The sequence below is a fragment of the Streptomyces sp. NPDC059455 genome (assembly GCF_042750115.1).
Lineage (GTDB): Bacteria > Actinomycetota > Actinomycetes > Streptomycetales > Streptomycetaceae > Streptomyces > Streptomyces endocoffeicus.
In genome coordinates, this window is record NZ_JBHYVB010000027.1 from 26,766 (window position 1) to 81,055 (window position 54,290).

14 protein-coding genes and 1 pseudogene are annotated in these 54,290 nt (G+C 71.1%); 11 read left to right on the top strand and 4 right to left on the bottom strand.

Annotated elements, in window-relative coordinates; all coding sequences use genetic code 11:
- Positions 1–317 (bottom strand): hypothetical protein (locus tag ACFXB5_RS12645; protein ID WP_385206110.1); only part of this gene is annotated, 317 nt, incomplete at its 3' end.
- Between the two features lie 17 nt (positions 318–334).
- Between ACFXB5_RS12645 and ACFXB5_RS12650 the strand changes: the two genes are divergently transcribed.
- The 6 genes and pseudogenes from ACFXB5_RS12650 (at position 335) to ACFXB5_RS12675 (ending at position 5,826) form a co-directional block, all read left to right on the top strand.
- The gene (locus ACFXB5_RS12650; protein WP_385206113.1) at positions 335–808 is read left to right on the top strand and encodes a nuclear transport factor 2 family protein; all 474 of its coding nucleotides are present in this window, start codon (positions 335–337) and stop codon (positions 806–808) included.
- On the top strand, positions 805–2,253 hold the full coding sequence (locus ACFXB5_RS12655) for a gamma-aminobutyraldehyde dehydrogenase (protein ID WP_385206116.1): 1,449 nt from the start codon (positions 805–807) through the stop codon (positions 2,251–2,253). Before ACFXB5_RS12650 ends, ACFXB5_RS12655 begins: the two co-directional genes overlap by 4 nt.
- Before the next feature lie 93 nt (positions 2,254–2,346).
- Entirely contained in the window at positions 2,347–2,859 is a 513-nt protein-coding gene (locus ACFXB5_RS12660) for a GNAT family N-acetyltransferase (RefSeq protein WP_385206118.1), read from the top strand.
- 156 nt (positions 2,860–3,015) lie between these two features.
- A complete protein-coding gene (locus tag ACFXB5_RS12665) occupies positions 3,016–3,780 on the top strand; it encodes an SGNH/GDSL hydrolase family protein (RefSeq protein ID WP_385206120.1) in 765 nt (254 codons plus the stop codon).
- A 108-nt stretch (positions 3,781–3,888) separates the two neighbouring features.
- Positions 3,889–4,800 (top strand): annotated as a pseudogene (locus tag ACFXB5_RS12670) (alpha/beta hydrolase family esterase); the annotation flags it as partial.
- Between the two features lie 273 nt (positions 4,801–5,073).
- Entirely contained in the window at positions 5,074–5,826 is a 753-nt protein-coding gene (locus ACFXB5_RS12675) for a class I SAM-dependent methyltransferase (protein WP_385206122.1), read from the top strand.
- 14 nt (positions 5,827–5,840) lie between these two features.
- Here ACFXB5_RS12675 and ACFXB5_RS12680 read toward each other — a convergent pair whose 3' ends face one another.
- The 3 genes from ACFXB5_RS12680 to ACFXB5_RS12690 all read right to left on the bottom strand — a co-directional run bounded on the left by ACFXB5_RS12680 (position 5,841) and on the right by ACFXB5_RS12690 (position 10,803).
- Positions 5,841–7,616 (bottom strand): ricin-type beta-trefoil lectin domain protein, encoded by a 1,776-nt coding sequence (locus ACFXB5_RS12680; RefSeq protein ID WP_385206125.1) that lies wholly within the window; start codon positions 7,614–7,616, stop codon positions 5,841–5,843.
- Between the two features lie 107 nt (positions 7,617–7,723).
- Positions 7,724–9,265 (bottom strand): long-chain fatty acid--CoA ligase, encoded by a 1,542-nt coding sequence (locus ACFXB5_RS12685; RefSeq protein ID WP_385206128.1) that lies wholly within the window; start codon positions 9,263–9,265, stop codon positions 7,724–7,726.
- Positions 9,262–10,803: a class I adenylate-forming enzyme family protein gene (locus tag ACFXB5_RS12690; protein WP_385206131.1), complete on the bottom strand. Its 1,542-nt coding sequence runs from the start codon at positions 10,801–10,803 to the stop codon at positions 9,262–9,264. The genes ACFXB5_RS12685 and ACFXB5_RS12690 overlap by 4 nt, the downstream gene beginning before the upstream one ends.
- Positions 10,804–11,063: 260 nt before the next feature.
- On the opposite strand from ACFXB5_RS12690, the gene hemA reads away from it, so the two are divergent.
- The 5 genes from hemA to ACFXB5_RS12715 all read left to right on the top strand — a co-directional run.
- Complete coding sequence (hemA, locus tag ACFXB5_RS12695; protein WP_385206134.1) at positions 11,064–12,311, top strand: 5-aminolevulinate synthase; 1,248 nt, start codon at positions 11,064–11,066, stop codon at positions 12,309–12,311.
- A 226-nt stretch (positions 12,312–12,537) separates the two neighbouring features.
- A complete protein-coding gene (locus ACFXB5_RS12700) occupies positions 12,538–13,479 on the top strand; it encodes an ACP S-malonyltransferase (protein WP_385206135.1) in 942 nt (313 codons plus the stop codon).
- Between the two features lie 5 nt (positions 13,480–13,484).
- Positions 13,485–14,543: an arylcarboxylate reductase gene (locus ACFXB5_RS12705; protein ID WP_385206138.1), complete on the top strand. Its 1,059-nt coding sequence runs from the start codon at positions 13,485–13,487 to the stop codon at positions 14,541–14,543.
- A gap of 267 nt (positions 14,544–14,810) precedes the next feature.
- Entirely contained in the window at positions 14,811–52,469 is a 37,659-nt protein-coding gene (locus tag ACFXB5_RS12710) for a type I polyketide synthase (protein ID WP_385206141.1), read from the top strand.
- 43 nt (positions 52,470–52,512) lie between these two features.
- Positions 52,513–54,290 (top strand): type I polyketide synthase (locus ACFXB5_RS12715; protein WP_385206144.1); only part of this gene is annotated, 1,778 nt, incomplete at its 3' end.

Genomic DNA, 54,290 nt, shown 5'->3' on the forward strand with positions numbered 1-54,290 from the left:
CGCACGGGCGCCAGCCTTTTTCCCTCCCCAAAGGTTAACTCCCCCCGGAGCCCCCCAAAACCGGGGGGGACGCGGTTTACGGCCCCGTCCGATTCGACGCGCTGAGCGTCGATGCCACCCCCGCCGACGACCTCCCCGCCCACCGGATCCTGTGCGGCGCCCACGCCGTCATCGCCGAGAACCTCACCGGTCTCGACCCCCTGCTCGACGCGCAGACGGCGGGAGAGCCCATCGAGGTCTCCCTGCTGCCGCTGCGGCTCCCCGCCGCCGACGGCGCCCCGGTACGGGCCGTGGCCCGCGTCGGCTGAACCACCCACGCAAGGAGCACAAACCCATGCACGACGAGGTTCTGCGGGCCGCCGACGCCCTGGTGGCGGCGTTCGGCGAAGGCCGCCTCGACGACTACTTCGCGGCGTTCGCGCCCGACGCCACATTCGTCTTCCACACCACCTCCGAACGCCTCACCTCCACCGCGGACTACCGGGCCCTGTGGGACCGCTGGGTCGCGGAGGACGACTTCCGCGTCGTCTCCTGCACCTCCACCGACCGGCTGGTCCAACTCCTCGGCGACACCGCGGTGTTCACCCACCTGGTGGAGACCATGGTGAGCACCACGGCCGGTGCGGAGACCACCCACGAGCGCGAGACCATCGTCTTCCGCCGTCAGACCCGCGGCCACTGGCTGGCCGTTCACGAACACCTCTCGGCAGCGCCCGGCACGACGGCGGCCATGGCCACGACGGCGGCCACGACGGCGGTCACAGCTACAACGGCGGCCACGGCCACGATCACGGAAACGGAACGATGAGCGAGCTTCTCGTACTGCGCAACCACATCGACGGCGAGTACACCGACGCGGCCGACGGGCGCCGTCTGGAGGTCACCGACCCCGTCACCGGTGAGGTGTACGCCACCTCGCCCCGGTCCGGCGCCGCCGACGTCGACGCCGCGATGGCCGCCGCCGCGGCGGCCTTCCCCACCTGGCGCGACGCCACCCCGTCCACCCGGCAGAAGCTGCTGCTGAAGATCGCGGACGCGGTCGAGGCACGGGCGGAGGAGATCGCGGACGCGGAGTGCCGCAACACCGGAAAGCCGCGTGCCCTCACCCTCACCGAGGAGATCGCCCCGATCGTCGACCAGATCCGGTTCTTCGCCGGAGCCGCGCGGCTGCTGGAGGGCCGGTCGGCGGGCGAGTACATGGAGGGCCTGACCTCGATCATCCGGCGTGAGCCGATTGGGGTGTGCGCCCAGGTCGCGCCGTGGAACTACCCGCTGATGATGGGCGTCTGGAAGTTCGCCCCGGCCCTCGCCGCGGGCAACACCGTCGTCCTCAAGCCCTCGGACACCACCCCCGCGTCCACCGTGCTGCTCGCGGGCATCATCGGCGACATCCTCGAGGAGACGGGCCTTCCGGCCGGCATCTTCAACGTGGTGTGCGGCGACCGCGAGACCGGCCGGCTGATGGTCGAGCACCCCACCCCGGCCATGGCGGCCATCACCGGATCGGTGCGTGCGGGCATGCAGGTCGCCGCGTCGGCGGCGAAGGACATCAAGCGGGTCCACCTCGAACTGGGCGGCAAGGCCCCGGCGGTGGTCTTCGAGGACGCCGATGTCGCGGCGGCCGTCGAGGGCATCTCCCTCGCCGGATTCTTCAACGCCGGACAGGACTGCACCGCGGCCACGCGCGTCCTTGTCCACGAGTCCGTCCACGACGCGTTCGTGAGCGCGCTCGCCAAGGCCGCCGCCGCGATCAGGACCGGCGGTGGCATCGACGACGAGGACGTGCTGTACGGGCCGTTGAACAACGCCGGCCAGCTGGCCCAGGTCACCGGCTTCATCGACCGGCTGCCCGCGCACGCCACCGTTGAGACGGGTGGCCACCGGGTCGGTGACAAGGGCTTCTTCTACGCGCCCACCGTGGTCTCCGGGCTCCAGCAGGACGACGAGATCATCCAGAACGAGGTCTTCGGCCCGGTCATCACCGTGCAGTCCTTCCGCGACGAGACCGAGGCCGTGGCGTACGCCAACGGCGTGGAGTACGCCCTCGCCTCGTCGGTGTGGACCAAGGACCACGCCCGCGCGATGCGGATGTCCAAGGCCCTGGACTTCGGCTGCGTCTGGATCAACACCCATATGATCCTCGCCGCCGAGATGCCGCACGGCGGCTACAAGAAGTCCGGCTACGGCAAGGACCTCTCCGCGTACGGCTTCGAGGACTACACCCGCGTCAAGCACGTCATGACGGCCCTCTGAACAACCGCCGCCACTCCGGTCTGTCATCATCGCGCCGCCGCCCCGGCGCGGTGATGACACACCCGGTGCCGTACGTGCGTAGCCTGATGCGACATGAGTGAGATGACACTGCGCCGGGCCCAAGTCTCCGACCACGGGACGATCGTCGAGTGTGTGCGGGAGTGGTGGGGCGACTCACGCAGCCCCGGCCAGGCGCGTGAGCTTTCCATGCTGCTGCCCAGGCTGTTTCTGCAGTTCTTCGCCGGCACCAGCCTGGTGCTGGAGGACGGCGACGGCATCAAGGCGTTCCTCGTGGGCTTCCACGCCGCCGACAACGACCACGAGGCGTACATCCACTTCGTCGGGGTGGCGCCCGAGCTGCGCGGGCAGGGCGTGGGCCGCAGGCTCTACACGGCGTTCTTCCAGCGTGCCGCCGAGGCGGGCCGCCGTGAGGTGCACGCCATCACCTCGCCCCTGAACACCGGGTCCGTGGCCTTCCACCGGGCCATGGGGTTCATGCTCGAGGAGGGCGACCGTCAGGTCAACGGCCTTCCCGTGCACGGCGATTACGACGGCCCCGGGCAGCACCGGGTGTGCTTCCGCCGGCAGATCTCCGTTCATCCCTGACTGGGGACGAGAGGGCTTGACGGTGGTGGTGCGCTGCTCTACACCGGTATGGGAGCGCTCCCATGGCTCCTGTGATGTGTTCCACGGCCAGGGCGTCCGTACCCGTTCCGCGGGCGCCCATGGAACGAACCTCATGGACTGCCGAAAGGAAAGCGCATGGCACGCACCAGACATCCGCTCGCCGTCCTGATCCCCTTACTCGCGTTCCTCGCCGTTCTCGTCCCGCTCGGCGCCGCCCCGGCCCACGCCGAGTCCAACGGCGGGGTGAAGGTCATGCCGCTGGGCGACTCGATCACCGACGGGTTCAACGTCCCGGGCGGTTACCGTGTCGGCCTGTGGCAGAAGCTCACGGCGGGCCGTTACAAAGTGGACTTCGTCGGCTCGCTCTTCAACGGCCCGTCCGGCCTCGGCGATCACGACCACGAGGGCCACTCCGGCTGGACGATCCAGCAGATCGACGACAACGTCGTGAGCTGGCTGCGCACCCAGAACCCGCACACGATCCTGCTGCACATCGGGACCAACGACATCTATGGCAGCAACCCCGCCGGGGCACCGGCCAGGCTCTCCACCCTGATCGACCACATCACCGCCCAGGCGCCGAACGCGGAGCTCTTCGTCGCCACCATCACCCCGCTGGGCTTCATGGACTCGACCGTGCGGGCGTACAACGCGGCGATCCCCGGCATCGTGCAGAGCAAGGTCAACGCGGGCAAGCGCGTCCATCTGGTTGACATGTACAGCGCATTGACGCCCGCGGACCTGGCCGACGGAGTGCACCCCAACGCCGGTGGCTACGACAAGATGGCCGACGTCTGGTGGCGGGCGCTGCGGGCGGTGCCGGGCAGCATCGGCAACCCCTCGTTCGCCACCACCGGGTCCGGGGCGCACGGTAACGGGTCGCCCGCACGGGCGGCATGAGCCGCCCCTTCACCGTCACAGCCCAGGAAGGACCGTCATATGAAGCACACCCCCGCCTCCGCGGAAACCGCGCGCAAGCCCAGGCGACGCCCAAGGACACCGAGGTCGATGGCCGCGGCGTTACTCGGCGGCGTACTGCCGCTGCTCGCCGCACTGTTCCTGCTGGCACCGTCACCCGCGGCGGCCGCCTCGCTCACCGAGGTCACGGGCTTCGGCAACAACCCGAGCAACCTCCGTATGTACGAGTACGTGCCGAACAACGTCACGGCACGGCCCGCCGTCCTCGTTGCGGTGCACTACTGCACGGGCTCGGGGCCCGCGTTCTACTCCGGTACCGAGTTCGCCTCGCTGGCCGACCGGTACGGCTTCATCGTCATCTACCCCTCCGCCACCAGAAGTGGCGCCTGCTTCGATGTCTCCTCTCCGCAGGCGCTGCGGCACGACGGGGGCAGCGACCCGGTCGGCATCGTCTCGATGGTCCGCTACGCCCAGCAGCGCCACAACGCCGACCCCAACCGGGTGTACGTCACGGGCGCCTCGTCGGGCGCCATGATGACCAACGTCCTGCTGGGCGACTACCCGGATGTGTTCAAGGCGGGCGCGGCCTTCGCGGGCGTGCCGTTCGGCTGTTTCGCCACCACCGACGGATCCGGCTGGAACACCGCCTGCGCGAACGGCACCATCACCAAGACACCGCAGGCGTGGGGCGATCTCGCACGCGGGGCCTACCCCGGCTACCAGGGCGCCCGGCCGAGGATGCAGCTGTGGCACGGCACAGCGGACGACACCCTGCGCTATCCGAACTTCGGCGAGGAGATCAAGCAGTGGACCAATGTGCTCGGGGTGAGCCAGACCCCCGTCTTCACGGACCATCCGCAGTCCTCCTGGACCCGCACCCGCTACGGCACCACGGGCAACCAGGCCCCCGTCGAGGCGATCAGCGTTCAGGGCACCGGACACTCCCTCCCGGCCGCCGGGATGGCCGCACGGGCCATCACCTTCTTCGGCCTGGACGCCGGATGACCCGCTGACGGGCCGAAAACACGAAGAACGAGCCGACACGGTGAACCGGCCGACACCATGCTGAGAAAGGCGCCTCGGGGCCGCCGAAACCGGCCCCGTGGCGGCCTTCCGCGGGTACGTGGGCGGCCGGAGCCCACGGCCGTGGACAACTCCTCCCCCACTTCGCCCCCGGCCCCGCCGACACCCGTCCGAGCCTGTGCCGCATACCCCTCTGAGCTGGTCTTTCTCCGGACCCGTGGCTATGTTTCACCCCTCGGGAAAGGGGAGCGCGTGGACCGGAACATACGCACGGTGGACGACGTCTTGAGGCTCCTGGACGGCCTCTTCGCACCCGAGGCCGACCGCTGGACGGCCGGCGGCGCCTCGTGGTGGGACGGTTTCTACGCGGACCGCTCCAAGGCCGTGCCGTTCTTCGTGGCGAAGCCCGATGAGCATCTGGTGTCGTATCTGGAGCGTGGGTTGATCGCCCCGGGCCGGGCCCTCGACCTGGGGTGCGGCCCCGGTCGTAACGCCCTCTGCCTCGCCTCCCAGGGCTTCACGGTGGACGCCGTCGACCTCTCGCCCACGGCCATCTCCTGGGCCGAGGAGCGCGCCCGTGAGGCCGGGGCCGAGATCCGGTTCCACCGCGGCGACGCCTTCGCCCTCACCGTCGGCGAGTTGGCCGGACCGTACGACCTGATCTGCGACTCCGGCTGCTTCCACCATCTGCCACCGCACCGCCGGATCAGCTACCTCGCCCTCCTCGAGCGCGCCCTGGCCCCCGGCGGACATCTCGCCCTCACCTGCTTCGCTGCGGGCGCGATGGGCTCCGAACTGCCCGACGCGGCCTTCTACTACCAGTCCGCGCTCCACGGTGGCCTCGCCTACACACCGGATTCCCTGCGCTGGATCTTCTCCGAGCTGACCGATATCGAGCTGCGCCGTATGCACGACGAGCCATCCGACTCCCCGCTCTTCGGGGAGCCGTTCCTCTGGACGGCCCTCTTCCGTCGCCCGATGGAGGAGGCGAGCACCGCGGCCTGAGGCGCCGCTGACGGTCAGCGTGCCGGAGCGGGGTCCGACACCGACACATCGGCCGAGGCGTCCCCGAGGCCGGCGTTCCACCGTTGGTCGTTCCGGTCCTCGGCCGAGCGCAGCTCGACCTCGCTGTCGGGGTCGTCGCCGTCCGGGGTGACCGCGAAGTCGGGTGCGATATGAGGGCGGATCACCCCGCCGCGGTCGACCGTGAACCGCAGGTTCTCGCCGTTGTCGCCGTCGGCGGACGAGCACGGCCAGATGCCGACACCCCGGTCGGTGTCCCCGCGCGAGTCCAGACAGAAGTCGGGGTCGGCCTCGGTGTGCAGCAGCCCCTCCGAGTCCAGCCGCCACCGCTGGGTGTCGCTCCCGCTGCACTGGGCCAGGACGGCGTCGGTGCGCTTCTCCAACTGCTGGTCGCGGATGTCCAGACAGAGCCCGGAGGCGGCGTTGATCACCGCCGTGAAGCTGTCGTCCGGAATCGGGTCGGCGGGTGCGGGGGCGGTGCTCGGGGGAGTGGTGGCGGGGGCGGTCGTGGGCGGTTGGGCCATGCCACCGGGGTTCGGCGGGCGCTGTGGCCCCTTCGTCGGAGGCGGTGAATCCGTCGTCGGGCCCGACGACGGAGCCGCCGGGGTGGCCGTGGGCGCAGGGGTGTTCGCGCGGCCGGCCGGGGCCATGTCGTCCCCGTCGGACACCAGGAGGGCGACGGCGAGGGCCACCGCCGCCACGGCCGCCACCGCGACCAGCGCGGCCGTCGTGTGCGGCCGGGAGCCCGTCCAGGCCCGCCGGCGCCATCGCCCCGCGGACCCACCGTCCATCGGCGCGTTCGCCGCGACTCCGGCGACACCGGTGGGCCCCACCGGCGGATACGGCGGCGGGGGAACGGGGGCCAAGGGAGGCTCCGGCCGCGGCGGCTCGACGGGAGACGGCGCCGCCGACCCCACCGAGGGCACACCGCCGACCGGTTCCGCCGTGACGTAGGACGTTCCGCCCCACCCCAGGAGCCCATCGGCGATCACGGGCCGGGGGTCCTGGTCCATGCGTATCAGGTCGCCGTACACCCCGGCACACGAAAGGCAACCGGACAGATGGCGGTCCAGGTCATCGCAGCGCCGGGGGTTCTCCGGCCGTACGGCCGCCTCGATGAGGCCCCGGAACCCCCGACACGTCTGCTCGCCGCCACGCTCCAGATGGGTCCGCAGCCAGGCCTCGCGCAGCGCGTCCTGAGCCGTCTCCCGGAGCGTGGGGATGGTGTGCGGCGCCACCCCCGCGAAGGTGGCCACCACTGTGTCGGGCTCCTCCTCCACCACGCTGTACCACAGGACATCACGGGTGCGCGCCGAGAGGGTGAGGAAGCCGCCGAGCATGGGCGAACGCTCCCGCGGCCTCGGGAGTCCGGCCTCACCGCCCGTGGCGGTACCGGAGTGGCCGAGCCACTCGGTGAACGCGGGATCCAGCCGTTCCTCCCGGCTGCCCTCCGCCCAGGTGGCGGCCACCCGTTGGACGAGCAGCAGCAGATGGTGGCGCCACGGTCCCCAGGGATCGATACCGCGACAGGTCTCCTGCGCGGCGAGGCCGAAGGACAGGTCGGCGAGTTGGTCGGCGTCGGCCCGGGTCCCGCCGCAGAGCCGGGCGTAGGTCAGCACCGCCGGAAGGTGGCGCTCCCTCAGTTCCTGGGTGGCGGGGAGGGCGGTGGGCGCCCCGGAGCGGATCCGTTCGGTGAGCTCCGTGTCGGACAGTTGGGTGTACGACCGCTGCCCGGTGGTGGCATCGGGTTCGGCTCCGTGCGGGTCGGTCACCCTCACCACTCCTCGCGTCACCGACAGTGAGACGAGTGCCCATAGTGGTGGAGGGCGCGGGCGCGGGTAAAGGTATCCGCCAGGAACTCCCCTTCGGCGACAATTCTTTACCGGTCGGTGGTGAAGCGGCTGACGAGTTCGCGTTTGAGCACCTTGCCGCTGGGGCCCAGGGGGAAGGTGTCGATGAACTCCACCCGGCGCGGGTACTTGTGCCCGGCGAGTCGCTCCCTGGCCCACGCCACGATCCCGGAGCCGAGTGCCGCGTCCGGAGCCGTCCCGGGGCGTGGCCGTACCACGGCGCACACCTCCTCGCCGTACACCTCGTCGGGCAGCCCGATGACGGCCACCTGGGCGATGGCCGGGTGGCGCGTCAGCACATCCTCCACCTCGCGCGGGTAGACGTTGTAGCCGCCGCGCACCACCAGGTCCTTCTTGCGGTCCACGAGGGTGAGATAGCCCTCAGCGTCCTTGGTGCCGAGGTCGCCCGAGCGGAACCACCCGTCGACCAGCACCTCGGCCGTGGCCTCCGGGCGGTTGAGGTAACCGGCCATCACATTGTGGCCACGGATGACGATCTCACCGATCGCGCCCGTCGGCAGCAGCTCGACCCGGTCCTCCACATCGGCCGCGGCGATCTCCGCCTCGACGCCCCAGATCGGTCGCCCCACCGTCCCCGGTCTGCACGGCCACGCCTTCTGGTTGTAGGCGACCACCGGTGATGCCTCGGTCAGCCCGTACCCCTCGTAGATCGGGCAGCCGAAGACCTCCTGGAAGTCCTCGAGCACCTTCACCGGAAGCGCCGAACCCCCCGAGAAGGCGCGGTCGAGGGCGGGGCGGCGGGGGTCCTCGGCGGCGGCGTCGAGCAGGGCCAGATACATGGTGGGCACGCCCATGAAGACGGTGCACCCCTCGGTGACCATCAGGTCCAGCGCCCGGGGGCCGTCGAACCGGCTCATCAGCACCATCGTGCCGCCCGCCAGGAAGGTGGTGCTCATCCCGCAGGTCTGCCCGAAGGTGTGGAACAGGGGCAGACAGCCGAGCAGCACATCGTCGGGGCCGAGGTCGAACGGCGAGCGCATCGTGGTGCTCACGTTCATCACCAGGTTGAAATGGGTGATCATCGCGCCTTTGGGATGGCCGGTGGTGCCCGAGGTGTACAGGACCACGGCGAGGTCGCCCGGCTCGCGCGGAACGCAGCGTTCGATGGGCTCGGCGTCTTCGGCGAGGGCGTCCAGCCGCGGACGGCCGCCGTCGTGCTCCTCCAGCACGGTGACCACCGGAACCCCGGCCACCTCCGCGCCCTTGGCGCCCTCGGTGAGCATCGGCGCCCCGCACACCAGCACCTTCGACTCCGAGTCGCGGAGCACATGGACGATCTCATCGGCGCGCAGCAGACCGTGCACCGGGACGGCCACGGCGCCGAGCGCCAGCACCCCGTAGTACACCATCGGGAAGTGCGGGGTGTTCGGCAGCAGCAGCGCCACCCGGTCGCCGGGGCCGATGCCCTGGTCGCGCAGTACGGCGGCGTACCGCCGAGTGGCGTCCCACAGCTCGCGGTACGTGATGCGCCGCGAGCCGAAGACGAGCGCGGGGTGGTCCGGGCGCCGCAGTGCGGACTCGGCGAGTACCGCCGCCGCGGTGAGCGTCATGCCCCGGCCCGCTGGGCGGCCAGCCGCTGCTTGTCCGGCTTGCCCGCACCGGTCAGCGGGAGGTCGTCGTGGAAGGTGATGGCGGCAGGTACATGCTTGGGCGAGAGCTCACCGGACACATGGTCGAGCAGCGAGGTGAAGTCGGCGGTGCCACCGGGCCGGAGCACCACGGCGGCGTGGATGTGCTCCACCCGGTCCCCGTCGGCCACTCCGTACACCGCGGCCTGGGCCACCTCGGGGTGGGTCAGCAGCGCGTTCTCGACGGCGGTGGGATGGACCTTGATCCCGTTGGTCTTCATCACCTCGCCCACCCGGCCGTGCAGCCGCACATAGCCGCGCTCGTCGAGGGAGCCGAGGTCGCCGGTGTACACCCAGCCGTCGCGTACGGTCTCCGCGGTCAGCTCCGGCTCGCGCCAGTAGCCGAGCATGTTGAACGGCGACCGTACGCGGATCTCGCCGATCTCGCCCACCGGCAGATCGCGCTGGTCCTCCAGGTCGCGGATGCGCACCTCGGCGGTCAGCCGGCCGGCGGTGCACCGCAGTTCGGGGTCGAAGTGGTCCGGCGGGGCGAGCACGCTGATCCCGCTGGTCTCGGTGGTGCCGTAGAACTGGAGCAGTACCGGGCCGAACACCTCGACCGCCTCGGCCAGCCGGGCCGGGGCGGCGGGGCAGCCGCCGTAGGAGATGATCTGGATGCTCGACAGATCGGTGTCCTTGATGGCCGGGTGGTCCACCAGCATGTACAGCTGCGGAGGGGTGACGGTGAGCGCGGACACCCGGTGGCGCTCCACCGCGTCGAGCACCGCGCCCGCGTCGAAGCCCTCGTGCAGCACCACCGTGCCACCGGAGGCGAGCGCGAGGTCGGCACCCGAGCCGTTGGAGTGGCTCACCGGCAGCGTGGACAGATAGGTGATCGGTCCGGGTGCCTCAAGTCCCGCCCGCAGATAGAGAGTTCGGACGCGGAAGGGGAGCGTCACCCCCTTCGGGGTGCCGCTGGTGCCGCTGGTGAACAGGACCACGGCCGGGCGCTCGGGGTCGGTCTCCACGACCGTCAGATCGAAGGCGTCCGCGTCGCCCGTGGTCAGGTCCAGCACATCGGGGCCGAGGGAGCCCAGCGCGGCGAGCCGGGGCGGCTCCGGCAGACGCTCGCACAGCTCCCGGGCCAGGCCCAGGTTCTCCTCGTCCACGGCGAGGAACGTGGCGCCCGTCTTCTTCAGGATCTCGTGCCGCTCGCGGGTGGCCAGCTGATCGGTGGGGTCCACCGCGTTGGTGGAGTGCAGATGGACCACCGTGGCACCGATGAGGTTCGCCGCATAGCGCAGAATGATGGTGGCGGGTGTGTTGGCGACCGTCAGCACGGCCACGACCGGAATTTCTTCCTCCGCTATCTGGCGGCGCAGCAATTCCGCCGCCGCGACCACGGCGCGGGTGAACTCACCGGCGGTGAACCGCTCATCGCCGCGGAGCAGGGCAACCCGCTCCGAATCGGCTGATAGAGCCTCGAGGACCCGTCGGACGTAATTGTCGGTCGGAGACATCGAAACTCCAGTTCGCCGTGTGCCGATGAGTTCAAGGTGCCGTTTCCCGCTGCAGGATGACACCCTGCTCCCGGCATGGCAACCTTCTTCCAACCACCCGTCAGTTTCCTGCCGTGAAACCGGGTCGGGTGTGTGGAGGTTGCCTTTCGGGATACCGATTGAAGGCCGACCGCATGTAGATTGGCGCCGACGGGGGGTCGTTACGGCTCATCCCGCTTTCTGCGCGATCCCCAAGTAGCCTAAAAGCGAAGTGAGTGGACGTGACGACCCAATATCTGGACCTGTTTTCGCGCCTCACCGAAGGTTCTGACGGTGGAAAGCGAGAGTTCCTCGAGATCGGACGGCTCGCTGGTCAGTTCCCCGCCGCCAGCGTCAGCGGCGTCGAGGACGCCTCCCGGATCAGCGTCTGGTGCAGCAACGACTACCTCGGCATGGGCCAGCACCCCGCCGTCCTGGAGGCCATGAAGGAAGCCGTCGACGAGTACGGGGCGGGCGCCGGCGGCTCGCGGAACATCGGCGGCACCAACCACTACCACGTACTGCTGGAGAAGGAGCTCAGCGCGCTCCACGGCAAGGACGACGCGCTGCTGTTCACCTCCGGCTACACCGCCAACGACGGCGCGCTGTCCGTCATCGCGGGCCGCATGGAGGGGTGCGTCGTCTTCTCCGACGCGCTCAACCACGCCTCCATCATCGACGGCCTGCGCCACAGCGGCGCCCAGAAGCGGATCTTCCGGCACAACGACACCGCGCACCTGGAGGAGCTGCTCGCGGCCGCCGACCCCGACGCGCCGAAGCTGATCGTCACCGAGTCGGTCTACTCGATGAACGGCGACATCGCGCCACTCGCGGAGATCGCCGACATCGCCAAGCGCCATGGTGCCATGACCTTCCTCGACGAGGTGCACGCGGTGGGCATGTACGGCCCGCAGGGCGCGGGCATCGCTGCGCGCGAGGGGCTGGCCGACCGGTTCACCGTCATCATGGGCACGCTGGCCAAGGGTTTTGGCACCAACGGCGGGTACATCGTGGGCCCGGCGGAGGTGATCGAGGCGGTCCGGATGTTCTCCCGCTCCTTCATCTTCACCACCGCGATGCCGCCCGCCGTGGCCGCCGCGGCCCTCGCCGCCGTCCGCCATCTGCGCTCCTCGGAGGCCGAAAGGGAACGCCTGTGGGCAAACGCACAGTTGATGCACCGGCTGCTGAAGGAGCGCCGGATCCCCTTCATCTCCGACCTCACCCACATCGTGTCCGTCCTGGTGCGGAACGAGGCCCTGTGCAAGCGCATGTCCACGGCCCTGCTGGAGCGGCACGGCAGCTATGTGCAGGCGATCAACGCGCCCAGCGTACGAGCCGGCGAGGAGATCCTGCGGGTGGCACCCGGAGCCGTGCATTCCACCTCCGCGGTGGAGATGTTCGTCAAGGCCCTTGACCAGGTCTGGGAGGAGTTCGGCGGCCCCCGCGAGGACGCCGAAATGCGGTTGTGCAATGAGGCCGACCGGGGTTAGGCAAAGGTGGCGCAAGGCATGTCGATCTTGCTTGACACGCCTTGGCGGCGAGAGGTTTGATGAGCGAACGCGAACAGCTGGGCGATTCCTGAGGCCCGCTAGCGGAACGGGGATCTCGGGGGAGCACTTCATGGGGTGCCGCGGCGATGCGGCACGCTTTGGCCCGGTGCGAACGGGCGGAAACGGGGGTTTCGGGGTGACGCTTGCGTATGTCCTCGACGGTGGTATGAACGATCAGCCGGGAGCCGGCGCAGAGCTGTATGAACTCTTTCCGAGTGTGCAGCGCACCTATCAACGGATCGCCGAGTGGACGGGTATCGACGTCCAGCGGATATTCGAAGAAGAACGGCAACCCGGACAGGAGCACCGACAAGGGATCGGTGCAATTCGTCAGGCCGCGGCCGTATTAGGAATTGCGGATGTTCTCGCCGAGGAATACGGCATAACACCGGCCGCCGTATGCGGACTGAGTTTCGGCGCACTGGTCGGCGCCACTCTCGCCGGAGCCGTCGGGCGCCAGGATCTCTTCACCCTTCTGATGCGATTGCGGGAGGTGCCCCCGCCGGCCGCGGACCACGGCCCGCAGGCCGTCGCCATGTTGCGGATCCCCTACGACACCGCCCCCGACGACCTGCTCGCCGACGTCCCCGATGTGTATCTCTCCGCCGACCTCGGGAAGGTCGGCACGGGCCAGGAGCGCATGGTGCTGCTGGGCGGCTACCGCTCCGCGCTCCAGGAGTTCGGCGCGGGGTTCCCGCCCGGCGCGCTGCATGTGTCCGACGACCACGGCGCGGCCTTCCACTCGCCGCTCCAGCGGCACATCAGCGACTTCCTCGAACCCACGCTGGAGGCCATAACCTTCCATGACCCACGGGTGCCCGTGCACTCGTGCATGGAGCGCAGGGCCCTCACCACCGCCGAGGAGATCCGCGATCTCTTCCGCCGCAACCCCACCGCTCCCGTGAGCGTCCCGCACATGATCGGCGGCTTGGAGGACGGCGGCACCGAACTGGGTCTGGTGCTCGGCCCCGCCGCGTTCGGCACCTTCCAGAACGCGGAGTTCCCCGTGGTCCACGTGGAATCCCCGGACCATGTCTTCGAGGCGATGACCGCGGTCTACGACTTCGGCATCGAACTCCCTTCCACGGAAGCCGGGGTGACCCAGTGAAGGTCGTGACCGAGCAGATCGACCAGTGGCTGTCGCAGGACATCGACGCCTGGACCCGCCGGGTCGTCCGCCGCCACTTCGACCCGGACACCGGCACCCCGTACTGGCTCAAGCGCGCGGCCGAACTCGCCATCGACCCACGGGACATCACCCGCCACGACGAGCTGACCGCGTTCGGCCCGATGCCGCTGGGGGACCTGCGCACCCTGGACCCCGCCGAGCTCGTGCCCCAAGCCGTGCCCCGGCCCCTGACCGGCCGGATCTGGGACTCCGGAGGCACCACCGGCAACCCCTGCCGGGTGTTCTACACCGAGCCGATGCTCGAGCACCGCGCCGCCTGGCGCCGCTGGGTGATCGAGCGCGAGGGATTCGAACCGGGCCGCACCTGGCTCCAGGCCACTCCCACCGGACCGCACCTCATCGGACAGGGCGCCGTGGATCTGGCCGACCTGTACGACGGCCGGGTGTACGGCATCGACTTCGACCCCCGCTGGGTGAAGCGGCTGCTCCGCGACGGCAGACTGAAGGACGCGCAGGAGTACACGGCCCACATCACCGAGCAGATCGCCGCGGTCCTGGAGCACCAGCCGGTCGACTACCTCGTCACCACCCCGGCCCTGCTGCAGGCCCTGATCAAGGCGAGGCCCGAACCGGTGGCGCGGCTGAAGGGCGTACGGCTGAGCGGGACACACGCCACCCCGGCCATGCGCAGATCCTTCCACCAGGCCCTGGGCGGCGGACTGGTCGTCGTCACCTACGCCAACACCTTCGGCAACACCGTGGGCCTGCCCGCGGAGGAGGACGGCGCCCTCATGCCGTACCTGCCGAACTACCCGCAGGTGACCATGGCGGTAGTCGACAAGGACGACTGGTCCGAGGTGGTCGGATACGGCGAACAGGGCCAGGTCCGGCTGACCGTCCTGCACGACGACCTCTTCCTGCCCAATGTGCTGGAGCGCGACCTCGCGGTGCGGTACGACACGGGCCCGGAGTGGCCGTGTGACGGCGTCGCCAACGTCAAGCCACTGCAGGTCGTGCGATCGGCGCCGGAAGGCATCTACTAGGCCCCGCCAGACCCGCAAGACATCCACGAAGCCCGGGGAACACGGTCCACGCATCACGGACTACGGGCCACCGGCCACGGGACATGAGCGCCCCGCGTGGCATCCGCCACACGGGAGGGCCCCGCCCGCCCAGGTCCCGTCCGTTCCCCGGCCGCTTCGCCATCTCGTTCTCCTGTCCCGCTGTCCTGCCCGGACGCGGCGCAGACCTTCGCGTTGCGCTGGTGTGCGCCCGGCGTCCTACGTTCCTGGATCCAGGGAGTCACGCTCATGAAGGGTTCCGACGGCACCTCGCCGACCACGACGGACGCGCCGATCGCGGTCGTCGGACTGTCCTGCCGCCTCCCCGGAGCACCCGACCCCGCCACCTTCCGGCAACTGCTCCGCGACGGCGCCGACGCCATCACGGAGGCCCCGGAGGGACGGTGGGACGGGGACACTGGTGCCCCCCGGAGGGGCGGATTCCTGGACCGGGACCGGATCGACCACTTCGACGCCGCCTTCTTCGGCATCTCGCCACGCGAGGCCGCGGCCATGGACCCCCAGCAGCGACTGACCATGGAACTGACGTGGGAGGCCCTCGAAGACGCCGGAATCGTTCCGGACCGGCTCCGCGACAGCCGCACCGGCGTGTACATCGGTGTGATCGCCGACGACTACGCCACCCTGGTCCGGCGGGGCGGCCCGGAGGCCATCGACCGGCACAGTTTCACCGGACTCCACCGCGGCATCATCGCCAACCGCGTCTCCTACCACCTCGGCCTGCGCGGCCCCAGCCTCACCCTCGACGCCGGACAGGCGTCCTCGCTGGCGGCCATCCACCTGGCCTGCGAAAGCATCCGCCGCGGCGAGACATCCATCGCCATCGCCGGCGGCGTCCACCTCAACCTCGCCCCCGAAAGCGGCGTCAGCGCCGCCCGGTTCGGCGGGCTGTCACCGGACGGCGTCACCTACACCTTCGACGCCCGCGCCAACGGTTTCGTACGCGGCGAGGGCGGCGGCGCCGTCGTTCTCAAACCTCTCGCGGACGCCCTCGCCGACGGGGACCCCGTGTACTGCGTCATCCGGGGCAGCGCACTCAACAACGACGGCGGCGGGGACCACCTCACCACCCCCCACCAGGTGGCCCAGGAGGACCTCCTGCGCCGTGCCTACCGGCAGGCCGGAGTCGACCCGGCCCGTGTCCAGTACGTGGAACTCCACGGCACCGGCACGAGGGTCGGCGACCCGATCGAGGCGGTGGCGCTGGGCGCGGTCCTGGGCACGGCACGGCGGCCCGCCGACGCCCCCCTGCTGGTGGGGTCGGCCAAGACCAATGTGGGCCATCTGGAGGGCGCGGCCGGTGTCGTCGGCTTCATCAAGACGGCTCTGGGGCTCAAACACGGTGAGCTCTTCCCCAGCCTCAACTTCCGGACGCCCAACCCGGATATTCCGCTGGATCGGCTGAGGCTGCGGGTGCAGACGGCATCCGAGCCGTGGACCGCGGATGCGGCGGGGACGCGGGAGGCGTTGATCGCCGGGGTGAGCTCGTTCGGAGTGGGCGGGACGAACTGCCATGTGGTGCTCTCCGGGGCCCCGGAGCTTGCGGTGGCTAGGGACGTGGCGGGAGCTGAGGGGACCGGTACTCCGGGCCGAATCCCATGGGTGGTGTCGGGGCGCTCCGAGGCGGCGTTGCGGGCGCAGGCCGGTCGGCTGGCGTCGTACGTGGCGGAACGGGCGGAGCTGTCGGCCGGAGATGTTGGGTTCTCTCTGGCGTCGACGCGTAGTGCGTTTGAGCATCGTGCGGTGGTGTTGGGGTCCGACCGTGCGGCTCTGACCGAGGGCTTGAGCGCGGCGGCTGAGGGTGGCGGCGCTCCGGGGTTGGTGCGGGGTGTGGTTGCGGGTGGCGATGGTCGTGCGGTGCTTGTCTTCCCTGGTCAGGGGTCGCAGTGGGTGGGGATGGCGGTGGGGTTGTTGGAGTTGTCTCCGGTGTTCGCGGAGCGGTTGGGTGAGTGTGCGGCGGCGTTGGGGCCGTTCGTGGAGTGGTCGTTGGTGGATGTGCTCAGCGATGAGGTGGCGTTGGGGCGGGTTGATGTGGTGCAGCCGGTGTTGTGGGCGGTGATGGTGTCGTTGGCTGAGTTGTGGCGTTCGTATGGGGTGGAGCCCGCGGCGGTCGTTGGTCATTCGCAGGGTGAGATCGCGGCGGCGTGTGTGGTGGGTGCGTTGTCGTTGGAGGATGCGGCGCGGGTGGTGGCGTTGCGGAGCAAGGCGCTGCGGGCGTTGTCGGGGCTCGGTGGGATGGTGTCGGTGTCGCTGCCCGTGGACTCGGTGCGGGAGCGGCTGGGTCGGTGGGGTGAGCGGTTGTCGGTGGCGGCGGTGAACGGGCCCTCGGCGGTCGTGGTCTCCGGTGACGCGGACGCGTTGGACGAGCTGCTGGCGGCGTGTGAGGCGGACGAGATCCGGGCGCGCCGCATCCCCGTCGACTACGCCTCGCACTGCGCCCATGTGGAGGAAATCGAGGGCGAGTTGCTGCGGGAGCTCGCGGAAATCGCTCCTCGGTCGTCGTCGGTGCCGTTCTATTCGACGGTGACCGGCGGAGTGCTCGATACGATCGATCTGGATGCCGGGTACTGGTATCGGAATCTGCGGCAGACCGTGCGTTTCGAGGAGACCGTACGCGCCCTGCTGTCGGATGGCCTCCAGGTGTTCATCGAGGCCAGCGCCCATCCCGTACTCACGGTGGGAGTGGAGCAGACCGCCGAGCAGCATGGCTCCGACGTGGCGGCCGTCGGGTCGCTGCGCCGGGACGAGGGTGGCCTGGAGCGCTTCCTGGCCTCCGTGGCCGAGGCGTATGTGGGCGGGGCATCTGTCGACTGGGCGGGGGTGTTCGCGGGGACCGGTGCGCGCCGGGTCGAGCTGCCCACGTATGCCTTCCAGCGCAAGCGGTACTGGCTGGACGTACAGGCCCTGCCGCAGCCGAGCCCGCTCACCGAGGCCGATGCGACCGGCCCCGATGACAGCGCGGACCACACATCGGCGACCGATGCGGCGTCGCTCCTGCGCGCGCGTCTCGCTCCGCTGGACGACGTCCAGCGAGGGGAGATGCTGGCGGACCTGGTACGCGACCAGGTCGCCACCGCGCTGGGGTACGAAGGACGGGAAGCCGTCGATCTCGGCCGGACCTTCAAGGAACTGGGCTTCGATTCGCTCGGCGCCGTCGACTTCCGCAACCGTCTGAACACCACCACCGGACTGCGACTGTCGACCACGCTGCTGTTCGACCACCCCACACCCCGCGCCCTCGTACGCCATCTGCGGGACAGGCTTCTGGGTGACGACGGGCGCGAGGACATCGCGTCGGTGCCGGTCGGCATGGCTTCGGACGAGCCCATCGCGATCGTGGCCATGAGCTGCCGCTACCCCGGTGGTGTGCGGTCGCCCGAGGAGCTGTGGCAGCTGATCGCCTCCGGTGGCGACGCCATCGGGGCCTTCCCGGCGGACCGGGGCTGGGATCTGTCCGGGCTGTATGACGCCGACCCCGGACGAGCCGGGACGACGTACACCCGTGAAGGCGGATTCCTCTACGACGCCGGGGACTTCGATGCCTCCTTCTTCGGGATCTCGCCGCGCGAGGCGCTGGCGATGGACCCGCAGCAGCGGCTCTTGCTGGAGACCTCCTGGGAGGTCTTCGAACGCGCGGGCATCGACCCGGCCGGGCGGGAGAAGAGCCGGACCGGTGTCTTCGTGGGCGCGATGTCCCAGGATTACGGCCCGCGGATGCACGACGCCTCGGACGAGTTGCAGGGATACCTGCTGACCGGCAACACCGTCAGTGCCGCTTCCGGCCGTATCTCCTACGCCATGGGCTTCGAGGGCCCGGCGATGACGGTGGACACCGCCTGCTCGTCCTCCTTGGTAGCACTGCATCTGGCGGTCCAGTCGCTGCGCCAGGGCGAGTGCGCGCTCGCCCTCGCCGGTGGTGTGACGGTGATGCCTACGCCGGGGCTGTTCGTGGAGTTCAGCAGGCAGCAGGGACTGGCTCCGGACGGTCGGTGCAAGCCGTTCGCGTCGGCGGCGGACGGCACGGGCTGGGCCGAGGGCGCCGGGATGCTGCTGCTGGAGCGGCTGTCGGACGCACGGCGGAACGGCCACCAGGTGCTCGCGGTGGTTCGGGGCAGCGCGGTCAACCAGGACGGTGCGTCAAACGGCCTGACCGCGCCGAACGGACCCTCCCAACAGCGCGTTATCCGGGCGGCGTTGGCGAACGCCGGACTTTCGCCCGCCGACGTGGACGCGGTCGAAGCGCACGGCACGGGCACGGCCCTGGGCGACCCGATCGAGGCCGAGGCGCTGCTCGCGACCTACGGGCGGGAACGGAGCGCCGAGGACCGGCCGCTGTGGCTGGGATCGGTGAAGTCGAACATCGGTCATACGCAGGCGGCGGCGGGTGTCGCGGGCGTGATGAAGATGGTGCTGGCGATGCGGCACGGGGTGCTCCCCAAGTCGCTGCACGTCGATGAGCCGTCGCCGCATGTGGATTGGTCGGCGGGCGCGGTGCAGCTGCTGACGGATGCGGTGGTGTGGCCGGAGATGGGCCGGTCGTGGCGTGCGGGTGTGTCGTCGTTCGGCATCAGCGGAACAAACGCCCATGTCATCGTGGAGCAGGCTCCCGCAGAGGTGAGTGTTGCCGAGCCGGTGGACGAGGGGCGGGAGGCCCCGACATCGGTGCCGTGGGTGGTGTCGGCGAAGTCCGAGGGTGCGCTGCGGGCGCAGGCGGAGCGATTGCTGTCGGCGGTGCGTGGGGAGCTGGACGCTGAGGCGTCGGCCGTGGATGTGGCCTCGTCGCTGGTGACCACGCGCTCGGTGTTCGAGCATCGGGCGGTGGTGCTCGCCGGTGACCGTGAGGGGTTTGCGGCCGGGCTGCGGGCGCTGGTGGATGGTGTGCCGACGGCTGGTGTGGTGCGGGGTTCGGTGGTGCCGGGGAAGCTGGCGGTGTTGTTCTCGGGGCAGGGGAGTCAGCGGGTCGGGATGGGTCGGGAGTTGTATGAGGTGTTCCCGGTCTTCGCGGACGCGTTTGATCAGGTGTGTGCGCTGTTCGATGGGGTGTTGGAGTGTTCGCTGCGGGATGTGGTGTTCGGGGATGTGCCGGGGCTGGATGAGACCGGGTTTGCTCAGTGTGGGTTGTTTGCGGTGGAGGTGGGTCTGTTCCGGTTGGTGGAGTCGTGGGGTGTGCGACCCGACTTCGTAGCAGGGCATTCGATTGGTGAGCTGGTGGCGGCGCATGTGGCGGGGGTGTTGTCGCTTGCGGATGCGTGTGTGTTGGTGGCGGCTCGTGGGCGGTTGATGCAGGGGTTGCCCTCGGGTGGGGTGATGGTGTCGGTGCGGGCGGCTGAGGCGGATGTGCTTCGGTTGCTGGTCGGTCGTGAGGCTGGGGTGAGTGTGGCGGCGGTCAATGGGCCGCGTTCGACCGTGATTTCCGGTGCTGAGGCGGCGCTTGCGGAGGTCGTCGGGCTGCTGGAGGCTGAGGGCGTCAAGACGAAGCGGCTGCGGGTTTCGCATGCGTTCCATTCGCCGTTGATGGAGCCGATGCTGGCGGAGTTCCGGCAGGTGGCCGAGGGGCTGTCGTACGCGCCTCCGCGTATCCCCGTCGTGTCGAACGTGACGGGTCTGGTGGCGGATGCCGAGGCGCTGTGCTCCACCGAGTACTGGGTGCGGCACGTCCGTGAGGCCGTGCGGTTCGCGGACGGGGTGCGGAGTCTGGCGGATGCGGGGGTCACCACCTTCCTGGAGCTGGGTCCGGACGGGGTGCTGTCCGGGATGGGGCAGGAGTGCGTCTCCGACGCGGTCTTCGCGTCGGTGCTGCGCGATGGCCGGGCCGAGATCCCTTCGCTGCAGGAGGCGCTCGCCGAGATCTATGTACGGGGGCGGCAGGTCGACTGGTCAGCCCTGTTGGCACCGGCCCGCCCCCGCCGCGTCGAGTTGCCGACGTATGCGTTCCAGCGGGAGCGCTTCTGGCTGGAGCCGGTCCGTACTGGCACGGCCCCGGCGCTGACGCAGGTGGCCGATCGCCGGCGCTATCGGGTGTCGTGGTCGCCCGTTTCGGACGTGGTGGGCGCTGCGCTGACGGGCACGTGGCTGGTGGCGGTCCCGGCGGGGCTGGCCGGGGACGAGTGGGTCGCGGACTGTGTGGCGGCGTTGGCTGGGCGTGGTGCCCTGCCTGTCGTGGTCGAACTGGGGCAGGACGACGCCGACCGCGCGGTGATGGCGGACCGGCTGCGCCGGGCCCTGGAGGAGGCCGAAGTCTCTGACGCCGCGGGCGTGGTGTCGCTGCTGGCGCTGGCAGAGGGGCGGCACGGTGAGTACGGGTCGGTGCCGTTGGGCCTGGTGCTGACGTTGTCCCTGCTCCAGGGGGTCGGGGATGCGGGTGTGGGTGGCCGTGTGTGGTGTGTGACGCGGGGTGCGGTGGCGGTGGGCGGTTCGGAGAGTCCGTTGAGTGTGGAGCAGGCGGCGGTGTGGGGGCTGGGCCGGGTCGCCGGGCTGGAGGCGCCGGAGCGCTGGGGCGGCCTGGTCGACCTGCCCGAGGTAGGGGATGCGCGGGTGGCGGACCGGCTGGTGGGCGTGGTGAGCGGTCGCGCGGGCGAGACCGAGGCGGCGGTGCGGGCCTCGGGTGTGTTCGGCCGCCGTGTGGCGCGTGCGGTCGAGGGTGCACATGGTGTGGAGGGCTGGGAGCCGTCGGGCACTGTGCTGGTGACCGGTGGTACGGGTGCGTTGGGTGCTCATGTGGCGCGGTGGCTGGCGCGTTCGGGTGCGGAGCATCTGCTGTTGGTGTCGCGTCGTGGTCCTGGGGCTGAGGGTGCGGATGAGCTCTGCGCCGAGCTCAGGGAGATCGGTACTCGGGTGACGGTTGCGGCGTGTGATGTGGGTGACCGGGGTGCGCTGGCCGGGGTGTTGGCCCGGGTGCCGGAGGAGTTCCCGCTGACGGCTGTGGTGCATGCGGCGGGTGTGCTGGATGACGGTGTGCTGGACGGGCTGTCGGTGGAGCGGTTCGAGGGTGTGTTGCGGGCGAAGTCCGAGGCGGCGTGGCATCTGCACGAGCTGACACGCGAGCTGGAGCTTTCGGCGTTTGTGCTGTTCTCCTCGTTCTCGGGGACGGTGGGTGCGGCTGGGCAGGCGAACTACGCGGCGGCGAACGCGATTTTGGACGCGTTGGCGGAGTGGCGGCGCGGTGCGGGGCTCGCGGCCACCTCGGTGGCCTGGGGCCCCTGGGCCGCCCATGGCATGGCAGAGGCCGTCGCCGACCGGTGGCGGCGCCACGGCCTCCCCGCGATGGACCCCGAGTCGACCGTCGCCGCCCTGGAGCAGAGCGTCAACCATCCGGCGGCAGCGGCTCTGATCGTCGCCGACGTTGAGTGGGACACCCTGGCCGGGACGATGGCGGACACCCGTTCGCGCCGCCTTCTGCACGACCTCATGGCCCACGGCTCACCCGACACCGCCAACGAGGCCACGACCACTGATGAGTCGCTTCGGCGCCGACTCGCCGGGCTGGGGACGGCGGAACAAGACCGTGTCCTCCTGGAGTTCGTGCGGTCCCATGTGGCAGCCGTCCTGGGACACCGCCGCCCCGAGGCCATCGACGCCGACCGGGCCTTCAAGGAACTGGGTTTCGACTCCCTCGCGGCGGTGACCCTGCGCAACCGGCTGAACACGGCCACCGGGCTCAGCCTGCCGAGCACCCTGCTCTTCGACCACCCCACCGTGACGGCGCTGGTCAAACTGGTGCGTACCGAGGTGCTGGGGCTGCGGAACGGCGCGGACGCCGCGTTGCCCGTCGCCGTGGCCACCGACGACGAGCCCATCGCCATTGTGGCCATGAGCTGCCGCTTCCCCGGCGAGGTGCGGACACCGGAAGACCTCTGGCAGCTGCTGATCGCCGGGCGCGAGGTGCTGACCGAGTTCCCCGCCGACCGCGGATGGGACCTGGACACGCTCTACGGGCCGGACCCGGACGAGCACGGCAAGAGCTATGTCCACGAGGGCGGATTCCTCAGGGGAGCAGGCGACTTCGACCCGAAGTTCTTCGGCATCTCGCCGCGTGAGGCGGTGGCGATGGACCCGCAGCAGCGGCTGCTGCTGGAGACGTCGTGGGAGGCGTTCGAGCGGGCGGGGATCGATCCCACGCTGCTCCGGGGCAGCCAGACCGGGGTCTTCGTGGGCAGCAACGGCCAGGACTACGCAACCAGCCTGCGCCAGGCGGCAGCGGAGCATGTCGAGGGCCACTTGGTCACCAGCAGTGCCGCCAGCGTCGTCTCCGGCCGTATCTCCTACACCTTCGGCTTCGAGGGCCCGGCGGTCACGGTGGACACGGCCTGTTCGTCGTCGCTGGTCGCCCTGCATCTGGCGGCGCAGTCCCTGCGCCAGGGCGAATGCTCGCTCGCCCTCGCCGGCGGTGTCACCATCATGTCCACCCCCGAGCTCTTCGTGGAGTTCAGCCGACAGCGCGGTCTGGCGGCCGACGGTCGGTGCAAGGCGTTCGCGGCGGCCGCGGACGGCACGGGCTGGGGCGAGGGTGTGGGCTTGCTGCTGTTGGAGCGGCTGTCGGACGCGCGGCGCAACGGCCATCAGGTGCTGGCGGTGGTACGCGGTTCCGCCGTCAACCAGGACGGCGCGAGCAACGGCCTCACCGCGCCGAGCGGCCCGTCGCAGCAGCGGGTGATCCGCGCCGCCCTGGCGAACGCCCGGCTGTCGGCCGCCGACGTCGATACCGTCGAGGCGCACGGCACGGGTACGACGCTGGGCGACCCGATCGAGGCACAGGCGCTGCTGGCCACGTACGGACAGGAGCGGCCCGACGAGCGGCCGCTGTGGCTCGGCTCGATCAAGTCCAACATCGGCCACACCCAGGCCGCGGCCGGTGTGGCCGGGGTCATCAAGTCGGTGCTGGCCATGCGCCACGGCCTGCTTCCGCAGACCCTGCACATCGATGAGCCATCACCGCACGTGGACTGGTCCGCGGGCGCGGTGGAGCTTCTGACCGCCCCGATGGCATGGCCCGAGACCGGTCGGCCCCGTCGGGCGGGCATCTCTTCCTTCGGCGTGAGCGGCACCAACGCCCATGTGATCCTGGAGCAGGGGCCGGTGGAGTCCGGCGCCGCCACGGACGCCACCTCTGAACCGAGCAGTGTGGTGCCGTGGGTGGTATCGGCGCGGTCCGGGGCGGGACTCCAGGATCAGGCCGCGCGCTTGCTGCCGAGGGTGGGTGAGGGGGCCGGTCCGGCGTCCGTGGATATCGGGCTGTCGCTGGTCACCACACGTGCGGTGTTCGAGCGGCGGGCGGTGGTGCTGGGCGGTGACCGTACCGCGCTCGTCAGCGGCTTGACCGCGCTGGCCGAGGGGCGCGAGGCCACGGGTGTGGTGCGCGGGGCGGCTACCGGCTCCTCGGACCGCGTCGCCCTTGTCTTCCCTGGTCAGGGGTCGCAGTGGGTGGGGATGGCGGCGGGGTTGTTGGAGTCGTCTCCGGTGTTTGCGGAGCGGTTGGGTGAGTGTGCGGCGGCGTTGGCGCCGTTCGTGGAGTGGTCGCTGGGTGATGTGCTGGGTGATGAGGTGGCGTTGGGGCGGGTTGATGTGGTGCAGCCGGTGTTGTGGGCGGTGATGGTGTCGTTGGCTGAGTTGTGGCGTTCGTATGGTGTCGAGCCTGCGGCGGTCGTTGGTCATTCGCAGGGTGAGATCGCGGCGGCGTGTGTGGCGGGTGCGTTGTCGTTGGAGGATGCGGCGCGGGTGGTGGCGTTGCGGAGCAAGGCGCTGCGGGCGTTGTCGGGGCTCGGTGGGATGGTGTCGGTGTCGCTGCCTGTGGAGGCCGTGCGGGAGCGGCTGGGCCGGTGGGGTGAGCGGTTGTCGGTGGCGGCGGTGAACGGGCCCTCGGCGGTCGTGGTCTCCGGGGACGCGGACGCGCTGGACGAGCTGCTGGCGGCGTGCGAGGCGGATGATATCCGGGCGCGTCGCATTCCCGTGGACTACGCCTCGCACTGCGCTCATGTCGAGGCCATCGAGGACGAGCTTCGTCAGGCCCTCGCGGGGATCGCTCCACGCCCGTCGTCGGTGCCGTTCTACTCCACGGTCACGGCAGGTGTGCTGGACACCCAGGAACTGGACGCCGGGTACTGGTACCGCAATCTGCGTCAGACGGTGCGCTTCGACGAGACCGTCCGCGCCCTGCTCGCCGACGGCTTCGATACGTTCATTGAGGCCAGCGCCCACCCCGTCCTGACGATGGGCGTGGAGCAGACGGCCCAGGACCACGGCACACATATCACCGCCGTTGGATCCCTGCGCCGTGACGAAGGCGGTCTCGACCGATTCGTCACCTCCCTGGCCGAGGCCTACGTGGGCGGCGCGGCCGTCGACTGGGCGGGGATGTTCGCGGGCACGGGCGCGCGGCGGGTCGATCTGCCGACGTACGCCTTCCAGCACCAGCGCTACTGGGTCGAGCCCTCGGCCGTGGCGGGCGATGTGTCCTCTGCCGGACTGACCTCCGCCGACCACCCCCTCCTCGGCGCGGCGACCACGCTGCCCGACTCGGACGGGTGGTTGCTGACGGGGCGCCTCTCGCTCCGTACGCATCCCTGGCTCGCCGAACACACCGTGCTCGGCCGGGCCCTGTTGCCCGCGTCCGCGTTCGTCGAGTTGGCGCTGCGAGCTGGTGACGCGGCCGGATGCGATCGCGTGGAGGAGCTGACGCTGGAGGCGCCTCTGGTGCTTCCCGAACAGGGCGCCGTGCAGATCCAGTTGACCGTCGGCGGGCCCGAGGAGGACGGCGGACGTCCCGTACGGGTGTACGCACGGCCGGAGGACACCGCGGAACGGCCGTGGACCCGGTATGCCTCGGGAACGCTGGTCCTCAGCGAGGCCCACGGTGAGGTCCACAGCGAAGCCCACAGCCACGCCACCGACCCGAATCCGGTCGCTGACCTCAGCATATGGCCGCCGACCGGCGCGTCGGCCGTCGATATGACCGGCTTCTACGAGCGGTTGGCCGACGCGGGCGTGGCGTACGGTCCCGTCTTCCGCGGCGTTCGCGCGGTATGGCGCCGCGGTGACGAGCTCTTCGCCGAAGTGGTGCTGCCGGAGGAAGCCCGTGGTGAGGTGCCCCGGTTCGGCATTCACCCGGCCCTGCTGGACACCGCCTTGCAGACGGGCCTGGCGCCCCTCTCGGGCAATGTGGACGGCATCCGCCTGCCGTTCCTCTGGAGCGGTGTGTCATTGCACGCGACCGGAGCGTCGATGCTCCGCGTACGGCTGACCCGCAAGGGCACCGACACCCTGTCCGCGCTGGTCGCTGACCCGGCCGGAACACCCGTGGCCACGGTGGACGCGCTGGTGGCGCGGCCGGTGACGGAGGAGCAGTTCGCGGCCGCGACAGCGGAGCCCGGCGGCGGCCGACCGGAACGGGCCACCATGGCCCGCCGCGCACTGGCCCAGACGGTGCCCACAGCGGAGGAGGCGTCGCTACGGCAGCGCCTGCGCCGGGTGGGCGACACGGAGCGGGAGCGGATGCTGCTGCGCATGGTCCAGGACCAGGCCGCCACCGTCCTCGGCCACAGCACACCGGACGCGGTCGAACCGGAGATCTCCTTCAAGGAGCACGGTTTCGACTCCCTCACTGCGGTGGAGCTGCGGAACCGGCTGAACGCGGCCACCGGCGAGCGGCTGCCCGCCACGGTCGTCTTCGACTACCCGACCCCCGCCACGCTCGCGGAATACCTCCGCGCGGAACTGCTCGGCCTCCGGGAGGGCGATGCTCTCTCGGCACCCGCGCCCGCCACCCGGGCCGAGCCGGACGACGATCCGATCGCCATCGTCTCCATGGGGTGCCGTCTGCCCGGCGGTGTCCGGTCCCCGGAGGAGCTGTGGGACCTGCTGGCCGAGGGCCGTGACGCGATATCCGGCTTCCCCGAAGACCGTGGCTGGGAGCTCGACGGGCTCTACGACGCCGACCCCGACGTCCCCGGGAAGACCTACACGCGCCACGGTGGCTTCGTCGACGGCGCGGGTGAATTCGACGCGGCGTTCTTCGGCATCTCGCCGCGTGAGGCGGTGGCGATGGACCCGCAGCACCGACTGCTGCTGGAGACATCTTGGGAGACCTTCGAGCGCGCGGGCATCGACCCGGCCTCCCTGCGCGGCAGCCAGACCGGTGTGTTCGTGGGCGCCGGATCACATGGATACGGCGCGGGTCCGATCCGGCCGTCGAGCGGTGTCGAGGGCTATCTGCTCACCGGCAACGCCCTCAGCGTCACCTCCGGGCGGCTCGCCTATGCGTTCGGCTTCGAAGGGCCGGCCGTCGCTGTCGACACGGCGTGCTCGTCGTCGCTGGTGGCGCTGCACCTGGCCGCGCAGTCGCTGCGGCAGGGCGAGTGCTCCCTGGCCCTGGCCGGTGGCACCGCCATCATGTCCACCCCCTGGACGTTCGTCGGCTTCAGCCGCCAGCGGGGGCTGGCCCCGGACGGGCGCTGCAAGCCCTTCTCCGCCGCCGCCGATGGCTTCGGCCCGGCGGAGGGCGTCGGTGTGCTGCTGCTGGAGCGCCTGTCGGACGCCCGCCGGAACGGACACCGTGTGCTTGCCCTCGTGCGGGGCACCGCCATCAACCAGGACGGTGCGAGCAACGGCCTCACCGCACCCAACGGCCCCTCGCAACAGCGGGTGATCCGCGCGGCGTTGAAGAACGCCGGGCTGTCGGCGGCCGAGGTGGACGCGGTCGAGGCACATGGCACCGGCACCCCGCTGGGCGACCCCATCGAGGCACAGGCCCTGCTCGCCACGTACGGCAGGGGCCGCCCCGAAGAACGGCCGCTACTGCTGGGCTCGGTGAAGTCGAACATCGGGCATACGCAGGCGACGGCGGGTGTGGCCGGTGTGATCAAGATGGTGCTCGGCATGCGGCACGGCGTGCTGCCGCGCACCCTGCACGTGGATGAGACATCGCCGCATGTGGACTGGTCCGAGGGCGGGTTGCGCCTGCTGACGGACGAGATGCCCTGGCCGGAGACGGGACGGCCACGCCGCGCCGCGGTCTCCTCCTTCGGGATGAGCGGAACCAACGCCCACGCCGTGCTGGAAGCGGCCCCGCTCGACGAGCTCCCCGGCCATGGTGTCGATGACGACACCCCGGCCGAGGAACTGCCGGAGATCACGCCCTGGGTGATCTCCGGACGGTCGGAAACCGCGGTGGAGGCGCAGGCGGAGCGGCTGCTGGCGCATGTGCGCGAGCACGGAGAGGTTTCGCCCGCCGATGTCGGGCTGTCGTTGGCGACCACGCGCAGTGTGTTCGAACACCGCGCGGTGGTGCTGGCGGGCGACGGGGATGGTCTCGTCGACGGCCTGGGCACGTTGGCCGAGGGGAATGTGTCGCCTGGTGTGGTACGGGGGGTGGCGACGGCCCGGGACCATGCGGTGCTTGTCTTCCCTGGTCAGGGGTCTCAGTGGGTGGGGATGGCGGCGGGGTTGCTGGAGTCTTCGCCGGTGTTCGCGGAGCGGATGGGTGAGTGTGCGGCGGCGTTGGGGCCGTTCGTGGACTGGTCGTTGGTGGATGTACTCAGCGATGAGGTGGCGTTGGAGCGGGTGGATGTGGTGCAGCCGGTGTTGTGGGCGGTGATGGTGTCGTTGGCTGAGGTGTGGCGTTCGTATGGGGTGGAGCCTGCGGCGGTCGTTGGTCATTCGCAGGGTGAGATCGCGGCGGCGTGTGTGGCGGGTGCGTTGTCGTTGGATGACGCGGCGCGGGTGGTGGCGTTGCGGAGCAAGGCGCTGCGGGCGTTGTCGGGGCGTGGCGGGATGGTGTCGGTGTCGCTGCCCGTGGAGGTCGTACGGGAGCGGCTGGGCCGGTGGGGTGAGCGGTTGTCGGTGGCGGCGGTGAACGGGCCCTCGGCGGTCGTGGTCTCCGGTGACGCCGACGCGTTGGATGAGCTGCTGGCCGTTTGCGAGGGCGAGGGGATTCGGGCGCGGCGCGTTCCGGTGGATTACGCCTCCCACTGCGCTCACGTTGAGGCGATCGAGGACGAACTTCGGCGAGCCCTCGCGGGGATCAGCCCCCGGCCTTCGTCGGTGCCGTTCTATTCGACGGTGACCGGCGGGGTGCTGGATACGGCCGGTCTGGACGCCGGGTACTGGTACCGGAATCTGCGTCAGACGGTGCGTTTCGACGAGACCGTACGCGTCCTGCTGGCCGACGGTTTCCAGGTGTTCATCGAGGCCAGTGCCCACCCCGTCCTGACGATGGGTGTGGAGCAGACGGCCGAGGACCACGGGACCCGTGTCACCGCGGTCGGTTCGCTGCGCCGTGAGGAAGGCGGCCTGGAGCGCTTCCTGACCTCCCTGGCCGGGGCCTACGTGGGCGGCGCGTCCGTCAACTGGGCAGGGCTCTTCGCGGGAACGGGCGCGGAGCGCGTCGATCTGCCGACGTATGCCTTCCAGCGCACCCACTTCTGGCTGGAGTCCGATGCCATCGAGACCACTGGCGATGTGGCGTCGGTGGGGTTGGACTCGGCCGGGCATCCGTTGTTGGGGGCCGCCGTGCCGCTGCCCGACTCGGACGGTTTCCTGCTGACCGGTCGGCTGTCGCTCCGTACGCATCCCTGGCTTGCCGACCATGCGGTGCTGGGCCGGGTCATCCTGCCCGGTACGGCGTTTGTCGAGTTGGCGTCGCGGGCCGGTGACGCGGTGGGTTGCGATCGGTTGGAGGAGCTGACGCTGGAAGCGCCTTTGGTGCTGCCCGAGGCGGGGGCGGTCCAGGTGCAGCTGGTGGTGAGCGGGCCCGGGCAGGATGGGCAGCGCGAGTTCAGCGTGTATTCCCGCCGCGACGGCACGCCGAACGCGTCGTGGACGTGCCATGCGAAGGGCATGCTGGCCCTCAACTCCACCGCCATGGACAAGACGACGAGCCCGGCGGACCTGAAGGCATGGCCACCGGCGGGCGCGGAAGCGGTCGACACCGCGGGCTTCTACGAGGATGTGGCGGCCACCGGACTGGCGTACGGGCCGGTGTTCCAGGGGCTGCGTGCCGTCTGGCGCAAGGGTGACGAGGTCTTCGCCGAGGTGGCGCTGCCGGAGGAGTCGCGCGCCGACGCAGTCCGGTTCGCGTTGCATCCCGCACTGCTCGATGCGGCGCTGCACGCCTGGCTGGTGTCCGCCGCCTCGCGTCCGGAGAAGGACGGGAGCAAGGCCGGGATCCGGCTGCCGTTCGTGTGGAGCGGTGTGTCGCTGTACGCCACCGGCGCGACCTCTCTGCGGGTAAGGCTGGCCCGCGCGGGTGCCGATGGGATGTCGGTGCTGGTGGCCGACGCCGCCGGAAGGCTGGTGGCGTCGGCGGATGCGCTGGTCACCCGGCCGGTTTCGGAAGCGCAGCTCGCGTCGTCCGCGGGCGACGACGAGTCGCTGTACCGGGTGGAGTGGATCGCAGGGCCCGCAGCCGCCTCGGCCCCCGCCACCGACCGATGCGCCGTGGCCGGACCGGACCCCTTCGGCCTGGCCAGGGTGTTGGAGGCGGCCGATGGACCGGTGGAGGAACATACCGACCTGGCCGCTCTGGCAGCACACGTACGATCCGGCGCTTCCATGCCGGATCTGGTGTTCGTGACCGTGTCCTCCGGCCCCGGCGAGGACGCAGTCCCGGCGACACACGCCATGGCCCACCGGACCCTGGACATGGCGCGGGCATGGCTGGCGGAGGACGGGTTCGCCTCGGCGCGGCTGGTGTTCGTCACCCGGGGTGCGCTGGCCACCGAGGACGGTGCGGATCCGCGCGACCTGGCCGCGGCTCCGGTCTGGGGGTTGGTGCGGTCGGCGCAGGCCGAGCATCCGGACCGTTTCGTTCTGCTGGACGTGGACGGCGCCGAGGCATCGCTGGGCGTGGTGCACCAGGCGGTGGCGACTGGGGAGCCGCAGCTCGCGGTGCGCGGTGCCGAGGTGCTGGTGCCACGTCTGGCCGCCGGCGCCGCGGGGGGCGTGCTGACGCCACCGGATGGTACGGAGGCGTGGCGGCTGGAGGCGTCGGGAGCGGGCACGCTGGAGGGGCTGACGCTGGCCACGGCCACGGACGCCACCGGGGAACTCGGCGAGCATGAGGTCCGGGTCGCCGTGCGTGCCACGGGCATGAACTTCCGCGATGTCCTCATCTCCCTGGACATGTATCCGGACGAGGCAATGATGGGCGGCGAGGGGGCCGGTGTGGTCGTGGCCACCGGCCCCGGTGTGACCTCCCTCGCCGTCGGCGACCGCGTGATGGGGCTGTGGTCCGGTGGCTTCGGACCGTTGGCCGTGGTGGACCACCGGACCCTGGTGCGGATGCCGGATGGCTGGTCTTTCACCGAGGCCGCCTCCGTCCCCGTGGGGTTCGTGACGGCCTTGTACGCGCTGCGGGAGCTGGGGGGCCTGCGGCGTGGTGAGTCGCTGTTGGTGCATTCGGCTGCCGGTGGTGTGGGGATGGCCGCGGTGCAGTTGGCGCGGGCCTGGGGTGTGGAGGTGTTCGCGACCGCGAGCGAGTCCAAGTGGGACGTCCTGCGTGGTCTCGGGCTGGATGATGCGCATATCGCGTCGTCGCGGACGCTGGAGTTCGAGGAGCGGTTCAGGGCCGCCTCGGGCGGTCGTGGGGTGGATGTGGTCCTGGACTCCCTGGCGGGTGAGTTCGTGGACGCGTCGCTGCGGCTGCTGGGTGAGGGCGGGCGGTTCATCGAGATGGGCAAGACGGATGTGCGGTCCGCCGAGGAGGTGGCCGCCGCGCATCCGGGTGTGATGTACCGGGCGTTCGACCTGGCCGAGGCGGGCCACGAGCGCATCGGGGAGATGCTCGCGGAGATCGTGGCGCTCTTCGAACGCGGTGGGCTGGAGCCGCTGCCCGCACGGGTGTGGGATGTGCGCAGGGCTCCCGAGGCGTTCCGGTTCATGAGCCAGGCGCGCCATGTGGGCAAGCTGGTGCTGAGCGTTCCGGCCGCGCTGGACCCGGAGGGAACCGTACTGATCACCGGCGCCGGTGGCGTGTTGGGCGGACTGGTGGCCCGGCATCTGGTGGCCGAGCACGGTATACGCCGGTTGCTGCTGGTCAGCCGCCGTGGCCGCGCCGCCGAGAGCCTGACGGGGCTCGAGGCGGAGCTGACGGCCCAGGGGGTCTCGGTCACGGTCGCCGCCTGCGATGTCGCCGACCGCGACGCGCTGGCGGATCTGCTGGCCGACCTGCCCGATGGGCATGGTCTGACCGGTGTGGTGCATGCCGCGGGTCTCCTGGACGACGGCACGGTGACCTCGCTGACCCCGGAGCGGCTGGACGCGGTGTTGCGCGCCAAGGTCGACGGGGCGTGGCATCTGCACGAGCTGACACGCCGTTTCGATGTGGCCATGTTCGCCCTGTTCTCCTCGGCCGCCGGTGTCCTGGGGGCCGCGGGCCAGGCCAACTACGCCGCCGCCAACACGTTCCTGGACGGGCTGGCTCAGCGGCGCCGGGCGATGGGTCTGCCGGGAGTGTCGCTCGCCTGGGGTCTATGGGCCGAGCGCAGCGGGATGACCGGACACCTCGACCAGGCCGACCTCTCCCGTATGACGCGGGGCGGACTGGTGCCGTTCTCTTCCGAGGAGGGACTGCGGCTGTTCGACACGGCGGGTCGGCTGGCCGAGGGTGTGGTGATGCCCGCACGGCTCGACCTCGGCCAGCTGGCGGCCATCGCCGACACCACGCCCGTGCCCCCGTTGCTGAACGGGCTCGTACGACGGCCCGCCCCGTCCCGGCGCGCCTCGGCCCAGGAAGAGCCTGGTGCGCAGGAGGCGTCGCTGGCGCGGCGGCTGGCCGGGCTCGGTCAGGGGGAGCGGCAGCGGACGCTGCTGCGTCTGGTCCAGGAACACGCCGCCACGGTCCTCGGCCATGGGACGGCTTCCGCGGTGGTCACCGATCGCGGCTTCCTGGAGCTGGGCTTCGACTCGCTCACCGCGGTCGAGTTGCGCAACAGGCTGAACGCGGCCACCGGGCTGCGGCTGCCCGCCACCCTCATCTTCGACTATCCGACGCCCGCCGCGCTGGCCGCACACTTGGGTGCGGAGATCGCCCCCGTAGCCGCGGACGACCCGTCGGACGTGGCCGCCGAACTGGACCGGCTGGAAGCCGCGTTGCTCGGCACGGACACCTCAGCCGACGACGCCACTCGCGCGATGGTGGCCGACCAGCTGAAGCCTGAGCTGTCCCGCGGTTACCTCCGGCGGGTGACGGCTGATCTGCATCAGACGCGGCAGCGTCTGCAGGATGTGGAGTCGGCGGCTCGCGAGCCGATCGCGATCGTCGGGATGAGCTGCCGCTTTCCCGGTGGGGTGCGCTCGCCCGAGGAGTTCTGGCGGCTGCTGAGCGGCGCCGAGGACGCCATCACACCGTTCCCCGACGACCGCGGCTGGAACCTCGACTCGCTTTACGACGCGGACCCCGACCAGCCGGGCACCTCCTACGCGCGTGAGGGTGGGTTCCTGCCCGACGTCGGCGACTTCGACGCCGATTTCTTCGGGATCTCGCCGCGTGAGGCGCTGGCGATGGACCCCCAGCAGCGGCTGCTGCTGGAGACCTCGTGGGAGGCCATCGAGCGGGCGGGCCTCGACCCGGCCTCGCTCAAGGGCAGCCGGTCCGGGGTCTTCGTCGGGGCCGTGGCCCCCGACTACGGGCCGCGGGTGCACGAGGCCATCGACGGTGTCGAGGGCCACCTCGTGACCGGCAGCGCCATCAGCGTCGTGTCCGGGCGGGTGGCCTACACGCTGGGCCTGGAGGGTCCGGCGGTCACGGTGGACACCGCGTGTTCCTCGTCGCTGGTCGCCCTGCACCTGGCCGTACAGGCGCTGCGCCAGGGGGAGTGCTCCCTCGCCCTGGCCGGTGGCGTCACCGTCATGGCCACGCCCGGCACCTTCATCGGTTTCAGCCGTCAGCGCGGGCTCGCGTCCGACGGCCGGTGCAAGCCCTTCTCGGCGGCGGCCGACGGTTTCGGGGCCGCCGAGGGCGTGGGGATGCTGTTCCTGGAGCGGCTCTCCGACGCACAGCGCAACGGGCACCCCGTGCTGGCGGTTGTCCGGGGCACGGCGACCAACCAGGACGGCGCGAGCAGCGCGCTCTCCGCCCCCAACGGCCCGTCCCAGCAACGCGTGATCCGCCAGGCGCTGGCCAACGCCGGGCTCACGGCCGGGCAGGTCGACGCCGTCGAGGCACACGGGACGGGGACGAAGCTGGGCGACCCGATCGAGGCACAGGCACTGCTGGCCACCTACGGCCGTGAGCGGGCCACGGATCAGCCGCTGCTGCTGGGGTCGGTCAAGTCGAACATCGGTCATACGCAGGCGGCCGCCGGTGTGGCCGGTGTGATCAAGATGGTGCTGGCGATGCGGCACGGCGTGCTGCCCCGCACCCTGCACATCGACGAGCCGTCCGCACACGTGGACTGGTCGACGGGCACTGTCGAACTCCTCGCCGAGGCCACCGCGTGGCCCGAGGGTGAGGAGCCGCGCCGGGCCGGTGTGTCCTCGTTCGGCATCAGTGGCACCAACGCCCACGCCATCATCGAGCAGGCGCCGTCACCGGCCGCTACCGACGCCGCTTCCGGTGCGGACGTGGCGGAGGAAGCGGCGGTGCCTCGGACTGCGCTCCCGCTCATCCCCTGGCCGCTGTCCAGCAAGTCCGAGGCCGCGCTGCGCGCCCAGGCCAGGCGGCTGCTGGACCACGTTGAGCGGTACCCCGAGATCGCGGCTGAGGACATCGGACTGTCCCTCGCGACCACGCGGACCGCCTTCGAACACCGCGCGGTCGTACTGGCCCCCGACCGCGCGGAGGCCGTACGGATCCTGACCGATCACCTCGCGGGCCGAGGCACCTCCGGGCTGGCCGAAGGTGTGGCCAAGCGCAGCGCCGGGGTCGCCTTCGTCTTTCCCGGTCAGGGGTCGCAGTGGGTGGGGATGGCGGCCGGGCTGCTGGATTCCTCGCCGGTGTTCGCCCGGCGGATCGAGGAGTGCGCGGCGGCTCTGGCGCCGCATGTGGACTGGTCGCTGGTGGATGTGCTCAGCGACCCCGCGGCGCTGGAGCGGGTGGATGTCGTCCAGCCCGCCCTGTTCGCGGTGATGGTGTCGCTGGCGGAGCTGTGGCGCTCCTACGGTGTGGAGCCGGCGGCGGTCATCGGCCACTCCCAGGGTGAGATCGCGGCGGCGTGTGTGGCGGGTGCGTTGTCGCTGGAGGACGCCGCGCGCGTCGTAGCCCTGCGCAGCCAAGCACTGCGGGCGCTGTCCGGGCGCGGTGGCATGGCGTCGGTCTCGCTGCCCGTGGACCGTGTACGGGAGCGGCTCGCGGCGTGGGGTGAGCGGTTGTCGGTGGCGGCGGTGAATGGCCCTTCGGCGGTCGTGGTCTCCGGTGACGCGGACGCGCTGGAGGAGCTGCTGGCGGCGTGCGAGGAGGAGGAGATCCGGGCGCGCCGCGTCCCCGTGGACTACGCCTCGCACTCCGCCCACGTCGAGAGCATCGAGGACGAGATCCGGCGCACCCTCACCGGGATCGCTCCGCGCTCCTCCTCGGTGCCGTTCTACTCCACGGTGACCGGCGGTGTGCTGGACACCACCGAGCTGAACGCCGGCTACTGGTACCGCAATCTGCGTGCGACGGTGCGTTTCGACGAGACCGTACGGGTGCTCCTCGGTGAGGGATTCCAGACGTTCGTGGAGGCCAGCGCGCATCCGGTGCTCACCATGGGCATCGAGCAGACGGCCGAGGACCACGGCACCCCCGTGGCGGCCATCGGCTCGCTGCGCCGCGACGAGGGCGGTCTGGACCGGTTCCTGACCTCCCTGGCCGAGGCCCATGTCGGCGGTATGGCCGTCGACTGGCGGACGGTGTTCGCCGGAACCGGTGCGTACCCCGTCGACCTGCCGACCTACGCCTTTCAGCACCAGCGCTACTGGCTCACCTCGGCCACCACCGCGCGGTCCACCGAGGGAACGTCGGCCGAAGACAGCGCGGACACGCACTTCTGGCAGGCCGTGGAGCGCGAGGACGCCGAGGCAGTGGCCGCCACGCTCCAGGTCGGATCCACCGAGCAGCACGCCTCGTTGGGCACCGTCCTGCCCGCTCTCGCGCAGTGGCGTCGGCAGCGGCGCTCCGAATCGACCGTGGACGAGTGGCGCTACCGCGTGATCTGGCGCCCCAAGAGCGGCACCCCGGCCGCCTCGCTTCCGGGGCCGTGGCTGCTGCTGGCTCCCAGCTCCCGACCCGACGACCCGCTGGTCGCGGCCTCCCGCGAGGCGCTCGCGGCACACGGCGCCGATGTCGTTCTCGTCGAGCTGGGCGCGGACGACGCACACCGTGCCACGGTCGCCGAGCGGTTGCGCGCCGCCACCGCCGACCACCCGCTGGACACGCTGTCCGGCGTGCTGTCACTGCTGCCGCTGGACGAACACCCGTACCCCGACCATCCCGTGGCCACCGGCCTGACCCTGACCCTCGCCCTGATCCAGGCCCTCGACGACCTCGGCGTCCGCGCGCCGCTGTGGTGCGCCACCCAGGGCGCGGTGTCCATCGGCAGCTCCGATCCGCTCACCAGCCCCGCCCAGGCGGCGGTGTGGGGCCTGGGCCGGGTGGCCGGAGTGGAGTACCCGGACAGCTGGGGCGGGCTGATCGACCTGCCGCGCACCATGGATGCCCGGGCCGGGGCCCGGCTCGCCGGAGTGCTCGCGGACGGCGGCCCCGAGGACCAGGTCGCGATCCGCGCCTCGGGCGTGATGCTGCGGCGGCTCGAGCCCGCACCCCTCGGGACCACCCCTGCGCGGCGCGCCTGGAAGCCCCGTGGCACGGTCCTCATCACCGGTGGCACCGGCGCCCTCGGCACCCGTCTGGCCTGGTGGCTGGCGGACAACGGCGCCGAACACCTGGTGCTGACCAGCCGCCGCGGGCTCGCCGCCCCCGGCGCCGAAGACCTGGTCGCGGAACTGGCCGAACAGGGCACCCGGGTCACCGTCGCCGCATGCGATGTGGCGGACCGCGCCGCGCTCCAGCGCGTTCTCGACTCCGTACCCGACGACCGGCCGCTCACCGCCGTCATCCACGCCGCGGCATATATCGACCTGGCCGGGCTGGGCGTGACGACTTCGGCGGAGTTCGCCGAGGTCATGGACGCGAAAGTGGCGGGCGCGGCCCATCTGGACGAGCTGTTGGGCGACACCCCGCTGGACGCGTTCGTGCTGTTCTCCTCGGTGTCCGGGGTGTGGGGTGTGGGCGACCACGGCGCGTACGCCGCCGCCAACGCCTATCTGGACGCGCTCGCCGAGCGGCGGCGGGCGAACGGCCGGACGGCCACCTCGGTGGCCTGGGGAGTGTGGGACGCCACCGGCGACAACATGCCCGAGGCCCTCGACCTGGACCAGTTGCGGCGGCGTGGACTGCGGTTCATGGACCCGGCGCTCGGCATCGCCGCGCTGCGGCAGACACTCGACCACGACCAGACCCATCTGGCCATCGCCGATATCGACTGGGAGAGCTTCATCCCGGTCTTCACCTCCGCCCGCCCCAGCCCACTGCTGGACGAACTGCCCGCGATGCGACGCATCCAGGAGGGGACCGACACCGCCGGAGCGGTCGCGAACGCGTCGGCCGACGCCCCCTCGGGCCTGCGGCAGCGGCTGGCCGGACTGACCCCCACCGAGCGTGAGCACACCGTCCTGGAGCTGGTGCGCGCGAAGGTGGTGGCCGTCCTCGGACACGCCACCTCGGACGCGGTGGACTCCGAGCGCGCGTTCAAGGACCTCGGCTTCGACTCGCTGACGGCCGTCGAACTGCGCAACCGGCTGAACGCGGCCACCGGGCTGCGCCTGCCCGCCACGCTGGCCTTCGACTACCCCAGCACCGCCGTCCTGAGCGAGCACATCCTCACCGAGCTGACGGGGACGACGGCCGACGAGGCGGACACCCCCGCCCTCCCGCAGACGGCGCTACGGGCGGAGATGGCCGGGGCCGCGCCCGTGGACTCCGACGACGACCCCATCGCCATCGTGGCGATGAGCTGCCGTTATCCGGGCGGGGTGTCCTCCCCTGAGGGGCTGTGGCAGCTCATCATGTCCGGCGGTGACGCGATCGGCGGGTTGCCCACCGACCGTGGCTGGGACATCGAGGGCATCTACGACCCGGACCCGGACGCGCCGGGCAAGACGTATGTGCGTGAGGGCGGCTTCCTCTACGGCGCGGGTCACTTCGACGCGTCCTTCTTCGGTATCTCGCCGCGTGAGGCGCTGGCGATGGACCCCCAGCAGCGGCTGCTGCTGGAAACCTCATGGGAAGCCTTCGAGCGTGCCGGTGTGCCCGCGCTCGCACTGCGCGGCAGCCGCACCGGCGTCTTCATCGGATCCAACTACCAGGAGTACGGGCCGCGGGTGCATGAGGCGCCCGAGGGCTCCGAAGGCCACCTGATGACGGGGAGCGCGGCCAGCGTCGTGTCCGGACGCGTCGCGTACGCCTTCGGCTTCGAGGGCCCCGCGGTGACCGTGGACACCGCGTGCTCCTCGTCCCTGGTGGCATTGCACCTGGCGGCGCAGGCGCTGCGGAACGGGGAGTGCTCGCTGGCGCTCGCCGGTGGCGTCGCCGTCATGCCGAACCCCGGTGCCCTCATCGGCTTCAGCCGCCAGCGCGGCCTCGCGCTCGACGGCCGCTGCAAGGCGTTCGCGGGAGCCGCGGACGGCATGGGGCTCGCCGAGGGCGTGGGTGTGCTGCTGCTGGAGCGGCTGTCCGACGCACGGCGGAACGGTCACCGGGTGCTGGCCGTGGTGCGGGGCAGCGCGGTCAACCAGGACGGTGCGTCGAACGGTTTGACGGCGCCGAATGGTCCGTCGCAGCAGCGGGTGATCCGGGCGGCGTTGGAGAGTGCCCGGCTGTCGGCCGCTGAGGTGGACGCGGTCGAGGCACACGGTACGGGCACGAAGCTGGGCGATCCGATTGAGGCGCAGGCGCTGCTCGCGACCTACGGGCGGGAGCGCGGCGCCGAGGACCGGCCGCTGTGGCTGGGGTCGGTGAAGTCGAACATCGGTCATACGCAGGCCGCCGCGGGTGTGGCGGGTGTGATGAAGATGGTGCTGGCCATGCGGCACGGTGTACTGCCGAGGACGCTGCATGTGGATGAGCCGTCGCCGCATGTGGATTGGTCGGCGGGTGCGGTGCAGCTGCTGACGGATGCGGTGGAGTGGCCGGAGACGGATCGTCCGCGGCGTGCCGGTGTGTCGTCGTTCGGTATCAGTGGCACCAATGCGCACGTCATCCTGGAACACCCCGCCGAGGAGCGGCCCGTCGCCGTGCCGGTGACCGACGCGCCTGAGGAGTCGGCGCTGGTGCCGTGGGTGGTGTCGGCGAAGTCCGAGGGTGCGCTGCGGGCGCAGGCGGAGCTTTTGCTGCCTTACGCCCGGGGTGAGGCCGGGGCGGAGGCGTCGCTGGCCGATGTGGCGTTGTCGCTGATTACGACGCGGTCGGTCCTCGATGAGCGGGCGGTGGTGCTGGCGGGCGACAGTGAGGGATTTGCGGCCGGGCTGCGGGCGCTGGTGGATGGCGTACCGGCGGCTGGTGTGGTGCGGGGTTCGGTGGTGCCGGGGAAGCTGGCGGTGCTGTTCTCGGGGCAGGGGAGTCAGCGGGTCGGGATGGGTCGGGAGTTGTATGAGGCGTTCCCGGTCTTCGCGGACGTGTTTGACCAGGTGTGTGCCCTGTTTGACGTGGTGTTGGAGCGTTCGCTGCGGGATGTGGTGTTCGGGGATGTGCCGGGGCTGGATGAGACCGGGTTTGCGCAGTGTGGGTTGTTTGCGGTGGAGGTGGGGCTGTTCCGGTTGGTGGAGTCGTGGGGTGTGCGGCCGGATTTTGTGGCCGGGCATTCGATTGGTGAGCTGGTGGCGGCGCATGTGGCGGGGGTGTTGTCGCTTGCGGACGCGTGTGTGTTGGTGGCGGCTCGTGGGCGGTTGATGCAGGGGTTGCCCTCGGGTGGGGTGATGGTGTCGGTGCGGGCGGCTGAGGCCGACGTACTGCCGCTCCTGGCCGGTCGTGAGGCTGAGGTGAGTGTGGCGGCGGTCAACGGTCCGCGTTCGACCGTGATCTCCGGCGCGGAAGAAGCCGTGGTGGAGATTGCCGGGCTACTGGAGGCCGAGGGCGTCAAGACCAAGCGGCTGCGTGTCTCGCATGCGTTCCACTCGCCGTTGATGGAGCCGATGCTGGCGGAGTTCCGGCAGGTGGCCGAGGGGCTGTCGTACGCGCCTCCGCGTATCCCCGTCGTGTCGAACGTGACGGGTCTGGTGGCGGATGCCGAGGCGCTGTGCTCGGCCGAGTACTGGGTGCGCCACGTCCGCGAGACCGTGCGGTTCGCGGACGGGGTCGAGTGCCTGGCCGGGCAGGGTGTGGTCACCTACCTGGAGTTGGGCCCCGATGGAGTCCTCTCCGGGATGGGGCAGGAGTGCGCGCCGGACGCCGTCTTCGCCCCTGTTCTCCGCAGCGGTTGGGAAGAGACCGCCTCCGTCATGGAGGGGCTGGCCCAGATCCATGTGCGAGGTCGTGCCGTGGACTGGGCCGCCCTGCTCGCACCGACGCACCCCCGGCCCGTCGAGCTGCCCACGTACCCCTTCCAGCGAGAGCACTTCTGGCTGGAATCGTCCGTCACCACGGCTGTGACGGGCTCCACGGACGCGGTGGACGCCGACTTCTGGGACGCGGTGGAGCGCGAGGATCTGTCGGCGCTCACCGACACGCTGGCGGTCGCGGACGAGAACGGCGCCGGTGAATCGCTGGCGGCGGTGTTGCCGGTGCTGTCGTCGTGGCGTCGCCGTGGACGTGAGCGCGCCACGGTGGACGGGTGGCGTTACCGCGTGTCGTGGTCGCCGATGTCCGACGGGGCGGGCACGGTGACGGGTCCTTGGCTGGTGGCGGTCCCCGCGGGGATGGCCACCGACCCGTGGGTGTCGGCGTGTGCGGACGCCCTCGCCGGGCGGGGTGCACAGCCGGTGGTGGTCGAGCTGGAGCCCGAGGACGCCGACCGTGAGGCGGTGGCGGCGCGACTCCGCGAGGCTTTGAGCACGCCCGAAGCGGCCGATGCCGCAGGCGTGTTGTCCCTGCTGGCGCTGGCCGAAGGCCGCCACGGCCAGCATCGGTCGGTGCCCCTGGGCGTGGCATTGACGCTGTCACTGGTGCAGGCTGTGGGCGATGTGGGCCTGGCCGCTCCGGTGTGGTGTGCGACGCGCGGCGCGGTCGCGGTCGCTGGTTCCGAGGGCGTGCGCGCGGTGGAGCAGGCCGCGGTGTGGGGCCTGGGCCGCGTCGCCGGTCTGGAGGTGCCGGAGCGGTGGGGCGGTCTGCTGGATCTTCCCGAGGTGTGGGATGCGCGGGCGGCGGATCGCCTGGTGGACGTGGTGAGCGGCCGAACGGGCGAGAGCGAGGTCGCCGTGCGCGGCTCGGGGGTGTTCGCGCGCCGTATCGTCCGGGCGTCGGCCGGCGGGCATGGTGTGGAGGGTTGGGTGCCGTCGGGGACGGTGTTGGTGACCGGTGGTACGGGTGCGTTGGGTGCTCATGTGGCGCGGTGGCTGGCGCGTTCGGGTGCGGAGCATCTGCTGTTGGTGTCGCGTCGTGGTCCTGGGGCTGAGGGCGTGGATGAGTTGTGTGCCGAGCTCAGGGAGATCGGTACTCGGGTGACGGTTGCGGCGTGTGATGTGGGCGATCGCGAGGCGCTGGCCGGGGTGTTGGCCCGGGTGCCGGAGGAGTTCCCGCTGACGGCTGTGGTGCATGCGGCGGGTGTGCTGGATGACGGTGTGCTGGACGGGCTGTCGGTGGAGCGGTTCGAGGGTGTGTTGCGGGCGAAGTCCGAGGCGGCGTGGCATCTGCACGAGCTGACACGCGAGCTGGAGCTTTCGGCGTTTGTGCTGTTCTCCTCGTTCTCGGGGACGGTGGGTGCGGCTGGGCAGGCGAACTACGCGGCGGCGAACGCGACTTTGGACGCGTTGGCGGAGTGGCGGCGCGGTGCGGGGCTCGCGGCCACCTCGGTGGCCTGGGGCCCGTGGGCCGACAACGGCATGGCCGTCAGCAGCGCCGAGGTCAGCCGCACCATCCGGCGTAATGGCATGACCGCGATGGATCCGCGGCTGGCCCTGGCGGCGCTGAAGCGCGCCGTCACCCACCCGGACGCCGCTCTCGCCGTTGTCGACGCCGACTGGGAGCGTTTCGCCGACACCTTCGAGGCTCGGCGGCTGTCCCGGCTGCTCAGCGGAGTCCCGGAAGCCCGGAAGCTGACCGCGACCGCCCGGCCCGGCGACACCGACCCCGCGCACACCGAGGAGTCCTCGGCACTCGTCCGCCGTCTGGAGACCCTGTCCGAGGCCGAACGGCAGCGCACCCTGCTGGAGCTCGTGCGTGCCCATGTGGCCGCCGTGCTCGGTCACAGCGGTGTGGACGCCATCGGCCCCGGCCGCGCCTTCATGGAGATCGGGTTCGACTCCCTGACCGCGGTGGGCCTGCGCAACCAGCTCAGTGAGGCCACGGGCGTTCAGCTCCCGGCCACCCTGGTCTTCGATTACCCCACACCGACCGCGCTGGCCGGATATCTGCTCACCGAACTGCTCGGCAGCCACGATCAGACGGACGGCGCGACCGCGGACGTGGCCACGACCGCGTCCGCCGCGGCGGATGAGCCGATCGCGATCGTCTCGATGAGCTGCCGCTTCCCCGGCGACGTACGCTCCGCCGACGACCTGTGGCGGCTGCTGGCCGCCGGAGAGGACGCCGTCTCGGCGTTCCCCACGGACCGTGGCTGGGACCTCGAGGGGCTGTACGACACGGATCCGGACGCGCTCGGAAAGAGCTACGTACGCGAGGGTGCGTTCCTCTCCGAGGTGAGCGGCTTCGACGCGTCCTTCTTCGGTATCTCGCCACGTGAGGCGCTGGCGATGGACCCCCAGCAGCGGCTGCTGCTGGAAACGTCGTGGGAGTTGTGGGAACGGGCCGGAATCGACCCGGAAGCGGTGCGCGGCAGCCGTACCGGGGTGTTCATGGGCACCAATGGGCAGGAGTACGTGTCCCTGGTCGACCGGGCTCCGGAGACCACCGAAGGCTATGTGGCCACCGGCAACGCGGCCAGCGTCGTGTCCGGCCGTATCTCGTACACCTTCGGCTTCGAGGGACCTGCGGTGACCGTGGACACCGCCTGTTCGTCGTCCCTGGTGGCGCTGCACCTGGCGGCACAGGCGCTGCGACAGGGCGAGTGCTCCCTCGCGCTCGCCGGTGGCGTCTCGGTGATGGTGTCACCGCGTGGCTTCGTGGAGTTCAGCCGCCAGCGGGGCCTGGCGCCGGACGGCCGGTGCAAGCCGTTCGCGGCGTCCGCCGACGGGACGGCCTGGGGCGAGGGCGTGGGCATGCTGCTGCTGGAGCGGCTGTCGGACGCGCGCCGCAACGGCCATCAGATCCTTGCGGTGGTACGTGGCTCCGCCGTCAACCAGGACGGTGCCAGCAACGGCCTCACCGCGCCCAACGGACCGTCCCAGCAGCGAGTGATCCGCCAGGCGCTGGCCAACGCCGGGCTCCCGGCCGGGCAGGTCGACGTCGTGGAGGCGCACGGTACGGGTACGACGCTGGGCGATCCGATCGAGGCGCAGGCGCTGCTGGCCACGTACGGCCGGGAGCACACCGACGAACAGCCCCTGTGGCTCGGCTCGATCAAGTCCAACATCGGGCATACGCAGGCGGCCGCCGGTGTGGCCGGCCTGATCAAGATGGTGCTGGCCATGCGGCACGGTCTGCTGCCCGGGATGCCCAACGTGGACGAGCCCTCCCCGTACGTGGACTGGTCGCCCGGCACCGTCCAGCTGCTGACCGATGCCACGCCGTGGCCCGAGACCGGCCGGCCGCGGCGGGCGGGAGTGTCCTCCTTCGGCGTCAGCGGCACCAACGCGCACATCATCCTCGAGCAGGCGCCTTCGCCGCGGCCGGTGGCCGAGCGGCCCGCCGTGGACGAGCCCGATGGCGGCCTGGGGCGGCTGCCCGTCACTCCCTGGCCGGTCTCGGGCAAGTCCGAGGCCGCGCTGCGGACACAGGCGGACCGGCTGATGGCGCATGTGCGCGAGCGGGCGGAGCTCTCGGCCGATGACATCGGCCTGTCGTTGGCGACCACGCGCTCGGCGTTCGAGCACCGTGCGGTGGTGCTGGCCGGGGACCGGGACGGTCTGGCCGATGGTGTGGCGGCACTCGCGGAGGGCCGGGAGGCCTCGGGGCTGATCCGGGGCGTGGCCGGTGCTGATGGCCGCGCGGTGTTGGTCTTCCCTGGTCAGGGGTCTCAGTGGGTGGGGATGGCGGCGGGGTTGTTGGAGTCCTCGCCGGTGTTCGCGGAGCGGATCGGGGAGTGTGCGGTGGCGTTGGCGCCGTTCGTGGACTGGTCGCTTGGGGATGTGTTGCGGGGTGGTGAGGGTGCTGCGGAGGCGTTGGAGCGGGTGGATGTGGTGCAGCCCGCTCTGTTCGCGGTGATGGTGTCGTTGGCTGAGTTGTGGCGTTCGTATGGGGTGGAGCCCGCGGCGGTCATCGGTCATTCGCAGGGTGAGATCGCGGCGGCGTGTGTGGCGGGTGCGTTGTCGTTGGATGACGCGGCGCGAGTGGTGGCGTTGCGGAGCAAGGCGCTGCGGGCATTGTCGGGGCGTGGCGGCATGGTGTCGGTGTCGTTGCCGGTGGAGGCCGTGCGGGAGCGGCTGGGCCGGTGGGGTGAGCGGCTGTCGGTGGCGGCGGTGAACGGCCCGTCGGCGGTCGTGGTCTCCGGTGACGCGGACGCGCTGGACGAGTTGCTGGCGGCGTGTGAGGCGGACGAGGTCCGGGCGCGTCGTATCCCCGTCGATTACGCCTCGCACTGTGCTCATGTGGAGGAAATCGAGGGCGAGTTGCTGCGGGCGCTCGCGAGGATCAGCCCTCGACCGTCGTCGGTGCCGTTCTATTCGACGGTGACCGGCGGAGTGCTCGATACGGTCGACCTGGATGCCGCGTACTGGTACCGCAATCTGCGGCAGACCGTGCGCTTCGACGAGACCGTACGCGCCCTGCTGGCCGCTGGCTTCGATACGTTCATCGAGGCCAGCGCCCATCCGGTGCTCATGATGGGCGTGGAGCAGACCGCCGAGGACCACGGGACACGTGTCACCGCCGTCGGGTCCCTGCGCCGTGACGAAGGCGGTCTCGACCGATTCGTCACCTCCCTGGCCGAGGCCTACGTGGGCGGCGCGGCCGTCGACTGGGCGGGGATGTTCGCGGGCACGGGCGCGCGGCGGGTCGATCTGCCGACGTACGCCTTCCAGCACCAGCGCTACTGGGTCGAGCCCTCGGCCGTGGCGGGCGATGTGTCCTCGGCCGGACTGACCTCCGCCGACCATCCCCTGCTCGGCGCGGCGGTCGCGCTGCCCGAGTTCGGCGGGCAGCTGTTCACCGGTCGACTCTCGCTCCGTACACACCCGTGGCTGGCCGACCACACTGTTCACGGCACCGCGCTGCTCCCCGGGTCCGCCCTGGTCGAGTTGGCGCTGCGCGCCGGTGACGCGGTCGGCTGCGGCCACTTGGCGGAGCTGACGCAGGAAACGCCCCTCGCCCTTCCCGACAGCGGCGCCGTCCAGCTGCAACTGACGGTGGGCGGCCCGGACGATTCCGGACGACGCACCGTGAACCTCTACTCGCGCTTCGAGGGCGGGCCCGCCGACCTCCCGTGGACCCACCATGCCACCGGTGTGCTGAGCACGGAGGGGCCCACGGTTCCGGTGGACACAGGGCTCGGCCAGTGGCCGCCGGCGGACGCCCAGCCGATCGACCTCGCCGACCGGTATCCGAGCGCGGCCGCGCTCAGCGGTATCGAATACGGTCCGGCGTTCCACGCCCTGCGCCATGCGTGGCGTCGAGGTGCGGAGATCTTCGCCGAGGTGGCGTTGGCGGAGGACATGCGCTCCGAGGCCGGTCGCTTCGGCCTGCATCCCGTGCTGCTCGACGCGGCCCTGCACGCCGTGACCGATCTGACGGCCGACGACGGCGGCCGCGTCCGGCTCCCGTACCGGTGGACCGGAATGTCCCTGTACGCCACCGGTGCGACGACCCTGCGCGTACGGCTCGCCACGGAACGGCCGGGCGGCGTGGCGATCCTGCTGGCCGACGAATCGGGCCACGCGGTGGCCGATGTCGATGCGGTGGCGACCCGCACCTTCACATCGGAGCAGCTCACCGGGGGCCGGAGGCCCCATGAGTCGCTGTTCCGGGTGGAGTGGATGAGTGTCCCGGCAGGCTCCGCCGGTGTTGAGCCGGACCGCGCCCACTGGCCGATCGTCGGCCCTGACGGCGCCGAACTGCGTACCGCGCTCGAAACGAGCGGTGGCCGGATCGACGAGTACGACGACATGGGCGCGCTGCTCCGGCCCGACGCATCGGCCGGGGCCGTGCCCGAACTTGTCCTCCTGCCGTTCCTCACCGACTCGGCAACCGACTCCGTCGCGGCGGAGGACGACCTGGTGTCCGCGACCCGCCAGGCGACACATCGAGTCCTGGACGCGCTCCAGGTGTGGCTGGCCGAGGAGCGGTGCGCCGAATCGCGACTGGTGGTGGTGACGCGGGGTGCGGTGGCGGCCGTGGCGGGTGAGGATGTGCCGGATGCGGCGGCTGCCGCGGTCTGGGGTCTGGTGCGCTCGGCACAGGCCGAGCATCCGGACCGATTCGTCCTGGTGGATTTGGAGAGCCTGGAGTGGGCCGCTGAGGCGATCGGCGCGGCGGTGGCCACCGGAGAGCCTCAGATCGCCGTGCGTGGGGGCGGTGCGTACGCCCCCAGGCTGACCCGGGCCCTGGTACCCGTGGCACCCCAACGAGACGTGGTGTGGGAGCCCGATGGCTCGGTGCTGATCACGGGCGCCAGTGGTGTGCTGGGCGGTTTGGTGGCGCGCCATGTGGTCGCCCGCCACGGGGTGCGCAGCGTGGTGCTGGTGTCGCGTCGCGGCCGCGACGCGGCGGGTGCGGCGGAACTGGAAGCCGAGCTCGCCGGCATCGGCGCACGCGTGGTGTTCGAGGCGTGCGATGTCGCCGACCGTGAGGGGTTGGCGGGGGTGCTGGCGCGTATTCCGGCGGATCGTCCGTTGCGTGGTGTGGTGCATGCGGCCGGTGTGCTGGATGACGGTGTGGTGGAGTCGTTGACGCCGGAACGTATGGATGCGGTGTTGCGGCCGAAGGTCGATGCGGCGGTGTATCTGGATGAGTTGACGCGGGATCTGGATCTGTCGGCGTTTGTGATGTTCTCGTCGGCCGCTGCGACATTCGGCGCGGCGGGGCAGGGGAACTACGCGGCGGCGAATATGTTCCTGGATGCGCTGGCGGCGCGCCGCCGGGCGCGCGGGCTCGCCGGGGTGTCGTTGGCCTGGGGCTTCTGGGCCGAACGCAGCGATATGACCGGCCACTTGGGCGAGGTCGACATGGCCCGGATGGCCCGGTTCGGGATGACCCCCCTGACCGCCGACGAGGGACTCGCGCTCCTCGACGCGGCACACACGACCGATGACGCCCTGCTGGTGCCGACGCGCATGGACGTCGCGGTGCTCCGCGCACACGCCCGGCCCGGAACCACCCCCGCTCTGCTGCGCCACCTCATCGGCGCCCCGGCCCGGCGGGTGATCGACGCCGCCGCCGACGACCAGGGCGGCGCCACTGTCCTGGTACGCCGTCTCACGAGTATGCCCCGGTCCGAGCGGGAGGACATCCTGCTGGAGCTGGTGACCGATCACGCGGGAGCCGTGCTCGGCCATACGGAGTCGGACGCCATCGCTCCCGACCGTGCGTTCAGCGACATCGGCTTCGACTCGCTCACCGCGGTCGAACTGCGCAACAGCCTCAACGCCGCCACCGGTCTTCGGCTTCCGGCCACGCTGGTCTTCGACTATCCGACACCGACCGCGGTCGCCCGCCACATCCTCAGCGAGGTGATGGGCTCCATACAGGTCGCGGACGAATCCCCGGCCCTCGACCGGCCCGAGGCCACGTCGTCGGTGCGCAAGGCCAGGACCGACGACGAGCCGATCGCCATCGTCGGAATGGGCTGCCGCTTCCCGGGCGGCGTCCGTACGCCCGAAGAGCTGTGGCAACTGCTCATCAGCGGCGGAGACGCGATCTCGGGGCTGCCCGACGATCGTGGCTGGGACCTGGAAGGTCTGTATCACCCGGATCCCGATCACCGGGGCACGGCGTATGCGCGTGAGGGTGGTTTCCTGTACGACGCGGGTGATTTCGATCCGGAGTTCTTCGGGATTTCGCCGCGTGAGGCGTTGGCGATGGATCCGCAGCAGCGGTTGCTGCTGGAGACGTCGTGGGAGGCGCTGGAGCGGGCCGGTATCGACCCGGCGTCGGTGCGCGGCAGCCAGACCGGTGTGTTCTGCGGGCTGACCTACCACGACTACACCGATGCGGTGCAGCAGGCCGGCGAGGCCACCGAGGGCTACCTCATGACGGGCAACGCGGGAAGCGTCGCCTCGGGGCGCATCTCCTACACCTTCGGCTTCGAGGGACCCGCGGTGACCGTGGACACCGCCTGCTCGTCGTCCCTGGTGGCGCTGCACTGGGCCGCCCAGGCGCTGCGGCAGGGCGAGTGCTCGCTGGCCCTCGCGGGCGGCGCCACGGTCATGGCCAGCCCGCTCGCGTTCGTCGAGTTCAGCCGTCAGCGCGGACTGGCCCCGGACGGGCGCTGCAAGCCCTTCGCGGGAGCCGCGGACGGCACCGGCTGGGCCGAGGGCGTCGGGATGCTGCTGCTGGAACGGCTGTCGGACGCACGGCGGAACGGCCACCAGGTGCTCGCGGTGGTGCGGGGCAGCGCCATCAACCAGGACGGCGCGTCGAACGGTTTGACGGCGCCGAATGGTCCGTCGCAGCAGCGGGTGATCCGGGCGGCGTTGGAGAGCGCTCGGCTGTCGGCCGCTGAGGTGGACGCGGTCGAGGCACACGGTACGGGCACGAAGCTGGGCGATCCGATCGAGGCGCAGGCGTTGCTGGCGACGTACGGCCAGGAGCGGGCGGCCGGGGAGCGGCCGCTGTGGCTGGGGGCGATCAAGTCGAACATCGGTCATGCGCAGGCGGCGGCCGGTGTGGCGGGTGTGATGAAGATGGTGCTGGCGATGCGGCACGGCGTGCTGCCGAAGACGTTGCATGTCGATGAGCCGTCGCCGCATGTGGATTGGTCGGCGGGTGCGGTGGAGTTGTTGACGGATGCGGTGGAGTGGCCGGAGACCGGCCGTCCCCGGCGTGCGGGTGTGTCGTCGTTCGGCATCAGTGGCACCAACGCGCACGTCATCCTGGAACACGCCCCCGAGGAGCGGCCCGTCGCCGTGCCGGTGACCGACGCGCCTGAGGAGTCGGCGCTGGTGCCGTGGGTGGTGTCGGCGAAGTCCGAGGGAGCGCTGCGAGCGCAGGCGGAGCGGCTTCTGTCGTACGCGCGCAGTCAGGCCGGGGCGGAGCCGTCGGCGGCCGATGTGGCGTCGTCGCTGGTCACGACGCGTAGCGCGTTTGAGCATCGGGCTGTGGTGCTGGCCGCTGATCGGGCTGGTCTTGTCGATGGCTTGGAGGCGCTGTCGATCGGTGATCCGGCGCCGGGTGTGGTTCAGGGTTCGGCGGTGCCGGGCAAGTTGGCGGTGTTGTTCTCGGGTCAGGGCAGTCAGCGGGTCGGGATGGGCCAGGGGTTGTACGAGGCGTTCCCGGTGTTCGCGGAGGCGTTCGATGAGGTGTGTGCGCGGTTCGATGGGGTGTTGGAGCGTTCGCTGCGGGAGGTGATCCGTGGGGACGCGGCGGCGTTGGATGAGACCGCGTATACGCAGTGTGGGTTGTTTGCGGTGGAGGTGGCGCTGTTCCGGTTGGTGGAGTCGTGGGGTGTGCGACCCGACTTTGTGGCAGGGCATTCGATTGGTGAGCTGGTGGCGGCGCATGTGGCGGGGGTGTTGTCACTGGAAGACGCGTGTGCCTTGGTGGTGGCACGTGGGCGGTTGATGCAGGCGCTGCCGTCGGGTGGGGTGATGGTGTCGGTGCGGGCGGCTGAGGCCGACGTACTGCCGCTACTGGCTGGTCGTGAGGCTGAGGTGAGCGTGGCGGCGGTCAATGGTCCGCGCTCGACCGTGATCTCCGGCGCGGATGAAGCCGTGGTGAAGATTGCCGGGCTGCTGGAGACCGAGGGCATCAAGACCAAGCGGCTGCGGGTTTCCCATGCCTTCCACTCGCCGCTGATGGAGCCGATGCTGGAGGAATTCCGCCAGGTGGCCGAGGGGCTGACGTACGCACCTCCCCGCATCCCCGTCGTGTCGAACGTGACGGGACTGGTGGCGGACGTCGATGCGCTGTGCTCGGCCGAGTACTGGGTACGACACGTCCGCGAGGCCGTGCGGTTCGCGGACGGGGTGCGGAGTCTGGCGGACGCTGGAGCCACCACCTACCTGGAGCTCGGCCCGGACGAGGTGCTGTCCACGATGGGCGAGCAGTGCCTGCCGGAGGAGACAGCAGATGTCGCCGTCTTCCTACCCGCCGCGCGCTCCGGTCGCGACGAGGTCGAGACCGCACTGACGCTCGCCGCCGGGGCGCATGTCCGGGGTGTGTCGGTGGACTGGACGGCCGTGCTCGCGGCCATCGCCGGACGACCGGCGCGGCACGTGGAGTTGCCGACGTACGCCTTCCAACGCACGCGCTACTGGGTTGCGACAGGCGCGGCGCCGGAAACCCACCACGGCACGGCAGACGCCCAACGCGACTCCGCCGACGCCGACTTCTGGGACGCGGTGGAGCGCGAGGACCTGTCGGCGCTGGCGGACACGCTGGCCGTCGAGAGCGAGGCCGTCACGGGTGAGTCGCTCGCGGCGGTGCTGCCGGTCCTGTCGTCGTGGCGGCGTCGTAACCGCGAGCGGTCACAGGTCGACGCGTGGCGCTACCGGATCGCCTGGTCGCCGGTCTCGGAGGTGGCGGCTGCGGCGCTGACGGGATCGTGGCTGGTGGCGGTCCCCGCCGGGCTGACCGACGACGCATGGGTCGCGGACTGCGTGGCCGCTTTGGCCATGCGCGGTGCGCTGCCCGTGGTCGTCGAGATCGAGGATGCCCAAGCCGACCGTGAAGCCGTGGCGGCTCGGCTGCGCGCCGCCCTGGGCGGCGCGGACAGGGCAGCCGACGTCACGGGGGTGCTGTCGCTGCTGGCATTGGCCGAGGGGCGGCACGGCCAGTATGCGTCGGTGCCATCGGGCCTTGCGCTGACCTTGTCCCTGCTTCAGGGGATCGGCGACGCGGGTGTGGGTGGCCGCGTGTGGTGTGTGACGCGGGGCGCGATGGCGACGGGCGGTTCGGAGAGTCCGTTGAGCCTGGAACAGGCGGCCGTGTGGGGGCTGGGCCGGGTCGCCGGACTGGAGGCCCCGGAGCGCTGGGGCGGCCTGGTCGACCTGCCACAGGCGCCGGACAGCCGGGCTCTGGAGCGACTGACCGCCGTCATCGGCGGTGCCACCGGTGAGGACGAGGTGGCGGTGCGGGCGTCGGGTGTGTTCGCTCGCCGTGTGGTCCGTGCGGTGGCGGTGGGTGCCGAGGGCGGGGAGGCGTGGCAGCCGTCGGGGACGGTGTTGGTGACCGGTGGTACGGGCGCGCTGGGTGCCCATGTGGCGCGCTGGCTGGCGCGGGCCGGTGCGGAGCATCTGGTGCTGGTCTCGCGGCGCGGTCCGGCGGCCGAGGGCGTGGACAAGTTGCGGGCGCAGCTGGCCGAATCGGGTGCTCGGGTGACGGTTGCGGCGTGTGATGTGGGTGACCGGGGTGCGCTGGCCGGGGTGTTGGCCCGGGTGCCGGAGGAGTTCCCGCTGACGGCTGTGGTGCATACGGCGGGTGTGCTGGATGACGGTGTGCTGGACGGGCTGTCGGTGGACCGGTTCGAAGGCGTGCTGCGGGCGAAGTCCGAGGCGGCGTGGCATCTGCACGAGCTGACGCGCGAGCTGGACCTTTCGGCGTTCGTGCTGTTCTCCTCGTTCTCCGCGACGGTGGGTGGCGCCGGACAGGGCAACTACGCGGCGGCGAACGCCTTCCTGGACGCGCTCGCCGAACACCGCCGCGCCGAGGGCCTGCCCGCCACCTCCGTGGCCTGGGGGCCGTGGGCCGACGGTGGCATGGCCACCCAGGACGCGGCCATCAGCGGCCGCATGGAGCGGTTCGGCCTGCCCGCGATGGAACCCGAGCTGGCCGTCACCGCGATGGCGCGGGCCGTCAACCAGTCGGATACCTGCCCGGTCATCACCGACATCGACTGGCCGCGCTTCACCGCCGGTGTCGACGGCACCCGGCTCGGCCTCCTTTTCGGCGACATCGCCGAGGTCAGGACTGCACGGCAGGTCGCCGACGCCCATCTGGACGGGCAGGCGGCCGGCACCCACCGGCCGACGCTCGCCACGACACTCGCGGAGCTCCCGGCGGCGGAACGCCAACCCGCCCTGCTCGACCTGGTGCGTACGCATACGGCCGCTGTCCTCGGATACGCCACGCACGAGGGCATCGACGCCGAGCGTGGCTTCTTCGACATGGGGCTTGATTCGCTGACCGCCGTGGAACTGCGCAACCGGCTCAACGCGGCCACCGGGCTGCGGCTGCGGCCGACCGCGCTGTTCGACTACGGATCGGCGTCCGCGCTGGCCCGCCACCTCATGGGGGAGCTGGTCGAGGACGAGGCAGCCCCGGAGAAGTCGCTGCCCGCCGAGATCGACCGACTCGAAACCGTCCTTACGGCCATGCCGCAGGACGACATCACCCGGGCGAAGGCCATCGTCCGGCTCCAGTCGGTGCTGGCCAAGCTGAGCGAACCCGTCGGCGGGGGCGGGAGCGCCGTACGGGACGACAACGTCAACGACGACCTGGAAAGCGCATCGGTGGACGAGCTCTTCGACGTCATCGACCGAGAACTCGGAGACGCCTGACATGAACGAGAATCACCTGGTTTCTTCGAGGGGGCAGGGCCAAGTGTCAAACGAAGAGAAGCTTGTCGAGTACCTCAAGCGCGTCATGGCCGATCTGCGCCAGACGCAGCGGCGTCTCCGCGATGTCGAGGAGAAGTCCCGGGAGCCGATCGCGATCGTGGCGATGAGCTGCCGCTTCCCCGGCGGTGTGCGGTCTCCGGAGGAGCTGTGGGGGCTGCTCGCCCGTGGCGAGGACGCCGTGAGCGCGTTCCCGGAGGACCGCGGCTGGGATCTGGAGGAGCTGTACGACCCGGACCCCGATCGCTCCGGCACCTCGTACGTCAAGGAGGGCGCGTTCCTCTCCGACGCGGGCGCCTTCGATCCCACCTTCTTCGGGATCTCGCCGCGTGAGGCGCTGGCGATGGATCCGCAGCAGCGGCTGCTGCTGGAGACGTCGTGGGAGGCCATGGAGCGGGCCGGTGTCACTCCGGCGTCGTTGCGCGGCAGCAAGGCCGGTGTCTTCGTGGGCACCAACGGTCAGGACTACACCGTCGCGCTGCGGCAGGCCCCGAAGGGCGTCGAGGGCTTCCTGGCCACCAGTGGTGCGGCCAGTGTGATGTCGGGTCGGCTCTCCTACACCTTCGGCTTCGAGGGGCCCGCGGTGACGGTGGACACCGCCTGCTCGTCGTCGCTGGTGGCACTGCATCTCGCGGTGCAGTCCCTGCGGCAGGGGGAGTGCCCGCTCGCCCTCGCCGGAGGCGTGACCGTGATGTCCACGCCCGGCCTCTTCGTGGAGTTCAGCCGTCAGCGGGGTCTTGCCCCGGACGGCCGGTGCAAGGCGTTCGCGGCGGCCGCGGATGGCACGGGCTGGGGCGAGGGTGTGGGCATGCTGCTGTTGGAGCGGCTGTCGGACGCGCGCCGCAACGGCCACCCGGTACTGGCGGTGGTACGCGGCTCCGCCGTCAACCAGGACGGCAGCAGCAGCGGCCTGACCGTGCCCAATGGCATTTCCCAGCAACGCGTCATCCTCCAGGCCCTGGCCAACGCGCGGCTGTCGGCCGCCGAGGTGGACGCGGTCGAGGCACATGGCACGGGTACGACGCTGGGCGATCCGATCGAGGCCCAGGCGCTGCTGGCCACCTACGGGCAGGACCGTGCGGACGGTCGGCCGCTGCTGCTGGGGTCGGTGAAGTCCAACCTCGGCCATACGCAGGCGGCGGCGGGTGTGGCCGGTGTGATGAAGATGGTCCTGGCCATGCAACACGGTGCGCTGCCGAAGACGCTGCACGTCGATGAGCCGACACCGCATGTCGACTGGTCGGCCGGCGCGGTCGAGCTGCTGGCCGAGCAGGTCGCATGGCCGGAGAGCGGCGAACCGCGCCGGGCCGGTGTCTCGGCCTTCGGCGTCAGCGGCACCAACGCCCATGTGGTGCTGGAACAGGCGCCGGTCGGCGATGACGATGACGCGGTGGACGAGGGGGTGAGCGGGGGCGACTCCGCGGTGGTCCCGTGGGTGCTGACGGCCCGCTCCGAGGCGGCGTTGCGGGCGCAGGCGGGTCGGCTGGCGTCGTACGCGGAGGAGCGGGCGGAGCTGTCGGCCGGGGATGTCGGGTGGTCGCTGGCGACGACGCGTACGGTCTTCGAGCATCGTGCGGTGGTGCTGGCCGGGGACCGGGGCGGTTTGGTCGGTGGGGTGGCGGCGCTGGCGGAGGGCCAGGACGTCTCTGGGCTGGTCCGGGGCGTGGCCGGTGGTGATGGTCGTGCGGTGTTGGTGTTTCCGGGGCAGGGGTCGCAGTGGGTGGGGATGGCGGTGGGGTTGTTGGAGTCTTCGCCGGTGTTCGC

Bases quoted from the DNA above. Each gene is read 5' to 3' on its own strand.
- ACFXB5_RS12660 (WP_385206118.1), top strand. From the start codon at position 2,347: ATGAGTGAGATGACACTGCGCCGGGCCCAAGTCTCCGACCACGGGACG.
- ACFXB5_RS12655 (WP_385206116.1), top strand. From the start codon at position 805: ATGAGCGAGCTTCTCGTACTGCGCAACCACATCGACGGCGAGTACACC.
- ACFXB5_RS12710 (WP_385206141.1), top strand. From the start codon at position 14,811: ATGAAGGGTTCCGACGGCACCTCGCCGACCACGACGGACGCGCCGATC.
- ACFXB5_RS12685 (WP_385206128.1), bottom strand. From the start codon at position 9,265: ATGACGCTCACCGCGGCGGCGGTACTCGCCGAGTCCGCACTGCGGCGC.
- ACFXB5_RS12650 (WP_385206113.1), top strand. From the start codon at position 335: ATGCACGACGAGGTTCTGCGGGCCGCCGACGCCCTGGTGGCGGCGTTC.
- ACFXB5_RS12700 (WP_385206135.1), top strand. From the start codon at position 12,538: ATGAACGATCAGCCGGGAGCCGGCGCAGAGCTGTATGAACTCTTTCCG.
- ACFXB5_RS12690 (WP_385206131.1), bottom strand. From the start codon at position 10,803: ATGTCTCCGACCGACAATTACGTCCGACGGGTCCTCGAGGCTCTATCA.
- ACFXB5_RS12665 (WP_385206120.1), top strand. From the start codon at position 3,016: ATGGCACGCACCAGACATCCGCTCGCCGTCCTGATCCCCTTACTCGCG.